The following is a 57,671-nucleotide window of genomic DNA, read 5'->3' as shown; positions in this document are numbered from 1 at the left end:
ATATTTTTTATCATTTAATTTTGATACTACAATATCATAAATTTTATTTAAAGATTGTTTTCTTCCTCTAACCTTTGCATAAGTATAATACTCCCCTTCCTTATCTACACTTACAATTGGTTTAAGATTTAAAAATTGAGCTATAGTTCCAGCTACCTTTCCAATTCTTCCCCCTCTTATAAGATATTCTAAGGTTCCTATAACAAAGTATATATTTATTCTATCAGTTATTTTAGGAAGTTCTGATACTATTTCATCAAAACTTTTTCCTTGTTTAATCATTTCTGCTGACTCTTCAATAAGTATAGTTTCACCCTTAGATATAGACTTAGAATCATGTACATAGGTCTTAATCTCAGGATGATCCTCTGATATTAGTTTAATGGCATTATTAAACCCTGATAGTTTTGAAGAAATTGTTACTACTATTGCGTGAGTATATCCTTCTTTTTTTAATTCATCATACATTTCCTCCATATCTCTCATGGATGGTAATGAAGTGGTTGGTGCATTAGTTTCTAAAGTATCATATACATATTTAGATGTAATATCTACTCCATCACTATACTCCTTATCCCTATATATTATTTTAAAAGGTAATACCTTTACATTATACTTATCAACTATATCCTTAGTAATGTCACTAGCACTGTCAGTAATTAAAGCTATTTTTTCCATATTTATCACTCCTATATCTGTTCTATTATTATTATATATCAGTAATGAGTACATTATCAATAGTGATATATCAGAAGTGATAATATTATATGCAATTTTATTAAATTTAATTATTTTTTATTGATAATTTATTTGTAAAATTAAATTCTATGAACTTCTTCCTTAATAGAATTTAAAATCTCATCTAAACTCTCATTCTCCACAAGTACACCATCTACCCTGGCAATGTATTTGTGACTGCATAAATTACACGCACCTATACACATATTTTCTGTTATTTTATTCTCATCACCAATAACTTTTTTTAATTCCTCTACTAATTTTTCTTGTCCCTCATTACATTTGCATGTACTAATCTTCTTCCCCATGTTTTTTTAATCCTTTCAACCTTTATTCATAAATTATATAATTATTATATACTATAGTCCTTTATTTACAACCTGCATTAAAGTTTTTTTCACGGAAAATTATAGGCGTATACTATAAAGTACACGCCTTATTTTGCATTATATAATTATTTATTATTCATAGCACTGTATATAGTTTCTACATTGTATTTTAAAACATCAGAAAAAGATTTTCCGTCCTCGTTACTATGTAGAGTATATATTTGTTTAGTCTGCGCTCCCACTTCTTTAGCTAAAGTATCTGAAAGCTGAGTACTAATTAATTCTTCAACAAAAATAGTTTTTATATTATTCCCTTTACAATATTCCATAAGATTTTGTAATTCCTTTGGTGATGGTTCTCCTTCTGCAAAAACTCCCTCTATGCTCTTTTGTGTAAGACCAAAATCTCTACATAAATAACCAAAAGTTGCATGACCTGTAACAAAATTCTTATTAGCTAGTTCTTTAAACTTTGGATTATATTCCTTAATTATATTATCTATTTTTTCATTAAACTTTTTAAGGTTTTCTTCATAATACTCTTTATTTTTAGCATCCTTTTCTACCAAAGCATTTTTAATATTTTCACCTTGAATCTTTGCTTCACTTAACCCAAGCCAAGTATGAGGATCCTTTCCTGAATGATTATGTCCTTCATCTTCTTCATGTTCTTCAGATTCTTCATCAGCATTTATAAGTTCCACATCTTTGCTAGCTTCTACAACTATTAGTTCTTTTCCACTTATAGCTGCTTCTACATCCTCAATCCATGATTCCATGCCAGCTCCATTATAAATAAATATATCAGCTTCTTCTATGGCCTTCATATCCTTAGCTTTAATGTCAAAGTCATGGGGTTCCATAGCTTCTGGTATAACACTTTCTATGCTAACCTTATCTCCCCCTATCTCCTCAGTTAAAGCCTGCATACCATAAAAGGAAGTAACAATATTTATTGTGTTATCCTTTTCTTCATTATTCTTTGACTCTCTATTAGAACATGCTGTTAACATAACTACTATCAAAGTTAATGCTCCTAAAACCTTTAATTTCTTCATAATTTTCTCTCCTTCAATTGAAAATGATTTTCATAAGTAGTATAATTATATCATATTCGATTTTATTATCAACACTGACCTACAACTATTATGTACTAGGTCAGTGTTAATAATTTGCATATATTACATTTTTAAATATTGTCATATTAATTAAAAATCATTCACTCATAGATAATTTTTATTTTATTTTATTTAAACTATAGCTATAATATGTAAAATTATGGCTAGACTTATAATTGTAGAAAGGAGCAACACTAATGATCAAAATTAAAGACCTATGTTTTTCATATAATAATTCTAAGCCCTATATTATTGATAATCTTTCACTAAACATAGATAAAGAAAGCTATGTATCCATAATTGGTGCTAATGGTAGCTGTAAAAGCACCTTAATAAAGTTGATTTTAAATCTACTTACTCCTCAAAAGGGAAGTATTAATTTAACCTCTAAAAAAATTGGGTATGTTCCTCAGATTGTCGAAAGTTTTAATAGTTCTTTTCCTATAACTGTTTGGGAAATGCTTAATGCCCATAGAAATGTTCTTAAAATTAAAGATAAAGAGTCAATCACTGAAGCCTTAAAGAAAGTGGATATGCTTGAGTATAAAAATTCTCTTATTGGAAACTTATCTGGAGGCCAAAAACAAAAGATTTTTATTGCAAGGGCTATATTAGCAAATGAAGATATATTAATTTTAGATGAACCTTCCACTGGAGTTGATAGTAAAAGCATGAAAGAGATTTATGGGCTTATAGCCTCTTTAAATAAAAAGAATGGAGTTACCGTTATATCTGTAGAGCATAACTTAGAAACAGCTCTTCAAAATTCATCCCATATCCTTACCATGGAGAATGGCTTTGGAACTCTATATACATCTGAAGAGTACATAAGGAGGATTTCTAATGTTTCAATATGAATTTATGCAAAATGCCTTTTTAGCAGCCATATTCATATCCATACTATGTCCTATGGTTGGAGTATTTTTAGTGCTTAAAAGACATTCTATGATGGGTGATACCTTGGCTCACTCTGCCTTTGCTGGTGTTGCTATAGGACTAGTAATGGGATTTAATCCTATAATTTGTGCATTTATATTTACAACCATATGTGGTTTATCCATAGAGTTTCTTAGAGACTACTACAAAAAATATGCAGAACTTATTCTTTCTATAGTTTTGACCTTTAGTGTTGGTATAGGAATTACCCTTATAAGCACTGGAAAAGCTTCCGGAAACGTCAATAGCTATTTATTTGGAAGCATACTAACCGTTACTAAGGCAGATTTAATTATTATGGTTATTCTTAGTTGTATATCTATCCTAGTTATATACTTTTTATATGATAAGCTTCTATATACTACCTTCGATGAAGAAGGCGCTAAAATTTCTGGTATAAATGTAAAAGCAGTAAACTATATATTTTCTTTACTTGTTGGTGCTACCATTTCTGTCTCTATACGTATAATGGGTATCCTTGTAATGTCGTCAATGATTGCACTACCTGTAGCTACAGCTCTTCAACTAGATAAAGGCTTTAAACCCACTCTATTACTGTCTATCCTTTTTGGGTTTATAGATATAATATTAGGTCTTATTTTTTCATATATACTAAATTGTGCTCCTGGAGGTACTATAGCCTTAACCTCTGTTGTTATATTAATAATAATTATTATATTTAAATCTACTTTTAAATCTAGAAATTAAAATATAAATAGCTATAATCTTAAAAAATTAAGATTATAGCTATTTAATATAATAATTATAAATCTAACCATTTTATATTAATGTTTTTAAATATCCTTTAATTTCTTCTGTAGTAAATGCAGCATCTACAGAATCCATGTATATCTTTTTATAGTCTTCATAAGTCATATTTACAACCTTACCTATACTTTCACACTCACCAGTTACATTAGTAGCAGAAACAGTTCTATTGTCAGTATTAAAAGAAACTCTTATACCCTCTTTATAAAATTTAAATAATGGATGTTCTTCATAACTTTTAACAGCCTTTGTCTGCATATTACTAGTTGGACACATTTCTAAGGTTACATTATTTTCTTTAACTAAGTCATAGGCTTCCTTAAGATCTCTTATTGCTACTCCATGACCTATTCTCTCTGCTTTAAGTAGTTTTATAGCATCTACCACATTTACTCCTATGCCTGTTTCTCCTGCATGTATAGTAACTCTATAGCCATATTCTCTAGCTACCTTTATTACATCTACAAACTCCTTAGCAAAACCTTCATTTTCTGCTCCACAAAGATCTATAGCCACTACACCTTTTCCTAAGAATTTCTTTCCTGCTTCAACTACTGTAGATGCACTATTTGCACCATTATGTCTTAAGCAAGATAAGATTAAATTAGCCTTTATATTAAAGTCTTTTTCACCTTGTCTAATTCCCTCTAATACACTTTCAATAACTTCTTCTAATGTTAATCCCTTTTCTGTATGTAAAGTCGGTGCATACCTAATTTCTAAATACTTTACATTTTCTTCAGCTGCATCTTCTAAAAGTTCATAGGTAATCCTTCTTAAACTTTCTTTACTTTGCATTATCTTTATTGGAATATTAAATCTATCTAAATATTCCACTAGTGATTTACACTCTAATGGAGCTTCTAATAATTTCCTCAATTGTTCTAAATCATAAGTTGGTATTTCTATATTTTCTTTTGTAGCTATATCTAATATAGTTTTGGGTCTAACACTTCCATCTAAGTGACAATGTAATTCTATTTTTGGCAATGCTTTAAAGTCCATAACTCATACCCCTTTCTATTTTGTTGTATATTATCATATTCTTCTTTAAATATCAACCAGTTAGTTAAATTATACTAAAATTAAAGTTAAATTACTACATTTTAGTAATCATTACATTTTACTTATAGAAATTCTCTATACTAATTTCAATATATTGACTTACACTGTTAATTTATATACTATATGTTATGGAGATATAGTCACTATAAGGAGGCAACACTGTGAAAAAAAATAAAAAACTTACAATTTCAATGATAACCCTTTTAATACTTGTTATCACCTATTTTGCATTTTTCAGAGGATTAACTCCAGAGATTTTAAGAAATTACATAGGTGGTTTTGGCTACTTAGCACCATTTATTTATATATTATGTTTTACTATACTTCCAATCGCTTTTTTCCCTGTACCTATCTTAGCCCTTGCTGCAGGACTTCTATTTGGATTTCTTCCTGGCACCATATATACCTTAATTGGAGCAGTTTTAAATAGTGCCATAATGTTTTTAATGGCTAAAGTCCTAGCAAAGGATGCTGTTACTAATTTACTCCAAAGAAAGCTTCCTGAAAACTGGAGCAGCTTCTTATTTAATTTAGATGAAAAAAAAGGCTTTGGAATTATATTTATTCTAAGGTTAATACCAGCCATGCCGTACAATTTAATTAATTATGGTGCTGGATTAACATCAATAAAGTTCAGTTCCTATATGTTAGCTACTATCCTTGGAATTCTTCCAGGTACCTTAGTATTTTTGAACATTGGAAATCAAGCTTTGAATATCCATAACCCAGCATTTATGGTATCAATTATACTTCTAATATTGCTGACGATTTTCTCTTTAATCCTTGGAAAAAAGATAGGAAAAACTAATTCTTAAAATAAACCTCATATGAAATTCCCCATAACATTTAACTATATAATATAAAAAATAAGGATATCAATTAAATAATTGACTCCTTATTTTTTATCTTTATAATTCTATCAGAAAAAATAATCCTTCCATCCCCTAAAGTAGTAATTTCACCTAAGTATTCATCAATACAAGGTATATTAGTTAATATATTTAAGTTTTCTGTTTTGTCTACTAAAGCTATACTTCCTTTAAATATAAAAGCTATTCTACTACTCATAGAAAAAGCATCTTCTTTTTCATGAGTGATCATAATGGTAGTAATTCTAAACTGTCTTTGTATCTTCATTATATAGTCTTTTATATAATGCTTTAAATTATTATCTAACCCTGTAAAGGGCTCATCAAGCAAAAGTACCTTAGGGTCTATAGCTAAAGCTCTCATTAATGATATTAACTGTTGTTGTCCCCCAGAAAGTTGATGGGGGTACTTTTTCATATGTTCACTCATGTTAAAAAACTCAACAAGAAATTTGACCTTATCATCAATATATTTCCTTGGAAACTTTCTCATTTTTAATCCAAACTCTACATTTTCTCTTACCGTCATATGTGGAAAAAGTTGATTTCCTTGGTGTACCATTACTACATTTCTTTTTTCCATAGGTAAATAGTTAATAATCTCACCATCTAATCTAAGCTCTCCCTCATTAGGTAATATAGCCCCTGTAATAGTCTTAAAAATTGTAGACTTTCCTGCCCCACTAGGACCTAATATAGAGAAAAACTCTCCATCTTCAATAGTTAAATTAATATTTTTTAGAATTTCCTTATTACCAATAGAAAAATATATGTTTTTAAGCTCTATCTTACTCATATTTAACCCATCTCCCTATATTTATCATCACTGTACTTCTTTGTTATATATGAACTCATTATCATTACTATTACTCCATGGAGTATATACATTAATGTATATACCGAAGCTATATTTCTGTTAGAATTTCCTATATACGGTGTCATAATCATAGAAAAATTAACATGGCTATTATCTCCAATAAACATGTTTATGAAATACTGAGAGTAAGATATAATAAATGCCATAAAAAAACTTGATGCATACCCTTGAGCATATAGTGGTATATTCACATATTTAAATGCTTGCCAAAAAGATGCACCCAATCCTCGAGCTGTAAGCTCATCTCCTATACCCCAAACAGTATAATAGGAATATATTAATTTAAATGCATAGGGTAAGGAAAAATAAATATGTAACACTAAAACAGCAATACTACAAGAAGTAAAATAGTTTAGAAATAATTTATGACTTCCTAAACATATACTTATTACTGGTAATAACATAGGTAAATAAAAAATGCTTTCCAATGTAACTTTATACTTTATATGGGTAGTTATAAAAAATCTTGCAGCCATGATACTTAAAACTAAAGATATTAATGCTACTTCTATAGAAAAGAAAATAGACTTTATTCCAATAAACCAATCTCCTGATGTAAAAAAGTATTTAAAACCATCTAGTGTAAAAGTATTAGGTAAAATATCCGTTGCTTTCCAACTTTTAAAAAAGACCCAAACTATCATAGATATTATAGGAAGTACTAAAAATATAAGTATAGAAAATATGAATACACTTTTAATCCACCTTCTCACTCCCTTACCTCCTCTTGTCCATTATCCTTTATCATTTTATAATAAAGCACACATAATATTAAAGATATTATGATCATTATCATATTTATAGCCATTCCATATATTCTATTGGATAAATCTGCATTTAGGTAGGTTTTATAAGCATAAACCCCTATAGAAATTGGGTTTGATGGTCCTAGATAGTAAAAACCTTCATAAGTAAACATATTAAAATTAAATATTACTAAAAATGAAGTAAATATAGCTCTCTTAGCTAAAGGTAAAAGAATTTTTATTATATACTGAAATCTTGTACATCCTAAGTTCTGTGCTATAAACCTATAATTTTTATTTACTTTCATAAAAATAGGAACAACACTAAATGCTATGAAAGGCATACCTTTAAAAATATTTAAAAGTATTACTGCTATTCCCTTGGAGTTAAAAATTAAATTTATATTTATATTAGAAAATCCTAATAATGATATTATGTGAAATAGTAAGCCCTTATCACTATAAGTTGTATATATAAGAACTGCCGCTGCCACATAGGAGAGTAGAATTGGCAATCTATATAAAACATTTATAAATTTATTCCTTGATTTTGATATGTAATATCCTAGGTAACTACCTAAAACTGTAGCAATTACTGAAGATACTAAGGATATTTTAAAACTATAGTATAAACTATTTAAAAAAACAGGATCTGAAAATAACTCTTTATAATATTTAAATGTAAAGTTATTAAAGGAAAGCTCAGGAATATATCCTAAGCTTTCCATAAAGGTATTGATAATAACAAACATAGTAATTACAACTATCACAGATAAAGATGGAATAATCATTAATCCACCTTTAACCTTTTGTCTCTGCTTATTATTTATCAAAAAGAATCACATCCTCCCATACCTTTTCTATAATTACCACTAAGTCTGATTTTAATTCTGCTTGTTGATGCTTTGAAAGTTCTTCATATCTTAGAATTGTATGCTCATACTCTTTATCTGGAGTAAGCTTCTCATCAAGTTCCTTCTGTTGTTCCTCACTTAACTTATTGTACTCAATAGATGGTAAATCAGCCCATCCTCTTAAGTCTGCTTTAGACATCTGCATTTCAGCTGATAAGGCAGCATTAATTACCTTTAATGCTCCATCTACATTAGATGCATTAGCTGCAATGGCTAAATAATGTGTATTAAATGGAGTTCCTTTATCCCATACAAAGGATTTAGTAGACACAGGCCAACTTTTATCCATTACTTTACTTAAAGCTTTATTAGCATTGTAATCCATGGCAATATCAACTTCACCATCTTGATATAAACCATCTAGTTGAGCAGAATCTGTAGGGTAAACCTCCCCTTTTTTCCATAGATAAGGCTCAATCCCTTTAAGGTATTCTAATGCAGGTGCCATAGCTTCTTTAACTGCATCATAATCTGTTGGTAAATCTTTCAGATTATCATAACCAATAATATCATAAAGTACTGTTCTAACAAAGGCTGAGCCAGTAAAATCACTAGCCTGAGGATATGTAAATCTACCAGGATTCTTTGTTACATACTCTTTTAACTTTTCTGCATTAGTCGGTGGTATATTTATCTTATCGCTATCATAATTTAATACAAATTGAGCTGTTCCCCAAGGCGCTTCATATCCTTCTGTAGGATACCCAAAATCCTTATTTGCAGCATCACCTTCTAAGTCTATATACCTTTGTGCATTTTCTAATTTATCTAAAAAAGGTCCATACAAAAGCTCATTTTCCTTAGCATAATGGAAATTTTCACCATTTATCCATATAATATCAATAGTCCCTTTTTCTGTAGAACTTTTTTCATTAGTAAGTTTCAGTAAAATTTCATCAATATTCATAGGAATACGATTTAAAGTAATATTGTAGTCCTCTTTTACATAAACTGCCAATTCCTTATCAATCCAAGTGTTAACTCTTTCATCTCCACCCCATCCATATAAGTTTACCACTTCAGCTTTATCATTTTTCTTACCACAGGCTACAAGTCCAAAAACAAGTATTATGGAAAGAATTATCAAAAGTATTGATTTTAATTTCCTATTTTTCATTGTTACCTCCTAATACTTTAATTGCCATATATAGTCTTTGTACTGCTGTATATAAAATTAACACGGCATAAATAAATGCTAATATTTTCATATGAGAATAAAAGATTATCATAAAGGTAAACATTATAAACCCTTCAGTTCTTTCCATTAATCCAACTTGATAATGAAAACTTTTTATACCTGTATTTTCTAAGAGCATTCCACTAGTCAAAAATACCGTCATAGATAAAATTATAGTGCAAGCTAATATCATTAAGGTAAAGGTTGCCTCATTACATACTATAGCAAAGGATATTATATATGAAATTTCAACTAATCTATCAAGCCATATATCTAATAATGTACCTACCTCTGAAACCTTACCGCTTTGTCTTGCCATAGAACCATCTACAGCATCTAAAAATCCAGAAATCCATAATAAAATTATTGATAAAATAAACTTACCAAAGGAAAATGAAACAGCTCCTACAATTCCAACAATAGCAGCAATAATAGTTATATGTGTTGGCATGAAACCGATTTTAAGAAAACTTCTTCCGATTTTATCAAATATTCTATCAAAATATTTTCTTCCCCTTGTATCTAACATTATCAATCTTACCTCTTACTCTTCCTTACAGAATTATACCTATTCTTCCAAGACCCATTAGCCTTTGTTTCCCATAATAATTCTAAAATATGATATGCTTCAAAACTATTTTTTCTAAAAGTATCTACACAAGAACTGCAGTATGTCACTATTTCTTTGGATGGTGCTTGTTTTGCACGAATTTCAAATAGCTTTTGACCTTTTTCTGGATATAAAGTCATAATCATATCTTTTTTCCCACAACAAATTGTTCTATCCCTATTATTAGGGAACTCTAATATATCTACTCCTAGTTTATTTAATATATTTCTTGCAGCAACAGCATTCTCTAAATAACCTCTTATTGGACAAGGATCATGTAAGGATAATTTTCTTCCTTTATATATATTATATTTATTTTTGGGGATTATCTCATCTAAAACTGTCCATGCTGATATTATTTCACAATTGCTATTTTCAACCAAAGTATTTTGGCAATTAGGACATAAAGTATAAATTTTCTTTACTCCATTTTTCTCAAAAGCCTTATTTAAAAACTGTTTTCTTTTCTCATAAGGTTTTCCCCCATCTATATGAAGTGAAGGTTTTCCACAGCACATAGTACTTAATTTTAAATCAGGTATCTGTGTTTTTAAAAGTTCATAGGTTTTCATCACTATTTCTTCTCCCATAGATAAAATAGCACACCCTGGCCAAAATACATTTTCTCCTGGTGAAAGCTCAATAAATAGTGAACTAAAACTAAGAAGTTGATGAGTTTTTATGCTTATTTTCCCCTTAACCATCCTCTTATAACACTACCTTTCTATGCATAAAAATAAGAGGTACTATTGACCCCTATTTCATATCCTTTTATTTCAACAAAAAAAGTATAGCTTTAATAATAATTATTGTCAATAAGTATAGCTATCTCTAATACACCTATTACTTTCAATTTAATTTCCCTATTTGATTTTAATGTATCCTTTATATATAATAACTTTGGTAATAGAAACCAATATAATAAATATATTAATTTACTTACGGAGGGATATAAAATGAAAAAGAAACTTACTCTTCTACTTGCTCTTTGCTTAATTATCTCAACTATGCTTATGGGATGTAGTAAATCAAAGGATACTTCAAAAGAAGGCGAAGAAAAACAATATCAATATTATACAGCTGAACAATTAAAAACTGCTATTGAAAATAAAGATGATATTTATTTAATAGATATACAGCCAAAAGAAGATTACGATGCACATCATATTGTTGGTACTGTTCCAACTTATGCTTATCCAGCAGATACTGATGATTTAAGATCTAAAATAGATGTTACCTTAGATGAAATTAATAAAACAGATAAGCCAATAATAGTTGTTTGCCCAGGTGGTGGCGGTGGTGCTAAAAACACTATTGATTACTTAACAACTAAAAGTGTGGATGCAAAGAGAATGTTTATATTAGAAAAAGGCCAAAAAGGTTGGCCATATGATGAATTATTAGAAAAATAACTTTTATTATAAAATGCAGAGTGAATTTTAACTCTGCATTTTATTTTTTACTTTTCTTTTGTCTCTCATTATATATCTGTTTAAACATAAATACTAATACAGTTATTGCAAAAAGTATTAATAACGCCGTAACAATCATTTGAGCTCCACCAGTTAACATACCACCTATATAGGAATAAACAACAGTTGCTGGTAATTGTCCAATCCCTGTAGCCACTATAAATTCTAAAAATCCCATAGATGTTAGTCCTGCTGCATAGGATATAAAATCAAAGGATACAAAAGGCAATAATCTACATACTAAAATTGTATGTTTACCATACTTTTCAAAGAACCCATCCACACTTGCCATTGCATATTTACTAGTAAGTTTTTCAACAGCATCTCGTCCAAGAATTCTTCCAATATAAAAACACAAAGCTGCTCCTGTCATAGAACTAATCCATGATAATAGAGCACCCTTCCACCATCCAAAAATAGCAGCATTGGCAAAGGTTATTAGAAATGCCGGCAAGGGTGCTGCTACTGATTGAAACACCATTAGTAAAAATGAAACTAATACTGCATATATTCCAAAGGATCTTATATATCCAGCCACAGACTCAATACTCATAGAGCGGAATAACATAAAGATACCATTTACTTTTGAATTGAAAGTTGGTATGAAAAAATATGCTAAACCTAGTGATACTATAATAATTAATATTAAGATTTTTCCTAAATTTCTTTTTTTGTGTGTCAATTTCTTTTCCATAACATACTCCTTACTTTAACTATGTATATTTATCCATAGAAAATCATATTTACTTATTATCTTTTTTGTATCATATATAATATCCAAGCTATTCAGTAATTTGTATTATTTCTTGTATTAGATATAATGTTTTTCTATTGTAATAAAGTATTCTTTGATATCAAAGAATACTTTATTTTATAATATTAACTTTATGATATTAGTTTTCAACTTCCTCTACCGCACACCATCTATAGTATGATTCATCATAATTTAGAGAATTTTCAAATCCACACATTTCAAGAATTAACTGCATATATGCAGAACGAATACCTGCTGTGCAATAGGTTACTATCTTATCACTTTTTGACAATCCTGATGTTTCAAATATTTTTGTTAAATCATCATTTGACTTTAAATTTCCTTCTTCATTAAATAAATCTGTGTATTTAATGTGTATTGCCCCTGGTAAATGACCACCTTTTGCCTCACCATACAAGGTCTTTCCTTCATACTCTTCATCAGCACGAACATCTACTACCTTTACATTTTCATATTCTTTTTTTAAAGCATCAGTGTTAATTAAATGAGTATCATCAATAGCCTCAATTTTTACATCTGCTAGCTCCGGTGTAGCAATCTCCTTTACTACCGGTAACCCTGCTGATACCATAGCATCGTATCCACCATCAACCATTTTAACATTATCATAGCCTGCTGCTACAAGCTCCCATAAAATTCTTCCGTCATCGCCCCATCCATTTTTAGCCGCTGCAAAAATAATAATCTCTTTATCTTTATCAATACCAAGGTTACTTAGCTTTTTACTTAACTCTTCTGGTTCTAGAATAGTACCCCACATCTCATCTCCAGTTTTGCTATCTTCAACTTTAGCAATAGACTGCCATGCCATAGCCATTGCTCCTTGAATAGTTCCTTTTTTTGCAGTTTCTTCACCCCTTGCATCAATGAGAAGTAGATTTTCTTTTTCTAAACTTTCTTTTACATATGAAACATCTACTATGTACTTACCTTTAAAACTAACCTTTTCTTCAACTTGAGCTCCTTTTGAAGAATTTGTTTCTGGTTTTACTTCTTCTTTTTTACCACAACCAACCAAGGAAATAGTAGTAGTTAGCATTAAGCTCATAGCTAATAATAATGCCTTTTTTCTCATATTAATTCCCCCCATATAGTTTTACTATTTCATTTACCTACATAAATATAGCAAAGGCACTATTTATAGTCAAAATTTATTTAATATACTTATAGTTTTCTTATTTTCTATTTGAAATATCTATAGATTAAATACATTATAAAAATGAAAAAACAAGATTCAACATCAATCTAAAGCTAAATCTTGCCTCTTATTTTTATTTTAATCTTGCCACTAAGAACATAGTTTTCATTCCCATAGCTGTAAACTTGCTTTCATACTCTGTAACCACATTATCTTCAAATCCACTATTATGTAAATTATAGGTTATAAATTCTAAAGAAAATCCTGCTTCTTTAAAGTATTCTTGAGAATCATTGAATAAATCTACATCATCGGTTTTAAACCATATCTCTCCATTTGGTTTTAAAAACTTTTTATATGATTGTAAAAATTTCGTATATGTAAGTCTTCTCTTGTTATGACTTTTTTTCGGCCAAGGATTACAGAAGTTTATATATATTCTATCTATCTCATCTTTACCAAATACGTTGTCTATAAGCATTATATTAAGAACTATAAGTCTTGCATTTATATCCTTTGCTCTTTCTATTCCTTCAAATGATGCCATAACTTTCCTTAATGCATATACTACAACTTCATCTTTTAAATCTATTCCTATATAGTTTACATTTCTATCTTTAATTGCACGTTGACTAATATGTCCTCCCATACCACAACCTAACTCTAAATGAATAGGATTATTATTTTCAAATTCTTCTCTCCATTTTCCGCAATGACCATATTTATCATATATTACAATATCACTAGCTTCTAATTCCGGTCTTGCCCAATGCTTTTTTCTAAGTCTCATAAATTTCTCTCCTCGATATTAGTTTATTAATTTATATTATATATTTATTTTGTCTGTATAAACTCTATAAAAATAAATATGTAGCTATAGCTGCAAAAATATCATATATATGCTGACCTGGTATTCCAACTACATAATCTAAAATTGAAAATCCACCTATAATAGGTAGAACTAATATAATAAATATTAACATATTATTTTTATACATTATTGTTTGAAATCTTTCAGATTTATCTCCTAATATATCTACTATTATGCTAAATCCATCAAAACCTGGTATAGGTAATAAATTTAATATAAACCAAGAACAATTTATTATAGCTGTTTGTTGGATAATTAAATATATTATATACTTAATATCACTATTTCCTGGTATAAACTTGACATATAAAGCTAGAGCTATTGTAGCTATAAATCCTATAGTCAAAGTAGTTAGAAGTCCTCCAAGTCTTATTTTTAAATCATCTTTATAAAGATTTTTAAAATTTGATTTATTAATTTCTACAGGTTTTATCCATCCAAAACCTATTATAAGCATAAATATAAACCCAAATACACTGATGTGCTTCAAAGGATTTAAAGTATTTCTTCCATACTCTTTTGGGGTATCATCACCAAGTTTTATAGCAATTTTAGATTGAATATATCCCTTAAATGTAAATGCAACTAAAATTGCTGGTATCACTAAGATTCTTCCCAGTAAATAATTGTTATTCATCCTTTTCACTCCTTCTGCAATACTCCTAGTATATCATATTTTTATCAATCTTTTTAATTCTTTTATTAATATAAAATTTCTATTATTTTTTCAACTAGCCAGTTTAATAAATAACACTTGTATTATATCTTTACTATAGACTTAGTTACACTATTAAAATACAAAAATAGCTGAAACCCGCATGGATAAAACAACTATTTAACTATTTAACTATTTATATATTTAACTAGTTCCATATGTAACATTTTAAATAGGTGCAATTTTAGCTATGCTCACTCCATGTATTAATAACTTTTCTTAAATATAATATTGGAGCATTTGTAACATTTATCACTTTAATTAACTACAGAGCCAAAAAAAGAACCAATAAATATTATAAAATACTTATCGATTCTTTACTATTATATAAATACTATAAAAATTATTATATCCTAATAAATTTGCGATTTATACTACAAACGTTGAGCAGCTTCAAAAGATAGTGGTGATCTTTCACATTCATCATATTTCAAAGTTACTTGGTAACACAATTTACTACCTTTCATTCTTTCAGATGCATAACACAACCCATTAGACCTAGAATCCATAAAGGGGTGATCTATTTGGTCTGGATCTCCAATAAGTATAAGTTTTGTTCCAATACCTACCCTAGTTGTAATTGCCTTTACTTGCTTTGGAGAGAGATTTTGAGCCTCATCAATAATTACCCACTGTCTTATTATTGATCTACCTCTTAAATATGCTATGGCTTCAGTGGTTATAATCCTTCTATCAAATAATTCATTTACCTTATCTTGTAACTCTTTTTCATTTTTATATCTTTCTTTTTCATCTGAATCTACTAGAACTTCTAAATTATCAAAAATAGGTCTCATAAATGGAGATATTTTTTGTTCTTCAGTACCTGGTAAAAAGCCTATTTCTTCATCCATAGTTACATTAGGTCTACATACTAATATCTTTCTATATTCACCAGTTTCTTCTTCTATAATTTTCTGTAATCCTACTGCTAAAGAAAATAATGTTTTGGCTGTTCCTGCTGGACCTTTTACTATACTTAAAGGAGCCATATTAGATGACGTAAATAGACACTCTAACATGAATCTTTGTCCTACATTTCTAGCACTTAATCCAAGGGGTTTGCTATCCTTATAATGCAAATGTACTATATTTTCTCCATCAAATCTGCCTAGTGCACTTTGTTTTTTATTTTCTAAGGAATGCATAACTAAAAATTGATTTGTATAAAGGGTAGGAGTATAATACTCATCATTTTCTTCTTGATAACATACTATGTCATTTTTAGATATAACCTTTTTTGAATAGAATTCTGAAAGCTTATCTTGTGAAACATAGACTTCCATTCTACCAGTATACTGCTCATCTCCAGCTGGAACTACCTTCTCATAAAAATCTTCGCTTTTTACATTAACAATATCTGCTTTTATTCTTTCAAAGGTATCCTTTGTAATTAATATAACATCTTCCCCAGCATCTTTTAATGCCTTACATACTTGGAGTATCCTGTTATCAGCTTTATTTCTATCCCAAAACTTTGGAACTTCTGCATTTAAGCAATTAGTCTCTATTCTTAATTTACCACCACCAGGAAGAGGTACTCCTTCATTCAAATTTCCTAACTTTCTTAATCCATCTATAATTCTCGATGCCTGTCTAGCATTTAACCCAAGGTCAGTTTTATTTTTTTTAAAATCATCCAGCTCCTCTAATACCACCTCTGGTATTACTACATCATTATTACCAAAAGATAATAATGCTCCTGATGAATATAATATAACGTTAGTATCTAACACATATGTTTTTTTCAAGTCATTCTCCTCCTCTCTTATACTATAATATATGAGTGACTTCTTATTAATTGAATTAATTTTTTAAATTTATATAAATATTTTATTGTAATTGCTATAATATATTATATAATATAGCTATATTATATAATAATCATTATCCATTCTTTCCCTTTGACAATGGATAATATTTATTATATAATATCTATAATAAATAACTATAGAGGTGATTCAATGGATATTAATTTTACCCAAGTTTTCAAAGAAAAAAAACTGAAACTTACACCTCAGCGTATAGCCGTATACAATTACTTGAAATCAACAAAAGAACATCCATCAGCTGAAACAATTCATAAAGCTTTAAAAGAAGCGTATCCAACTATGAGTTTAGCAACAGTTTATAAAACGCTAAAGGTTTTAGTAGACGTTAATTTAATTCAAGAGATTAATGTTGGAGAAGGCAACTTTAGATATGATGGTTTTGCTGATCCACATCCTCATATACATTGTATAAAATGCTCTAGGGTAGATGATTTAGAAGGTGTTAACTTTGATTTTCTAAATTCTAGTGTAAAAGATAATACAGATTATGAGATTATTTCTAATAAAGTATATTTTTATGGACTATGCCCTATGTGCAAGAAATCAAAATAAGAGATTAGATCATCTAATCTCTTTTTTATTTGTCTAATTTTTAATAATTATTATCTCTCTTTACACATATAATTTATAGAGGGGTGATTATAGTGTATAAGAAAAATAATTTGCATACTAAATTATTTAATATATTCTTATTTGTATTAGCTACTTTATGTTTTTTTAAACTATTTTTTGAAGATAACTTAAAAGAGAAAAATGTATTCAACTTATCTGAAGAAAATATTGTAATTAATGAAGATTTAAATAATGATAATAAAAAAGATTCCATACTTATTAAAAAATCCAACTCTGACTTATTAGCTCAGGTAAATTTAAATAGTAATGAAACCTATAGTTTAAACTATGATAAAAATTTGCAGACCCTTGGAGAATACTGCAAGTATTGGCCTGTAAGGGTATCTACCTTAGATATTTCTAGAGATAATTCTAAAGAAATATTTATTCAAAGCTCTTTTCATAATAAAGCTGTTCAACATATTTTTTCTTGGAATGGAAATGGATATGATGACATATTTTGTTCTACTAATAATTTATTAGGATTTATAGATAGTGCTAATAGTAGAACTCCTAAAATTATATCAGGTAATTTTCAAGATAATAATATTAATTTAAAGGGATATTTATATAATAAAGGCTCCCTTAAAGAATTTAATGATAATCTGACTACATCTTTACCAGGCAAGGATACTATAACTAACTTTATATGCCTAATAGAAAGTTTGCCTGACCCTTACTTGTCTGTTCCCAACTATTTTTACTCTCAAATAAGCGGTTCAGATTTAGAGAGTATTTTTAGACTTGCTAATGGATCAAATTATTATAAATTTCAAGATGGTTATTTTACAGATTTAGCTTGGGATAATACAGGAAATATAACCTGTGAAAATTGGATATTAAACTTTAGAGTAATAAGCACATCTGATAGTAAAAAAGTAAGTAGTTTAACTATAAATTTAATGATAAATAAATATAATGATAATGATTTTCCATTTAAAATTACCTCTGTTAATATATATTAAGTTATTTTACCTTTTTAATTTTCTCCTCCCATTATTGGAATTATTATATTCAAAAAATAAAAATGGGACCTAACGGTCCCAGGGGGATGGGGGGGCCTCTAAAATTACTTCTAGAGGTTTATGGAGATTTTAACTTCCATTACATTTTTATTATTGACTAAATTATATTTTATATACATCTTTTTTAAATATTTTAATCTTTTTCTAAATTATTATATTCAAAAATTTTTTGTAATAATTTAATCTTATTTGGATCAATGAGTCTAATCAATATATTTATAATCTTATTATACTCTTCCTCCGTTAACCCTTTTTCATCTCTAAATATGTTCTCTTCAATTATATCTGCTTCATCTACTGTAGTAATATTTTCTTCTGAAAACTCATCACTTTTTATAATGTCATTTATGTCTAAATTATTTAAATCTACATTGGAAAAATCTATTCGTGAAAACTCCAAGTTATTCATGTTATTCAATATGGCATTAAAGTCAAGATTAGCTAATATTTCATCTACTGATTCTTTATCTTTTTTTTTTATCTCTGTATACTCTTCAACATTTTCATTATTGACATTATTACTATCACTATAATTATTAGAATTCATATTCTGTAGCAATGTTTTTAATTGTTCTATATCCTCTGGTTTAATCTGAGATAAAAATTGTTCTATAGAACTATGATTATTTACTGAATTATTACCATTGTTTACATTATTAGAAGGTGCTTGCGTATTACCTCCCCCTAATAAAGAAGATATCATGCTAATTAAATCACCACTATCCCCTGTGTTACCTCCGCCTATGCCTAAATTGCTAAGCAAGTCCAGAATACCATTAAAGTTTCCGCCCATGCCTCCTAATATACTAGCCAACGGATTATTTCCTGCCATATTATTCATTCCCATTGGGTTGTTCATTCCCATTGGGTTGTTCATTCCAACTGGATTATTCATTCCCATTGCACCTAAGTTAGCAGCCATATTCATTGCATTCATGCCCATATTATTATTCATTGGATTATTACCATTATATCCTCCAAAGTATCCATTATTATTTTGCTCTTGCACATAATTTTCTTCTCTATCTCTTTTTCTATGCTTATGCTTTCCCATCTACTCACCTCTTTACTTATTATAAAATTTTAAAAAAGCAATCCATGAATAACATGGACTGCTAATTTTCTTACTTTTCTAGAAACCCCCCTATACTGGGCCATGGTTTACATCATTCTTTATCCATTGTTATTTCTACTTTTATAAGCAGTCCTTACTTTTGTTTAAACATCTTATAGTTTAGCAACATTTACAGCAGCATTGTTTTCTGCAGCAACATCCATTATTAAAGTTATTATGGCCAAATCCAACATTTCCTCTATTAAATCCAAATCCACCAGAGCAACATAACCAATATAAGAATATTAAAGTTAATGCATTTCTAGCACTTGAATTACATTCTGTGTCTAGCAAACACTGATTTTTTAGAATTACGATTAATAGTAGAATTGTACATGGTTGAAAGCCGCAACCTGAATTTCCTATATTTCCGCATCCACACATCATAAATTCCTCCTTCTTGTGAAGTGTACTTTCTAATTATCATAGATTAATCACTTAAAACCATTTGTTTATACTTATTAACTTTTTCTCTTGATAATTAATAATCCTTTAGTTAGTTTGATATTTATTGTATTATGCACAACAAACTTTTATTCTTTTGCATTTACATTTTCTTTCTTTGCATTTACATTTACAGCATTTACACTTGCATTGACATCCACATCTACATGAACATTGGTTTCCACACATTGATCCAAAGTTGCAGTTTCCTAACATATTATTACTTCCACATCCACCATTGAATCCACATAACCAATATAAGAAAAGTAATGTTAATGCATTTTTAGACTTTGATGAACCATCTAGTAATCCTTGATTTGCAAGAATAACTATTATTAAAAGAATAGTACATGCTTGTGAGTTACCTCTATTATTTGAATATCCACACATTTATTCATTCCTCCAATCTTTATTTATCGTTTTCTTATCTATAGGCTTATCTACTCTTTATTCTTTAGCATGGTTTACATACTTGTTGAGGTGTTCTTCTTATAAGAAAAATTGCTATTATAAGAATTATTTGGCATATATTACATCCGCCAAAGCCACCAAAACCACTATTTCCAAAACAACCAGTATTGCCACTACATTGATTTTGATTGCAACATGGGTCACAACATGGTTTACAACATTGGGTAAATTGGCATGGGTTGCATGAAGCAGTTTCTATAATATAATGCTTTTGTTTTTTACGATCTTTTCTTACTCCACCGCAGCAGCAGCAATATTCTTTACATTTGCAGCAGCAAGGTTCACAGCAACAGCATGAGCAATCACAAGGATCACAACAGCAATCATTTCCACCGCATCCACAGTTTCCGCCGAATCCACCGAATCCACCGAATCCACAGTTTCCTCCGAATCCACCGAATCCACCACATCCACAGTTTTCTCCGAATCCGCCGCATCCACGGTTTCCGCCGAATCCACCTCTACAGAAAATTAGTATTATTATTATCCAAATTAGTATTTTTCCACTTCCAAATCCAAAGTTTTGAGAAGGGTTTCCATCTGTACATGTTCCGCCAAACATCTGATATAGATTTGAATAGTCACTCATAGTTTTTATCCTCCTATTATATTTACATTTTTATATCATCATTTGTATAATACACTATATGATTTTGCTTAAGTTTTGACACTGATAATTATATTTTTGAAGTTTTTTTATATATTTAATCTATAGTATTTTTAGTGTGTTTTTCCTAAGCCTCTTTACTACAATATATGTTTTTCCATAAAATCGGTGATAAAAAAGTCATCTCATAATTTTCAATAAAGAAAATTATGAGATGACTTTTTATTATGTTATTACTATAAAATTATCTTGCTTAGAAGTAATATAACAGTAGAAACTCCATTAACAAATAAGTGGGTAAATACTGAATACCAAAACCCTTCCTTTTCAATTAGATAGCAGTTGAAAAAACTTACTACAAATAACGAAGCAAAAGCACTAATACTAAAGTGAATAGATGCAAATAATATACTAACAATAGATGCAGAAATTATAAATCCAAACTCACCCTTAAGTCTACTTCTTAAAAACTTACCATAAAATAAGTACCTAAAAACGAATTCTTCAACCACTGGTGCAAAAATAACTGTAAAAGGAATAGTTATTATAAAAGAAACTAAATCATAATTACTTAGCATAGTTATAACTTGTTGTTGTTCAATAGGTATTTTAAACAATAATAGTAATAAGAACCAAAACAAACCACACATTATTATAAATCCATAAACTAATAACACATATATCAATGCTTTACCTATTTTAAAGTCACCTAAAGAAAACCTGTATTTTATATAATCATCATTCTTACATTTTGAACTAACCCAATTAGCTAAAATAAAAATTATTAAAACAAAAGGTAATATATTATTATAAAGTTCCGGTAATAAGAAATACAATGATATATATGCTATAATCACTATAATTTTAATTAGCTTAGAATTTCTTTTTATTTTCACTGTTCTTAGATAAAATACTAGTGGTAAAATATAAAGCATAAATATAATAAATAAATTTCCTAATATCTTCAAATAAACACCCCTCTTTAATCACATATATACTTATATGTTTAAAAGTAAATCAATATTATTATATCATAAATAAAGGGTCATTGATTTTTCTAATCAATAACCCTTTATTTTATTCAAGTCCTAAGTCTTTAAATATTTCCTCAAGTAATTCTTCTTTTCCTTCCTTTTTTAAAGAAGAGAAGAACAATAATTTATCTTCTTTTCCAAGCTTTAAGGTTTCTTTTATTACCTTAGCACTCCTCTGTAATTCACTTTTAGTTAACTTATCTTTTTTAGTTGCTACCACTATAACTTCATAACCATAATGCTTAATCCACTCATACATCATTATATCATCACCAGTTGGTTTATGCCTACAGTCCACTAAAATAACTACTTTTTTCAATTCTGGCCTATTTATTAAATATTGTTCCATCATTTTTCCCCAAGTAGCCTTCTCGCTTTTTGACACTTTAGCATATCCATATCCAGGTAAATCCACAAAGTATAGCTTATTATTTATAGTAAAGAAATTTATAAGTCTTGTTTTGCCAGGTGTACCACTTACCTTTACTAACTTTCTTCTATTTGTTAAAGTATTAATAAGTGAAGACTTTCCTACATTAGATCTACCAACAAAGGCAATTTCACACATTCCATCTTCTGGATATTGGGTGGGCTTTACAGCCGAAGTTTTAAATTCCGCTTGTTTAATTTCCATTTTTATCTTCTCCAACTAGTGCATTCTTCAATACATCTTCAATTTTTTCTACTGGTATAAACTTTATTTTATTTTTTATAACTTTTGGTATATCCTTTAAGTCTTTTTCATTAGCTTTAGGAATAATTATAGTTTTTATTCCCATTCTGTAAGCAGCCAGACTTTTTTCTTTAAGTCCCCCTATAGGTAATACTCTACCAGTTAAAGTAACTTCTCCTGTCATAGCTACTGAATATTTTATTTTTCTGTTATTTAAAGCAGAAACCATAGCTGTAACCATAGTAACTCCAGCGGATGGACCATCCTTTGGAATAGCTCCTTCTGGTATATGAATGTGTATATCTTTATTTTTATAAAATTCTTTATCTATACCATACATGTCACAATGAGCCCTTACATAACTGTAACCCGCCTTAGCTGATTCCTTCATTACATCTCCTAGTTGGCCTGTAAGTTGAAGTTTACCATCGCCTTCCATTACTGCTACTTCTACGGGAAGCGTATCACCACCATATCCAGTCCATGCAAGACCTGTGACTACTCCAATCTTATCTTCTTTATCTAAATCATCATAGCTATACAATTCAGAACCTAGATACTTCTTAACAGTTAAAGAATTTATAGTTATTTTTTTCTTATTACTTTCCATTATCTCGGTTATAGATTTTCTTATTACTGAAGCTATTTTTCTTTCTAGATTCCTAACTCCTGATTCTCTTGTATATCTATCTATTATAGTTCTTAAAGCACTTTCATTAACTATAATCTGACCATCTTCCACAGAATATTCCTTCATAACTTTAGGTACTAAATATTTCTTTGCTATTTCATACTTTTCTTCTGTAGTATAGCCTGAAACCTCTATTACTTCCATTCTATCTAATAGTGGTCTAGATATAGTATCTAAAGTATTTGCTGTAGTTATAAATAATACCTTTGACAAATCAAACTCTACATCTATATAGTGATCCCTAAAGGTCTTATTCTGTTCTGAATCTAGCACCTCAAGAAGAGCATCTTCTACATTTCCTTTATAATCCTTTGATACTTTATCTATTTCATCTAAAAGACATACTGGATTTTTGTAACCAACTTCCTTTAATGCAGATACAATTCGTCCTGGAATTGCTCCTACATACGTTTTTCTGTGGCCTCGAATTTCAGCCTCATCTTTTACTCCACCTAAACTCATTCTTACAAATTTTCGTCCTAGTGAATTAGCCACTGATTTTGCAATAGATGTTTTACCAACCCCTGGAGGTCCAACTAAGCATACTATAGGTGACTTTAATGATTTACTCATTTTTCTAACTGCTAAATATTCTATAATTCTTTCTTTTACGTCTTCTAGTCCGTAATGTTCCTCATCTAAAACTTTTCTAGCATTAGTTAAGTCTAAATTATCTTTTGTTAGCTTATTCCATGGCATACCTAAAATAGTGTCTAAATAAGTTTTTACAACCGATCCCTCTTGAGATGAAGACCCAATATTTTTAAGTCTATTAATTTCAAATTCTATCTTAGTTTTAACATCTTTAGGTAATTTAATTTGCCCTAATTTTTTTTCATAATTAGCTATTTCTCTTCCAAACTCATCCTCTTCTCCTAGTTCTTCTTGAATTACCTTAAGTTGCTCTCTAAGATAGTACTCCTTTTGAGATGCACTTACTCTAGCTTTAACCTTATTACTTATAAGCTTCTCTACTTTTACAACTTCAATCTCTTTTTTAAGAATAACTAATAATTTTTCCATTCTTTCTTTTATTGAAGTAATTTCTAATAACTCCTGCTTTACATCAGCCTTTACCGGTAGAAATGCACTTATTACATCGCAGTATACACTATTATCTTCTTCTGCTTCTAATTCCATTATTAAATCTTTAAATTCTTCACCAGCTAATTCTAAGTAATTAATAAACATATCATTTAGTGAGTTTTTATATCCTTCAGATTCTGTTTTATCTTCTATATCAAACTCTTCAACAGCTTCAACTTCTGCACTTATACAATCATCTTCATCTAAATATTCTACAAGCTTAGCCCTATATTCTCCCTCTACTAATACTCGCAAGTGATTCCCTGGCAACTTCATAAATTGCTTTATTGTACATACACATCCAACATTATATATATCTTTTTCAGTTGGATTTTCAGTAGTTGCTTCTCTTTGACTTATTATAAATATCTTCTGATCTTCATCCATGGCTCTATTAATTGCTTCTATAGATTTCTTTCTTCCTATATCAAAGTTTAAAGCCATATGTGGAAAGATACTTAATCCCCTAAGGGGAATTAATGGAAGTTTCATTATTTGATTCTCCATAACATCTCCTCATTTCTATCTAATCTATTATTTAATCTTACTTAATTTCATATTATAAAATCTTATCTAGTTTACTCAAACTAATAATTCAACCTAAAGTATTTATACAGGAATCTTTCAGGGCAATGCAGTATTTTCTTTTTTATTGTAAAGTATAACTTTTATAAGAAAATCCTACTTTAATAAAACATCTAAATGATATGTGTTTATTGTATTAATTATAATTAGACTAGTATATTATACCTATAAAAATATAATTTTTCAATTAAATAATCCCTATAAAAGTTTTATCCATTGAACTTCTATAGGGATTAGCTTTAAGCATCTAATTGTGGTAACATATTCAATTCAAACCCTTGATCTTTTTTTTCTACGCTTATATGAAGAATTTGTTCTTTTATTATTGCTTCATCTATTACTTCCTTTATAGTATTTACCGGTATTACTTGTATATCTTTATAATCTTTATATACCTCTTGCCAATTTTCTTTTGGAATTAAAACCTTTTTTGCACCAGCTTTTATAGCGCCAGTAATCTTAGCTGTAACACCACCAACTGGCTTTACTTCACCATGAATAGATATTTCTCCTGTCATAGCTATATTATTATCTACACTCCTACCTGTTATTGCACTATAAATTGCAGTAGTCATACTTATTCCAGCAGAAGGACCATCTACAGGTATTCCCCCGGGAAAATTAACATGTATATCGTATTTTTTTGTATCTATGTTGTATATTCTCTCCAACACTGTAATTACATTATCAATAGAATTTCTTGCTGTACTTTTTCGTTTTAATTTTCTCCCCTTATCTCCTAATTCCTCTTCCTCAACAATACCTGTTATTTTTACTATTCCTTCTCTATCTCTTGCCTTTGTTGCTGTTGCCTCTATTTCCATTACAGATCCAACATTTGAACCATATACCGCAAGGCCATTTACATAACCAACCTTTGGTTTCGCACATATTTTTTTATTAGGCTTTGGTGAGTATTGTCCGTTCTCAATAACCCATTGTATTTCATTTATACTAACAGTATTTCTATTTTCATTAATTACAATTCCACAAGCTAATTGAACCAAATTTACAGCATCACGACCATTATTAGCAAACATTCCAACCAGTTTTGCTGCTTCTTCGTCTATTGATATTCCAATTTTTTCTGCTGCATTTTTTGCAATTATCTCTATTTCATCCCCATCTAGAGCTCTAAAAAATATTTCTACACATCTAGACCTGATAGCTGGAACTATTTCTTCTGGACTTCTAGTTGTTGCACCTATTAATCTAAAGTCAGCAGGAAGTCCTTCTTCAAATATCTCTTTAATATAAGATGGCATATTAGGGTCTTCACTATTATAATATGCACTATCCAAAAATACTTTTCTATCTTCTAAAACTTTCAATAACTTATTCATTTCTATAGGATGTAATTCTCCTATTTCATCAATAAATAGGACTCCTCCATGTGCTTTTGTAACTGCTCCAGGTTTTGGTTGTGGTACCCCTATAACACCTAATGGGCCCGCCCCCTGATATATTGGATCATGAACTGATCCTATTAATGGATCCGCTATTCCTCTTTCATCAAATCTTATAGTTGTAGCATCAATTTCTACAAAAGAAGAAGTTTCCTTAAATGGTGAAGCTGGAATTAGTTTTGCCTCTTCTAATACCAGTCTTGCTGCTGCTGTTTTTCCTATTCCTGGAGGTCCATATATTATAACATGTTGAGGATTGGGACCACATATGGCTGCTTTTAAAGCCTTAATTCCCTTTTCTTGACCAATTATATCTTCAAAATTTCTAGGTCTACTCTTTTCTGTTAAAGGCTCGGTCAAACATATACTTTTTAACTTCCTCAGCTTTTCAATTTCTTTAGTGTTCTCTTTATTAATTGTAATCTTAGATGATTTTTGTCCCTTTAATGCATTAAAGAAGTAAATTCCCATTACTATTGTAACTAATAGTTGTATTAGCATAATTAAAATCGCTACTGGTTCCATATCAATATTAGCCTACTTTATAAGCAAACTAATCTTCCCTCCCTTTACTAATTATTTGAGTCACAATAGTATTATTCACAATATATTGGATTAATATTCTATAACAAGAAAAAACTGCTGAAATTCAGCAGTTTTTATATTATGCAAGTTCAGGTGTTCTCTTTACGCCCTTTTTACTATCTATTTTTAAAGGTTCTCTTTTTCCATTGTCTGCAATGATATATTCAGGAATCTTTGTATTTAAAGTTTCTTCATGAATTATAACCTTTTCTATTTCTTCACGTGAAGGAATCTCATACATTATTTCCTGCATTATATCTTCTATTATTGCTCTTAATCCCCTTGCTCCTGTGCTTCTCTTTATTGCTTCTTTAGCTATAGCTATAAGAGCATTTTCATCAAATTCAAGTCTAACATCATCAATTTCTAATAACTTTTGATACTGCTTCACTAATGCATTTTTAGGTTCACTTAATATTTTTACAAGAGCATCTTCATCTAAGTTATCTAAAGTTACTATTACAGGAATTCTTCCTACAAACTCTGGAATTAATCCAAACTTCAGTAAATCACCTGGCATTATTTGCTTAAATAATTCTCCTAAGTCTTGTTTTTCCTTAGATATCACTTCTGCACCGAATCCCATGGCTGATTTTTGAGTTCTCTTTGTTATAATTTTTTCTAATCCATCAAAAGCTCCACCACAAATAAATAATATATTAGATGTATTTATTTGGATAAACTCTTGATGTGGATGTTTTCTTCCTCCCTGTGGTGGTACAGAAGATACAGTTCCCTCAAGAATTTTAAGTAAAGCTTGCTGAACACCTTCACCAGAAACATCTCTAGTTATAGATGGATTTTCAGACTTACGTGCAATCTTATCAATCTCGTCGATATAGATAATGCCTCTTTCAGCTCTTTCTATATCATAATCAGAGTTTTGAATTAATTTTAATAATATATTTTCTACGTCCTCACCTACATATCCAGCTTCTGTAAGGGTTGTAGCATCTGCTATTGCAAAAGGTACATTTAACATTTTTGCTAGTGTTTGAGCTAATAAAGTTTTACCTGAACCTGTTGGTCCTAAAAGAAGTATATTACTTTTTTGTAGTTCTATATCATTATCCATAACATTAGAATTTATTCTTTTATAATGATTATACACTGCTACAGACAAAGCCTTTTTAGCATCATCTTGCCCTACTACATACTGATCTAAATACTTTCTAATTTCTTTAGGTTTAGGTAATGTGCCCATGTCAATTTGGACATCCTCTTCTCTTTCGTCTACTATGATTTCAGAACAAAGCTCGATGCACTCATCACAAATATATACACCTGGACCTGCAATAAGTCTTCTTACTTGCTCTTCACTTTTTCCACAAAAAGAACATTTAAATTTTTTCTTTTCTTCATTTCTTGGCATGTTGACACCCCTTTAAAGCTATTTCTTTTTAACAATTACTTCATCTACTAATCCATATTCCTTAGCTTCATCCGCGGACATAAAATAATCTCTTTCAACATCTTGTTTTATTTTATCTAAAGGCTTGCCTGTTCTTTCACTTAATATTTCATTAAGAGTTTCTTTTATCTTTAAAATCCTTTTAGCATGAATATCAATGTCAGTTGCTTGACCTTTAAATCCACCTAACGGCTGATGTATCATTATCTCACTGTTAGGAAGCGCATATCTTTTTCCCTTTTGTCCTGCTGCAAGTAAAAAAGCTCCCATAGATGCAGCCATTCCTACACAAATTGTAGAAACCTCCGGCTTTATATAGTTCATCGTATCATAAATTGCCATTCCAGAAGTTATTGAACCACCAGGGCTATTTATATATAGATATATATCCTTATCTGGATCCTCTGACTCTAAAAATAAAAGTTGCGCTACAATTAAACTAGCAGTAACATCATTTACTTCATCTGATAAAAAAATAATTCTTTCTTTTAATAATCTAGAATATATATCATAAGATCGCTCGCCCTTACCAGTTTGCTCTACAACCATTGGTATATAACTCATAATTACAACCTCCTTACTATTGTAAATATATTAGAATATTTACTATTATATCCTCATTAAAATTATTTTAACCTATTTTATTTAAAATAATTGCCAGTATATACTGGCAATTATTAATTAACTTAAATAGTTTTGCTATTTTCCATTATCATGTTCTTAATTTTTTCATTTACTATTTGAGTTCCAAGGTATTCTCTTTGAACTTGAACTAATCTATCAACAGTTTCTTCCATTTTCTCAGCTTCACCATACTTGCTAGCAATCTCTGTAGCTTTTTCTCTTATCTCATCTTCTGATGCTTCAATTTTCTCAGCTTTAGCAATTTCACCTAATACTAATTCGTTTTTAACATTTTTAGTTGCTATATCTTTCATTTGTTCTCTAAAGTCAGCTTCTGAAGTATTTGTAAACTTGAAGTAACTTTCTATATCTAAACCTTGATACTTTAATCTATTTTCTAAATCTTGTAGCATTCCATCTAATTCTCTATTTACCATAGCATCTGGAATTTCCACATTAGCATTAGCTACTACAGTTTCTATAACAGCCATTTCATATTCATTTATTGCTTTCAACTCGTTAGCTTTTACTAATTCTTCTCTTATATTGTTTCTAAGTTCCTCTAAAGTTTCAAATTCAGAAACCTCACTAGCAAATTCATCAGTTATTTCTGGTAATTCTTTTTTCTTAACTGATTTAACTGTTACCTCAAATTTAGCTGGTTTTCCATTTAAATCTTCTTTTCCATATTGTTCTGGGAAATTAACCTTTACATCTTTAGACTCTCCAGCTGTTAATCCAACTAATTGATCTTCAAAGTTATCAATAAAGCTACCTGAACCAATTTCTAATTCGTAATCTTTAGCTTCTCCGCCTTCAAAAGCAACTTCATCTACATAACCTTTGAAGTCTATAACAGCTATATCACCTTTTTCAACAGCTCCCTCTTTAACTTCTACTCTTGTATTTTGAGCTTGTAATTCTTTTAATTTATTTTCTACATCCTCATCTGTAACTTCTACTACTTCTTTCTTTGCTTCTATTCCTTTATAAGCACCTAATTCAACTTCTGGTACTACTGGTACTGACGCAGTATATATAAATTCCTTACCTTCACCAATTTGAACAATATCAATTGATGGATAATCTACTGGATTTATATTATTTTCTGCTAATACTTCTGGATAAGTAGTTTCATATATGTAGTTTATAGCATCCTCATATAATGCACCTTCACCATAGTATTGTTTAATTATATTCATTGGAGCCTTACCTTTTCTAAATCCAGGCACATTGAATTTTTTCGCATTTTTTGCATAAGATTTTTTAACAGCTTCTGCAAATTTATCTGCTCCTATTGTTACTTCAAATTTAACAACGTTTTTTTCTAGCTTCTCCATTTTAACGTTCATTATTTCTTCCTCCTAATATTCCCAACTCTGTATTTCTTAAAATTATAACATAAATTTAGTAAAGTAAATAGTACATTTCATTATTTAACTGTTAGTCAGATACATCATCATTCTCTAAATTTATGATAATAAATTAAATATTACCTAATAAATTATACAATAATACTATTATTATGTACAATACTTTTTCCCATGATATATTTATTCAACTATTTTACCATCTTTATCCACAACTATTTCCTTATTGTCTAAAGATATAGTAAGACCCTTATCTGTTATTTGTCCCACTTCAAAAGTTTTTCCTTTTACATTATAAAATCCCCTATGGGTATTACTCTCCATATTATATATCCACAAATACTTATCATCACTGTTATTTATCCAAGGCAAGCTACTAGAATATGCAATATGTGTATTGTCAATAAATTGTGCACTTTCAACCCATTTATAAGAAGGATTATATTTTAATACGTTTTCCTTGTTAAATACTTCATTAGTAGTTGATACGTACTGTTCATTGGTAATGTTTATTAGTTTCTCGTTACTATTTAAAATATACATATCTTGAGCTTCTTTGTCTAAAATTAAAATCATTTCTTGTGATGGGGCTATACTACATTTAACTTGTGAATCTGAATCAATTGTGTTGATTTTCTTAACTTGATCTTTTTCTTCATAATTAATAGTAACTTTTTTTCCTGATTTAAGAACTACATCTGAATAGGTTTTAGTAGACTTTTCCTCTACAACACTTTCCTCTTCAGAATTTTCTTCAGTTTTATTCTTATTTTCTTCTGATTTATGGTTATTGTCCTCTGTACTTTCTTTAATAAAAAAATTTTTTATAGCCACTATTCCTTCTCTATTAGTAAAAACTAATCCAGTTATCCCAATAACCATTATTATAATCAAAAATATAATCATATATTTTATACGCCTCAGCTTTAACTGTCTGCGATAATCCTTACTAAACATACTTGGCTTTTTCCTCACAGCTTTTACCTCCATAGTTAACTTTATTATTTCACTATACATTTTGATTAATAATTATATTCTCATAACTTATTATAACTCAACTTATTATAAATTAACATTTTTTTATACCAAATCAATTTAAATTTACAATTAATTTATTTAATTATATTAACCGGCTTTATTTTTTGTTTTATGTTTCCATTTATCATTGCTGTATTACTTTAATATATGAAATTGTATTTTACAACAAATTAACTTCTCTCTGTTTCAAAATTTCATTTAAACTGTTATATTCATCTTCAAATTAACCTTTAATGAAAATTGTTAAATGTCTCCTTGCAATTATCTTTTTTACTGAATTTCGCAAATTTAATCCTTTACTTGTTTTAATTTTCTCAATTTTTAATCTTTTATCCCTGTTAAAAAAACTGTTGTTTTTCATCTGTTATAGTTGTACAATTATAACAGATGGAGATAAAATTAAATTTAAATTCAAATTATTATTTAATAATTTCAGTACATAAAACAAATAAACTATATCTGTTTTATACTTTAATTTTATTAAAAATTATTTTTTAGGAGGATTATATATGTTTACTCAATGGAATGGCTTTAAGGGCAAAACTTGGAAAAAGGAAGTTAATGTAAGAGACTTCATTCAAACTAACTATACTCCATATGAAGGTGATGCATCATTTTTAACAGGTGCTACAGAAGCTACAAACAAATTGTGGAATGAAGTAAGCGAATTATTTAAAAAAGAAATAGAAAACGGTGGCGTTTTAGATGTTGATACTAAAACCATATCTAAAATAGATGCATATAACCCAGGGTATATAGATAAGAATCTTGAAAAAATTGTTGGTGTTCAAACTGACGCTCCACTTAAAAGAGCTGTTATGCCTCAAGGTGGAATAAGAATGGCTGAAACCGCAGCTAAATCTTATGGATACGAAATCGACCCTTTGATTTCTGAAATATTCTCAAAACATCGTAAAACTCATAATCAAGGAGTTTTTGATGCTTATACAGATGAAATGAAATTAGCTAGAAAGTATGGTATAGTAACAGGTTTACCAGATGCTTATGGAAGAGGTAGAATCATAGGTGACTATAGAAGAGTTGCTTTATATGGTATAGATAGATTAATAGAAGATAAAATTCAACAAAAGAAAAGCTTAGAAGTTAGCACTATAGATGCTGATGTTATTCAATTAAGAGAAGAATTATCTGATCAGATAGTGGCTCTTAACGAGTTAAAAACAATGGCAGCTAGTTATGGATTTGATATATCAGTTCCTGCTAAAAATGCTCAAGAAGCTATTCAATGGTTATATTTTGGGTATCTTGGTGCAATAAAACAACAAAATGGTGCTGCTATGTCTCTTGGTAGAACTTCTACTTTCATTGATATATATATTCAAAGAGATATCGATAATGGCACTCTTACTGAAGAAGATGCTCAAGAAATGGTAGATCACTTTGTAATGAAGTTAAGATTAGTAAAGTTTTTAAGAACTTCTGATTATAACAACCTATTCTCTGGGGATCCAACTTGGGTTACTGAAGTAATAGGCGGTATGAGCTTAGATGGAAGAACATTAGTAACTAAAAACTCTTTCAGAATGCTTAATACATTATATACATTAGGAGCATCACCTGAGCCAAACTTAACTGTACTATGGTCAACAAGATTACCTCAAGGATTTAAAGATTTCTGTTCAAAAGTATCTATTGATACAAGCTCTGTTCAGTATGAAAATGACGATTTAATGACAACTTATTGGGGTGATGACTACGCTATAGCTTGTTGTGTATCAGCTATGAAAGTTGGTAAACAAATGCAATTCTTTGGAGCTAGAGTAAACTTAGCTAAGACTTTATTATACACTATAAATGGTGGTATAGATGAAAAATCGGGAGTACAAGTTGCTCCTAAGATGGAAAAAATCACTTCTGAATACTTAAGCTATGATGAAGTTATAGAAAAATTCGATGTTATGGTAGAATGGTTAGCTAAACTTTATGTTAACACATTGAATGTTATTCACTATATGCATGATAAATACTCTTATGAATCTTTACAAATGGCTTTACATGATAGAGATGTATTTAGAACAATGGCATGTGGTATAGCTGGACTTTCAGTATGTGCAGACTCTTTATCTGCAATTAAATACGCTAAAGTTAAGCCTATTAGAAATGAACAAGGAATAGCAGTAGACTTCGAAATCCAAGGTGACTTTCCTAAATACGGAAATGATGATGATAGAGTTGATGATATAGCAGTATACTTAGTTGAAACTATGATGAATAAGGTTAAAAAGAACAAAACATACAGAAATGCATATCACACTCAATCAGTGCTTACTATAACTTCAAACGTAGTTTATGGTAAAAAAACTGGTTCAACACCTTGCGGACGAAAAGCTGGTGAGCCATTTGCTCCTGGTGCTAATCCTATGCACGGAAGAGATAGTAGCGGTTCTTTAGCATCTCTAAACTCTGTAGCTAAATTACCATATGAATATTCTCAAGATGGTATTTCTAATACTTTCTCAATTATTCCAGATGCTTTAGGAAAATGCTCTGAAAACAGAATATCAAACTTAAGTAACTTATTAGATGGATATTTTGTGCAAAATGCTCATCACTTAAATGTAAATGTATTTAATAGAGAAACTTTATTAGATGCTATGGATCATCCAGAAAAATATCCTCAGTTGACTGTAAGAGTTTCTGGATATGCTGTTAACTTTATTAAACTAACGAGAGAGCAACAATTAGATGTTGTTAACAGAACTTTCCATGCATCAATGTAATCTGAATAAAAAGAATTAATTATAACAACATAGTAGAGATGTCTTAGTTAGATATCTCTACTATATTTAGTATTTTGAAAGGAACTTAAATTAATTTTATAGAGAAATTATTCAATTTATTTTTTGTATAAAGTTAATTATGTTATTTAGTTTAAATTGCAAGGAGGCTTTATAATGAAAACTGGTAGAATTCACTCAATAGAAAGCATGGGCCTAGTCGATGGTCCTGGTATAAGAACTGTAGTATTTTTTCAAGGATGCAAATTAAGGTGTGCTTATTGCCACAATCCAGATACTTGGAACTTAAAAGATGGTAAGGAAGTCACTTCTGAAGAAATTATAAGTAAAATCATAAGATTTAAACCCTATTTTCAACCTTCTGGAGGTGGTGTAACATTCTCCGGTGGAGACCCTCTTGTTCAACCTGAATTTTTATTAGAATTATTAAAAAAATGCAAAGAGCTAGGTATTCATACGGCTATTGATACCGCTGGCTATGGACACGGTGACTATGATGAAATATTAAAGTATACTGATCTAGTTTTATTAGATGTAAAACATATTAATAGTGATGGATATGTAACTCTTACTGGTAGGGATACACGAGATGTTAACTTATTCTTGTCAGCTCTTAGAAAATCTAAAGCTCGTGTATGGGTTAGGCATGTGGTAGTTCCTGGTTATACAGATACTTTAGAGCATATGGATAAGATAGCAAATATAATAAATGAAGAAATTCCTAATGTAGATAAAATAGAATTATTACCTTATCATCTTTTAGGTGTAAATAAGTATGAGAGTTTAGGTATAGACTATAGGCTAGATGGTGTAAATCAAATGGACAAAGAAACTTGTAGTCAACTTCAAGATTATTTAATATCTAAAGTTCAACAGAGTAAAAAGAGTAAAATTTCTTAATCTGTTAATACTTTTACATTTTTTTCCACATAATCCCCAAGTTTATCCACAGGTTAGTAATAAACCATAATTTAAATCATATACTTATAAGTTATACAATTCTATTTACTAACCATCTCTTTTATGAGATAATTACTAATACATTATAATATATATAATATTCAAAAAATATATTAATATAAATTTTATTCAAGGGGGAAATAGTATGAGAAATAATGCTATAGAATTTGAAAAATATATAGAAGAACATAGACTTCCATTAAACAAAGGACTCAATGTAGATGAATTTACCATCTTTTCATTTCCTGAAAAGATCACTATAAACGGAGTTACTAAGCCAGTTCTTGGAGGTGGCCAAGATAGAAGAGCTGTTATATCATTAAGAGATGATGATACATTAGCTGACATCTTCTGCTTTAATATAGCCTCTATATCTAAAGCTCAAGATAAATATAAGTTATATGCTTTATTCAATGAATTAAACTCTACATATAAATATGTATCCTTTTATGAGGATAATGAAATTATAAGTGCAAAAGTATCTCTTCCATTTAATGATAACTTTGATGCAGATTTAGTTTTCCAAATGCTTTCTATAATATTTAGAGCTGTAGATGAAGAATACCCTAAAATTCTTTCTACCTTGCACAACTAAATAAACTAGAAAACTAACATGCTAGTTTTAATTTTCTAGCATGTATTTTTTTAATTATTTATGTTATGGTATATAATGGCATTAGCTTAATTATAGTTAAATAGATCTCAAAGTCTTCATTATTCTAAAATTTAAATTAGAGGAGGAAAAAATGAATAAAAATAAAAATAAAAATTTTACTAAAATAATACAAATACTTTTAATAATAAATTTAATTCTATTGGCTATAGGACTCTTCAGTAAAATGAATTTTGTACTATCTCCTATAACTACAATTCTTAATGCCATGTTTATACCTATAGTTTTAGCAATTTTTCTTTACTATTTAGTGAGACCTGTGAAAAGATTTCTTCAAAATAGAAAATTATCAAGTGGAATAGCTACAGCCCTTTCAATACTATTGATAATAGTATTAATTGTATATATGCTTATATATTCTTCATCGATAATAGCTACTCAAGGTGAAAGTTTAACCATAGCTATTATTGAATCCGTACAGAACTTAGCAGATAAATATAGCTACCTATTTCCACAAATTAATGAATTTTTAAATATTGGTGAATTACTTCAAAAAGCCGCTAACTATTTAGTAAATTCTTTTACAGACATAAGTAAAAACATATATGTATTTGCTAGTTCTATAGGTAATTTTGTAGCTCAGATGATTTTAATACCAATAATAATGTTTTATATACTTAAAGATGACAAAAAAATATATAATACTTTCACTTCCTTTCTTCCAAGAAAATTTAAAAGTATTATATTGAAAATACTCCATGAAATCGATACAGTATTAAAACAATACATTACTTCACAGATTATGGTTGCTTGTGTCATCGGAGTTCTTATGTTTATAGGTTATGTAATCATCGGAATGCCTAATGCTCTTGTTCTATCTCTATTTTCTCTTATAACCGCCTTTATTCCTTTCTTAGGTGTAATACTGGGAATTATTCCAGCCATCCTTATATCCTTAAGTATGGGCTTTGGTATGGTACTTAAAATAATAATTCTTACAGTTATTGTTCAGCAGTTAGAAGGCAATGTTATAACCCCTAATATCACTGGTAACCAACTGAATATGCATCCACTGACAACTATTTTAGTAGTTACCATAAGTGTATACTTTGGAGGTTTCTTCGCAGCATTCCTTGCAGTTCCTATATATAACATTGTTAAAATTCTTGTTAAGAATTTATATTGTTATTTGATAAATAAGCATAATACGGAAATTACAGTTGAAAAATAACTTCCAATATTAAAATAAGCACTATTGATTTAACTCATCAGTGCTTATTTTTTTACTTTTTACTCTATCATTTTCTCTAATATTGTTGTTCCTGAGTAAATTTCATCATTAATCATAAATTAATAATAAAAAAAATACCAACGATTTCATCTACTGAAATCGTCGATATCACTACATTCATGGTACACCCAACAGGATTTGAACCTGCCACCGATGGATTCGAAGTCCAGCGCTCTATCCAGCTGAGCTATGGGTGCAAAAATAAAATATGAATTCCTTATAAAATACCTTCTCAAAAAATAAAAAAATGGAGCGGGTGAAGGGAATCGAACCCTCGTAACTAGCTTGGAAGGCTAGCACTCTACCATTGAGTTACACCCGCACATATTTAATTTAAAGTGGTCGGGGTGACAGGGATTGAACCTGCGACCTCATGGTCCCAAACCACGCGCGCTCCCATCTGCGCCACACCCCGATATATGGTGCGTCTTAAGGGATTCGAACCCCTGGCCCACGCCTTAGAAGGGCGTTGCTCTATCCAGCTGAGCTAAAGACGCATATTTTGGAGCGGGTGAAGGGAATCGAACCCTCGTAACTAGCTTGGAAGGCTAGCACTCTACCATTGAGTTACACCCGCATTTGGAGCGGAAGACGAGATTCGAACTCGCGACGTTCACCTTGGCAAGGTGACGCTCTACCACTGAGCCACTCCCGCATTTTTTTTATTTTTATGATTGGTGCAGGTGAAGGGAGTCGAACCCCCACGCCTAAGGCGCTAGATCCTAAGTCTAGTGCGTCTGCCAATTCCGCCACACCTGCATGTTTCATTTTGGTGGCTCACCGGGGGATCGAACCCCGGACACCATGATTAAAAGTCATGTGCTCTACCGACTGAGCTAGTGAACCATCTGGCTGGGATAGCAGGATTTGAACCTACGAATGCCAGAGTCAAAGTCTGGTGCCTTACCGCTTGGCGATATCCCAAAATTTAATGGGGTGAACGATGGGACTCGAACCCACGACAACCAGAACCACAATCTGGCGCTCTACCAACTGAACTACGTTCACCATATATGGTGCGTCTTAAGGGATTCGAACCCCTGGCCCACGCCTTAGAAGGGCGTTGCTCTATCCAGCTGAGCTAAAAACGCATGTATTGGAGCGGGTGAAGGGAATCGAACCCTCGTAACTAGCTTGGAAGGCTAGCACTCTACCATTGAGTTACACCCGCATTTGGAGCGGAAGACGAGATTCGAACTCGCGACGTTCACCTTGGCAAGGTGACGCTCTACCACTGAGCCACTCCCGCATTTTTTTTATTTTTATGATTGGTGCAGGTGAAGGGAGTCGAACCCCCACGCCTAAGGCGCTAGATCCTAAGTCTAGTGCGTCTGCCAATTCCGCCACACCTGCATGTTTCATTTTGGTGGCTCACCGGGGGATCGAACCCCGGACACCATGATTAAAAGTCATGTGCTCTACCGACTGAGCTAGTGAACCATCTGGCTGGGATAGCAGGATTTGAACCTACGAATGCCAGAGTCAAAGTCTGGTGCCTTACCGCTTGGCGATATCCCAAAATTTAATGGGGTGAACGATGGGACTCGAACCCACGACAACCAGAACCACAATCTGGCGCTCTACCAACTGAACTACGTTCACCATATATGGTGCGTCTTAAGGGATTCGAACCCCTGGCCCACGCCTTAGAAGGGCGTTGCTCTATCCAGCTGAGCTAAAAACGCATGTATTGGAGCGGGTGAAGGGAATCGAACCCTCGTAACTAGCTTGGAAGGCTAGCACTCTACCATTGAGTTACACCCGCATATATTAAATTTAAAATGGTCGGGGTGACAGGGATTGAACCTGCGACCTCATGGTCCCAAACCACGCGCGCTCCCATCTGCGCCACACCCCGATATATCTTAACCAGTGCCATTTGATTAATAACCTTAACGACAAAATTTATTATACAGACTTCCTTTTAATTAGTCAACACCTTTTTTGAAGTTTTTAATTAAATTTTGACAGTTTTTATTGTAAATTCTCTTCAAGTCCTTATTTTACCTTCTTTTCTCTTATATACCTTAGGAATACTAATGACTTATATTGTTACTGCTAAATTCTCTGACTATATTAAAATAAACTTAAATATAATTAACAAATTATGTAACTTAATACTCAACACACGGAATAAATTTAAATAGTTCCCTATGCAAAATAAATATATTTATACATGGAACTATTTAAATATATAACAAGTAAAATTATTATATGTAAACTATAAATATTTTTTCATCTCTTCTGTTAACTTAGATAATGCATTTCCTCTATGACTTATAGCATTTTTTACTTTAGAAGGTACATCATTAAATGTAGCCTTTAGTTCTGGCACATAGAATAGAGGATCATATCCAAATCCTTCACACTCTTTGTATTTCTCTAATATTAAACCTTCTACTTCACCTTGAACTTTGATAATATCTTTCTCATTAACTATTAAAATCATAGCACATATAAATTTTGCTTTTCGTTCATTAAAAGGCACACCTTCTAACTCTCTTATTAACTTTTTATTATTTTCCACTGAATTTCCATGTTCACCACTATATCTAGCAGAATATATTCCCGGAGCTCCATTTAATACTTCTACTGATAATCCTGAATCATCAGATAAAACAAGTACATCTTTACAAATTTCATGAATTGCCTTAGCCTTTATGTATGCATTTTCCATAAATGTAGTGCCTGTTTCTTCTACGTCTATATCTATATCAGCTTCTTTTAAAGATACTACCTCTAAATCAAACTCTTTAAGAATCTCCTTTATTTCTACAATTTTATGATGATTATTACTAGCAACTATTACTCTTTTCATTACAAATTCTCCTTCTTAAATGTCTACTGTATGTTAAATAACTCATCTGCTTCTGGCGGAGTTACTTCATTGATTTCTTTATCATCTATTACTATACCTTTACTCTTAGTTATTTCTCCTATTTCAGTAGCCTTAATTCCATTATCATCAAAAGATTTTAACAACTTTTCTGGATTATCAGTAGTTATAAGCATACTACCTGATGATATTAGTCTTAATGGATCTATATTAAATTCTTTACATACTTTCCTTGTAATTTCTGTAATTGGCATTCTAGATTTATTAACCTTAAATCCTACATTACTTGCATTAGCAACTTCCCATAATGCTCCTAAAACTCCACCCTCTGTTATATCATGCATAGATGTTGCTTTAGCTATTCCACCTATTTTTCCTTCTTTCACTACACTTATGCTCTCCACATAACCTCTTGCTTCTTCAATCTCTTCATCTGTTAATATACTCCTGCATCTCTCTTCATAATCATTAACCAATATTGAAGTTCCTTCAAGGCATAGTTGTTTAGTAACTATTATGCTATCCCCTACTTTTGCTCCTGATGTGCTAATAGCACTATTAACATTACTTTTTCCAATAGCCGTACACGAAACCACTATCTTATTAACAGCTTCTGTTATTTCAGTATGGCCACCTATAATTTGAACATTTACTTTACATGCTTCTTCATGAATTTCTTTCATAAGATCATGTAATTCTTGTATAGTAGTCTTTGGTGGTGCTAGTATGGTAACCAAGATTCCTAATGGCTCGACTCCACAGGAAGCTATATCATTACAATTAATATTAACTGCAATTTTACCTATATTTTCATCTGCACCAGTTACAGGATCTGTAGAAATTACGCATTGATTACTATCAAAATTTATAATGGCACAATCTTCTCCTATGCCATTAGATACTTCTACTTCCTTCCTCTCTTTCCCTTTATGGTTATCTATTATGTATTTTAGTTCATTCCAATTTAATTTTCCTACCCTCATATAAATTCTCCTAACCTAAAAAAACTATTGTGTTTTTAGCACATTTTCACTTCTCATATCATATTATTAAATATAACTAATATTCTGGTGGTGTTATTTTGAGATATATAGGACCTTTTTTAAGAATTAACATACTAAACAATGACAATATAAAAAGTCAATTGTTTCATTTTTCTAAAGAGTCCCTTAGACATATAGTTCTACACTCTGGATGTGGAATTATATCTAGAAATGCAAACTTAAAAATTAAACCTTTACCTAATGATGATGATATCACAAATAGCGTTATTTCTCCACTATTATGTGTATATAGAAAAGCCGACGGAAAACTTTTGAAAGAAAAAGATAAATTACTTTGGAATCATCGCAAGTTTAAAAGAGAAATAAACATATGTGCTAATGGGTATATGACCCTTGGTTTGCTGTACTTATCTGACTATTATAGAAAATTTAAAGATGTTGACGAGGATAAATATAAACTTAGCAAATACTATGTTGACCTATCCATTGAGCAATTAGAATTTTTTGCTCTTTATTGCCGTAATAGTGAGGGTGTATTTGTTGATAAATATGATTCTACAGATCCTCTCCAAAAAGAATATTTTCTTACAGACAAGAATATGAAGTTTAAATTTTCAACACAAGCTCTTCTTATGGCAGCATATTATAAATGTGCTACACTTTCGGAAGACAATAATGAAAACTTTAAATCCTTTGCTCTAGATATAATGAATCTATTCTCAAGTCTAAAACAAGAAATATATAATACTTCTCACGATGAGTTAGTTAAAATATGTTTAGCCTTCAATATTCTTTATGAATGTTCAAAACTGGAGAAAACTAAGGAATTACTAGTAGATTTTTCTGAATTAATGATTGAAAATATCAATCATATGCCACCTTCTGTAATTAGAGATAATATAGATATTTCTTGTTTATGCTATATAAACTCTATATTAACTTATAAAAATACCAATTTATCGCATTTTAAAGATGCAGCCTTTAAAATCTTTAATAACCTAGAAAAATTATATAATAATGATGATGGTATTTTTATTAAAGACATTTCTGAAAAAGAAAACAAATTTTCTTCAGATGAAATAATTCTATATCTTTATGTATTTATGATTCAAGAGTCTTTATTAAGTGACAATGAAAAAACCGAGCTAGCTTCTAAAATTCATGGTCTTTATAAAAAACAGGTAGTAAGCTCTGGAATTATACTTAGGTGGCCGGAAGCTCCTAGTCTTGATAATCCTGAAAGATATAGGAATTTTTCATGTAAGGCAGAAGACCTATTAGATGATAATTATTTCAGATTTTCTTCTTATGTAAATAATGATACTAATGATTTAGCACCTATTTTTGTTAAAAATATTTCTTTAAATAGAAAGAAAGAAAGTTATAAACATTATAAACATAGTTTTGATTCTTGTAAAAACATGTTTAACTTTTTTACAATTATTTATTTAAATACAATTTTAGATTTCTAATAAAGAAGTACCTTAAATTTAAGGTACTTCTTTAACTTTTTCTAATCTTATATTTCCAGTGGTAGTTACATACACTTGGTTTATACCTTCTTTAACACAAATAACATTGTTAATATTATATATAGGTATAGATATTAACTGATTTCTTAGTATTTTTTCACATTCCTCATAAATAGTTTTTCTTTTTTCGTCATTCATTTCATATTTTGCAGAATTAATAAGATTGTAATATTCTTCATTTTCATATGAAATGAGATTATTATTAAAAATCTTATGGAAACTCTCAAAATACTCTCCAGGATTTCTATAGCTGAAATCAAACCTCTGCAATACTATATCATACTCTCCTTTATCAACAGCATTTTTCAATTCTTCTTTAGAATATTCTTTTAAAACTATTTCTGAATCAGTACATTCTTTAATATCAATACTTAAATCTTCAACAATTCTCCTATTTAAGTTGTTTTTTTCAAAAATTACTCTTATTTCAGGATTTTCATTGATATTGACCTTGTTAAAGAATTCTTTAGCTTTTTCAGTATCTCCAAAAGTCGAGAATACTTGTTCTGTTTCATCTGTTTCCATCACATAGGATGTAGCTGGAGTAAGTAATTCTTTGCATATAAGTTGAGAGTAGTATTCCTTTGATAAAAGTGAGTTTATAGCTATTCTAAAATTTATATCTCCACCAACAGTTGCTTTATCCGGGTTAAAACTTAAATAATATACAGCTGAACCATTAAAACTTCTCACCATTGAGTTTTGAGATAATCTTAAAAGTTCATTTATTGGAGCATCCATCATTATATCAATACTACCTGAAAAATAATCTGTATTGGTATCCGTTGACTTTTCAAAAATAGCTAAAGTATTTTCTTCGCTGTTTAAAAATGTAATTCTAATAGTTTCATCAGTAATTTTAGTTTTTTCATAATGCTTTTGATTTTTTTCTATGTAGATCCCATCATTCTTTACATCTTTAATTACAAAGGGCCCTGTATACCTTATTGAAGTAAAGTTTTCCTTATACCTATCCAGGGTTCCGTAATCTCTAAGGTTAAATACTGGGTTAGCTATGATATTAATAAAATAGGGATTTTTATAATTTAGTCTAATAGCTATGGTACTATCATCTTTTACGTTTATTGCCACATTTGAAAAATCACCAATTCCTTCTCTAAACTGCTTAGCTCCATATATACAATCTAAACTACTAGCATATACATTATTTCTATCACTTAAAAATCCTTTAAAAAAACTCTTAATTGCCTCTGCAGTAATTTTTTCTCCTGTACTATAATATATATCCTCTCTTAATATAAAAGTGTATTCTAAGCCATCTTCTGAAGTTATTATCTCCTTTGCAAGTGCTGGTACTATTTCTCCATTGTTATCTTCTTTTACTAAACCTTCAAAAAGTGTTATTAGCAAATCTTTATCTCTTACAGTATTTTCTCTTGTTAACTGTAAATCTTCAGGATTTACATTCATATTGTAAGTTATATAATTCACTTTACTATATTTTGCAGAATTCAATTTATCTTTCTCAATAGATATTCCTGCTAAAATTATTATAATGCAAAGTACTGTAAATATTATTTTCTTCACCACAACACCTCCTATATTTAAAATTATTTACTCATTTATTTCAAAATAAACAATTCTGAGCAAGTTAACACAAAATTCTTCTTTTCCAATTGTAAACATGTGATATAATATTTATAATAATGTGTAAATAAATTGGAGGTATCTTATGGTTTACTTAGATATTATATTGAAAATATTAGGAATCTTATCTTTAATAACTTTTATGATAATAATCATTTGGGGATTTGTTGTTTTCAATTCTATATATAGCCAGCTGAGATATAGTAATTATATACTTGAAAAAATCTCACATATATTAAATATTTCATGTATAGATATGCACGCTAAGGAAAAGGAACAACAACAAAAATCTGAAATAATTGATGAAAACTCTAATTCAGAGCGTTTAGATAGTACTTCTGACTCTACTATCTAGAATAATAATTATTTAGTTATGGATGATACTCCTAATCAACAGAAAAATTTATATTGATTAGATGTATAGTACAATACAAATTATTTACTATAGCAATTAGCCCCATGGATAAAAACTCCATGGGGCTAATGCTTTCTACTTTAAATCATTCCCTTAAACTCTTCTTCAGAAATTACTCTAATTCCCAATTCTATAGCTTTATTATACTTAGAACCTGGGTCTTCTCCAACTATAACAAAGTCTGTTTTTTTACTTACAGAACCTGCTACCTTTGCACCGAAACTTTCTAATTTATCTTTAATTTCATTTCTTGAAAATTCTTTTAAACTTCCTGTAACTACAATAGTTTTATCTTTAAAAGGATTTTCATCTATTTGCTGAACTTGTTCCTCCCTTGGAGTTACACCCAAATTTAATAGCTCATTTATGGTTTCTCTAGATTTATCTAATGAGAAGAATTCAACTATAGTTTTTGCAACTATATCTCCTATATCGGGAACTGATATTAATTCTTCAAAGGATGCTTTCTCAATATTTTTTAAAGTTTTAAATTTCTTTGATAGATCCTTAGCTGTCTTTTTACCCACATTCGGAATACCTAGTCCATATATAAATGAAGATAACTCACATTCTTTACTATTCTCTAATGCTGTTAAAAGATTTGTAGCTTTCTTATCTCCAAACTTTTCTAATCCAACTAATTCCTCTTTTTTTATTCTATATAAATCTGCTATTGACTTTATTCCAAGTTTTTCAAATAACTGTTCAGCAGTTTTTTCACTAAATCCAGCTATATTCATAGCTTCTCTGCCAGCGTAGTGAACTATAGTTTTTACCATTTGAGGCTTACATGCTAAGGTGTTTTCACAAAACAAATGCACTCCATCTCTAAATAATTCTTCCCCACAACTAGGACATACCTTAGGCTCTTCAATAGAAATACTTCTTTCTAATGACTCCTCTACTACTCCCATTATTTCTGGAATTACATCATTAGATCTTCTAACAAATACTGTGGCTCCAACTTTCACTCCCTTACGCTGAATATCATCTAAGTTATTCAAAGTAGCTCTTTTAACTGTTACACCACCTAATTCTACTGGCTCAAGAATTGCAGTAGGACTAACTCTTCCACTTCTACCTACATTCCATTCTACATCCAAAAGCTTAGTAGTTGTTTCTTCTGCTTCAAACTTATAAGCTATTGCCCACTTAGGAAACTTAATTGTATATCCTAATACCTCTCTAGTTTTTATATCATCAATTGCTATAACTACCCCATCTATGTCATAATTCAAGTTGTTTCGAATACTATTAATATATTCAACTTGTTTTTCTATCTCATCAATATTAGTGCATGTTTCCATATAATTATCCATAGGGAGTCCCATTTTTTTTATAAAATTCATCATTTCAGTATATGTATTAAATGGATTTCCTTCATTATATCCAACATCATAGAAAAAAGCAGATAAATTTCTTCTGGCAGTTTCCTTTACATTTAAATTTCTAAGTGCTCCAGCTGCTCCATTCCTTAAGTTCTTTAATGGGATAGAAGCATTTTTATTATAGTTTTCAAAAGCTTCCTTTGTCATAATAGCTTCACCATGAACTTCGATTATACTGTGATTATCTATTATGAGTGGAATAGATTTTATAGTCTTTACTTGACTAGTAATGTCTTCTCCAATTTCTCCAGTCCCTCTAGAGGATCCAACTATTAAAATCCCCTCTTGGTTATAGGTCAAATTTATAGAAAGTCCATCAAACTTTTTAGTAACAATATATTTAACACTTGGCAGTTTTTCTTCATGATTATTATTATACTCATTTATAGCTTTAATATTTCTATTATGCCAATTCTTAATTTGTTCTATGGATTGAGCCTTATCTAAACTCCAAAGAGGAGCTCTATGTTTATATTTTCTAAATTCATCTAAAACTATATCTCCTACTCTTAACGTTGGTGAATAAGGTAAAACCTCTTCAAGTTCACTTTCTAAAACTTTAAGTTCATCATATTTTTTATCATATTCCTTATCAGATATGATAGGATTATCTAGTACATAGTATTCATAGGAGTATTTATTTAACTCCTCTACTAACTTCAGCATTTTACTACGCTTATCATCACTCATTATAACGCTTCCTCCTATTAACTTAAAAATAGCTCTTATATATATTTAAAATTTAATTATAGGCTATGTTTTATTAACATCTAAAACATAGCCTATAATAAACTTATTCTGCTGTCTTCGTGACTTTCTTACACTATATTAAGCTAGTTCAAGACCTGCCTTATTAAGCATAAGCTTTTTGATTCCCATATTGTTAAAGGCTATAGTTACTATAGTTTCTCCATTGTCTGAGGATATAGATACTACAGTTCCCACTCCAAATTTACCATGTCTTACTTTTACCCCTATAGTAAGTTCTTCTTTAGCTGCACATTTGTCAACTCCACATTCCATGCCACTAATTTCACTTGAAGCCATAGGTTTCTTTGAATTATAAAAACCACTTCTAAAGGAGTGAGGATTATTATTAACTTTATTATTTACTTTATTGTTAATATTATCAAAACTTCCTCTAGATTGAGTTCCTCCATCATCATTCAAATCACATTTTAATTCCTTAGGTATTTCACTTATGAAGTCTGATATAGGATATCCCACAGTTCTACCAAATACCATTCGCTGTTCTGCCGATGATATATATAGCATCTCTTCAGCTCTTGTAATAGCAACATAGCAAAGTCTTCTTGATTCTTCCATCTCATTAAAATTATTCAAAGAAGCCATGCCTGGAAATATTCCATTTTCCATTCCAACTAAGAAAACTACTGGAAATTCAAGTCCTTTTGAACTATGAACAGTCATCATTACTACTGCATTATTCTCTTCATCTAAATTATCTATATCAGAAACTAAAGTTACCTTTTCTAAAAAGGCACTTAAGGATTTATCTTCTGAAGAATTTTCAAAGACTACAGCATCAGATACAAGTTCCTTTAAGTTTTCTATTCTACTTTCATCCTCGGCACTACTAGAACCCTTAAGCATTTTCATGTATCCACTTCTATCTAAAATATCCTCAATTAGTTCAGGTACACTTATATTCTCTGCATCCACTATAAGAGTATTCATTAAGCTCACAAATTTATTTATAGATGTTATAGCTCTTGCAGAAAGATTTGGTATAAATTCTGCATCTAAAAGTGCATCATACATGCATATATTATTTTCTGCTGCAAATTCCTGTACCTTAGCTATGGTTGTGTCTCCAATACTTCTTTTAGGCTCATTTATAATTCTTTTTAAACTTATATCATCAAGAGGATTATTTATCACTTTCAAGTAAGCCATAATATCCTTAATTTCTTTTCTTTCATAGAATCTGAGTCCCCCTACTATTTTATAGGTTATCTCATTCCTTCTAAAGGCTTCCTCAAATATACGCGATTGGGAGTTCATTCTGTAAAGTATAGCAAAATCCTTTAAGCTTCTATTTTCTTCTCTTATCATTCTTTTAATTTGAGTTGCTACAAAATTTCCTTCATCTATATCGCTATAGGCTCTATATACTTTTAGCTTTTCTCCAGATTCACTTTCTGTTCTTAATACTTTATCTTTTCTTTGCGCATTATTTCTTATAACCTTATTAGCAGCCTCTAATATGTTTGATTTCGACCTATAGTTTTGCTCCAACTTAATAACCTTTGCTCTTGGAAAGTCCTTTTCAAAGTCCAATATATTATTTATATCTGCACCTCTCCATGCATAAATACATTGATCGTCATCTCCAACTACACATATATTTTCATTTTCATTAACTAAAAGCTTTATCAATTCATATTGACATTTATTAGTATCTTGATACTCATCTACAAGAATATATTTAAATTTTCTTCTATAAAACTCTCTAACCTCATCATTTTCTTTAAGCAGTTTAACAACTAAATAAATTAAATCATCAAAATCCAAAGAATTTGTAGTCTTTAATTTCTTTTCATAGGTTAGATAAACATCTGCTATCTTATTCATTCGAAAGTTTCCTTCATTTTCTTTTTTAAACTTCTTAGCAGATATTAATTTATTTTTAGCATCGGAAATTTTTGAGATAATTTCTCCATCAGTTATGTCTTTATCATTGATATTAAGTTCTTTCATGCACTGCTTTACTAGTGATTTAGCATCGTAACTATCATATATAGTAAAATTTTTATTGTATCCTAACTTATCAATTTCTCTTCTTAAAATTCTTACACAGCTAGAGTGAAAAGTTGAAACCCACATTGTATCAACTATATCTCCTACTAATGATTTAACTCTTTCCTTCATCTCTCCTGCTGCTTTATTTGTAAAAGTCAAAGCTAAAATCTGTGAGGGATATATATTTAAATCATTTATCATATGTGCCATTCTATAAGTAAGAACCCTAGTCTTTCCTGATCCTGCACCTGCTAAAATTAACAAGGGGCCTTCTACGGTAACAGCTGCTTCGTATTGCTCCTTGTTTAATAGCTTTTTTAAATCCATCTAATCACTCCTAAATTTATAGTTATCTAATGTAATTTATTAATCTTCTTTATCCTATAATATAATACTATACTATGGATATTTAACCTATTCTTTATTATACCATATACTATGAATTTATAAACGACATATAAATAATTACTCAATATGGTTACTACACCATAACCTTATATTGTAATTACTTTAATTTCTAATAAGTTGATTAAATAGAAAAAGCCTTACTCTCTTCAAAGTAAAGCTTTTTCTTATAATTAATCTATGATTACTTATAACTTTCTATTTATCTTCATATTCATTCCAATCAACTCTTTCAAATACTACCTTATATCCATTATTTCCATAATTTAAAGAACGATTGACTCTACTTATGGTAGCAGTGCTAGCTCCAGTACTACTAGCGATATCTAAATAAGTTCTTCTCTCTTTAAGCATTCTTGCAACTTGAAGTCTTTGCTCCATAGCTTTTATTTCATTTATTGTACAAACATCTTCAAGGAACCTATATACTTCCTCTCTGGTTTTAAGAGATCTAATTGCATCAACAAGATAATCCATTTCTGAAGTTTCAAGTTTTGAAACATATCCACTCATTATTTTCTCCCCTATCACTAAAAAATTCATCTATATACATTATAAAGTTATCATATTAAAGTGTAAACATTTAATCTTTAATATAATTTTATCAGACATTAAATACAAAAGCTATCCCCCTGGATAGCTTTTAGTTAAAGTATAAATATGTTTATTCCTATAATTGACCCTGCAAAAACAACTGCTGATACTATAGTAAGTTTAGTTAAGAATGATTCCTTTGTTTTAGTTTTATTTTTGCTATAAAAAGTTTCTGAACTTCCAGCTACTAAGCCACCTAAGCCTGATGATTTACTTTCTTGAAGAGATATTGCCAATATAACTGTTAATGCGGAAATAATTATTACAACCTTTAATGCTGTTATCATTATTATGCCCCCTTAATTCTTTATCCTTATACATGTAATATATTTTATCACAGTAAAAATATTTTTACAATGGAAACAGTAATAAATGTAAATATATATATTAAATTAATATATACTTCTAATATATAAGTAAAACATCGAACAAATTTTGCATTTGTTCGATGTTTTTATTATAGAAATTAGTTATCTCTTTATGTTAAAGAAAGATTTTAATCCTCTAAATTCAGCCATGTCACCAAGTTCTTCTTCGATTCTTAATAATTGGTTGTATTTAGCAACTCTCTCACTTCTTGCAGGAGCTCCAGTTTTAATTTGACCTGCATTTGTAGCTACTACTAAGTCAGCTATTGTAGTATCTTCTGTTTCTCCAGATCTGTGAGAAACTACTGCAGTATAACCAGCTCTTGCAGCCATTTCTATAGCATTTAAAGTTTCAGTTAAAGTTCCTATTTGGTTTAATTTTATAAGAATTGAGTTTGCAGTTTCTCTTTCAATTCCCATTCCAAGTCTAGAAGTATTAGTTACAAATAAGTCATCTCCAACTAATTGAATTTTTTTACCTATTTTATCAGTTAAGTACTTCCATCCTTCCCAATCTTCTTCAGCCATACCATCTTCAATAGATATTATTGGATATTTTTCACATAATTCTACATAGTAATCTGCCATCTCATGAGGAGTTAACATTCTTCCTTCCCCAGCAAGATTATATTTTCCATCTTCAAAGAATTCAGAAGATGCTGGGTCAAGTGCTATGAAAGCATCTTTTCCTGGAACATATCCAGCTTTTTCTATTGCTTCGATTATAACCTTTATTGCTTCTTCATTTGATGATAAATCTGGAGCAAATCCCCCTTCATCACCTACACCTGTTCCAAGTCCTTTAGCTTTTAAGATTCCTTTTAATGCATGATAAACTTCTGCTCCCATTCTTAAAGCTTCGCTAAAAGATGTAGCTCCTGCTGGCATAACCATAAACTCTTGTAAGTCCACATTATTATCAGCATGTTTTCCACCATTTAAGATATTCATCATAGGTACTGGTAAAACTTTAGCATTAACTCCACCAATATATTGGTATAAACCAAGTCCTAAGTAATTTGCTGCAGCTTTTGCACAAGCAAGGGACACTCCTAAAGTAGCATTAGCACCTAATTTTTCTTTATTATGAGTTCCATCTAATTCTATCATAGTCTTATCTATAGCAACTTGATCGAATATATTCATTCCTATTAATTCTTCTGCTATTATGTTGTTTACATTATCAACAGCTTTTAATACACCTTTTCCATTGTATAGAGATTTATCTCCATCTCTTAATTCAACAGCTTCAAATTGACCTGTTGATGCTCCTGAAGGTACTGCCGCTACCCCTACTGTACCATCTTCTAGAACAACTTCAACCTCTACTGTTGGGAACGCTCTTGAATCTAATATTTGTCTTGCATAGACATCAATAATTTCAACATATTGTTTCATTTTTTTTCCTCCTTCATATTATGTTTATAATAAATTTAGCATGGCTAAATATTTTAACTTAACAACTTAAATTAATGATTTTCCACTCATTTCACTTGGAATATCTAATTCCATCTTCGTTAAGATAGTTGGAGCAATATCTGCAAGTATTCCTCCACTTCTAAGTGTTCCTACTTCTTTACTTACGTATGTAAATGGAACCAGATTAGTAGTATGTGCAGTCATTGGTTTACCTGTAGAGTAATCAATCATAGACTCCGCATTACCATGGTCTGCTGTGATAAACACTGTACCATTATGGTCTAGTACTTTATTTACAACCTTGCCTAAGCAATAATCTACAACTTCAATAGCCTTTACTGCTGCTTCAATAACTCCAGTGTGTCCAACCATATCTGGATTAGCATAATTTAATATAATTAAATCATATTTGTCTTTTTCAATACTTTTTAATACTGCATCAGTAACTTCATAGGCGCTCATTTCTGGTTTTAAGTCATAGGTTGCTACTTTAGGTGATGGAATCAATACCCTATCTTCACCCTTATTAGGTTCCTCTACTCCACCATTAAAGAAGAAAGTTACATGAGCATATTTTTCTGTTTCTGCAATTCTAAGCTGCTTTAGTCCTTTGCTACTAACATATTCACCTAATGTATTCTCATAACTCTCAGGTTTATAAGCTATTTGTACATCCTCAATAGTTTTATCATATTGAGTCATACATACATAGGTTACATCTAAACTTTCTCTTTCAAAACCTTTAAAATCCTTATCTTTTAAAGCTCTAGTTATCTCTCTTGCCCTATCTGGTCTAAAGTTAAAAAATATTATGGAATCTTTATTTTTTATAGTAGCTACCGGTTTACCATCCTTCACAATTACACTAGGAATTACAAACTCATCTGTTTTATTATCATGATAAGCATCGTCTATAACTGCAAATGGGGAAGTACTAATATTTCCTTCACCTTTTACCATTGCATTATAGGCCAATTGTACTCTTTCCCATCTATTATCTCTATCCATAGCATAATATCTACCAGAAATAGTTGCAATTTCTCCTATTCCCTCACTATCCATATGGTTTTGTAACTCTTCTATAAATATTTTTGAAGATGTTGGTGATACATCTCTTCCATCTAAAAAGCAATGAACAAAAACTTTTTTTACAGCCCTTCTCTTACAAAGAGTTATAAGAGCTTTTACATGATTTATATGAGAATGAACTCCTCCATCTGATAATAATCCTATTAAGTGAACAGCTGAGTTATTTTTTAACGCCTCATCAATAGCAATATTAAAGGCTTTATTTTCAAAGAAATCGCCATCTTTAATTGATTTTGTTATTCTAGTCAATTCTTGATATATTATTCTTCCCGCACCTATATTTAAGTGTCCTACTTCTGAGTTACCCATCTGCCCCTCAGGAAGCCCTACATCTAGACCAGAAGCTGATAATGCGGTGTGAGGATATTTAGCCTTTAATCCATCGTAGTTAGGCTTATTGGCCTCTCTAACTGCATTTCCATCCACATTGTCGCTTATTCCAAAACCATCTAATATCATTAGCATTACTGGTTTTTTATTCATAATATTTGACCATCCTTTTATTAGTAATTTACAATAGCTGCAAAATCTGAAGCTTTAAGACTAGCTCCACCTATTAATCCTCCATCTATATGTTCCTTTGACATTTGCTCTTTTATAGTTGATGGCTTAACTGATCCGCCATATTGAATTCTAACTTTATCTGCAACTTCTTCTCCGTATAACTTGCATATAACTCCTCTAATAAATCCTATTGTATTATTAGCATCATCAGCAGTTGCAGTTTTTCCTGTCCCTATTGCCCAAATAGGTTCATAGGCTATAACCATATTTTCAACTTGCTCTTTTTTTATTCCTATTAAATCTTGCTTTATTTGAGCACCTAATACTTCTTCAGTTATTCCTAATTCTCTTTGCTGTAAACTTTCACCTATACATAATATAGGTGTAATCTTGTGATGAAAAGCAGTCTTTAATTTTTTATTAATAGCTTCATCAGTTTCATTAAAATACTGTCTTCTTTCACTATGTCCAATTATAACAAATTTTACTCCTAGTTCTTTAAGCATTAATGGAGAAACTTCTCCTGTAAAAGCACCTGATTCTTCAAAATGCATGTTTTGAGCCCCAACCATAATATTGCTTCCCTTACATTCTTCAACTATTGCTGGTAAACTTAAAAAAGTGGGACAAACTACTACATCACAGCTAGCATCATTTACTAAAGGCTTTAATTCCTTAACTAAATTTACTGCTTCTTCTATTGTATTATTCATCTTCCAGTTTCCTGCTATTATTGCTTTTCTCATGATTAATCCTCCTATTAATAACTTTGCAACACATCTTTAATAATGCTAAGATATTCAAGTTTTTTCCTTAAGAGACATATTACATTTTTTTCTCTAAATCAAATATAATATATTACTCTCGAAAAGGAAAGTAAATAAACAAGATTTTATCTTGTTTATTACTTTCTTTATAGATTTTACATTTATTTATCATTTAAAGCAACAATTCCTGGAAGTTCTTTTCCTTCTAAAAATTCTAAGGAAGCTCCGCCACCTGTTGAAATATGTGTCATTTTATCTCCTAGACCAAATATATTAACAGCCGCAGCACTATCTCCTCCACCAATTATTGTAATTCCATCACAATTAGCCATAGCTTCTCCTACTGCTATTGTTCCCTTATTAAAGTTTTCAAATTCAAAAACTCCCATTGGACCATTCCAAATAATAGTTTTAGATTTTGCTATCACTTCTGCATATAATTCTCTTGTTTTTGGTCCTATATCTAAAGCCATATATCCATCTTGAATATTTTCATCTTCTGTTATTACTGGATTTGCATTTTTATTGAATTCCGTAGCTACTACGTGGTCTATCGGTAGATATAATTTTACTCCTTTTTCTTTAGCCTTATCCATCATCTCTAGTGCATAATCAATTTTATCTTCTTCTACCCTTGATATACCCATTTTATATTCTTTAGCTTTTAGGAAAGTATATGCCATAGCTCCTCCTATAAGAAGATTGTCTACTTTCTCTAAAAGATTATTTATTACATTAATTTTATCTGATACTTTAGAACCTCCTAAAATAGCAGTAAATGGTTTCTCAGCATTTTCTATAGCTTCTCCTAAAAACTTAAGCTCTTTCTGAATTAAATATCCGCAAACTGACTCTTCTACAAACTCAGTTACTCCTACTGTAGAACAATGAGCTCTATGTGCTGTTCCAAAAGCATCATTTACGAATAGATCACAAAGAGAAGCTAATTCCTTAGAATAATTTTCTTCATTTTTAGTTTCTTCTTTTCTAAATCTAGTATTTTGTAATAGTACTATATCTCCATCATTCATATCTGAAATAGCTGACTTTGCTTTATCTCCCACTACATTATCATCCGCTGCAAAAATTATCTTCTTATTTAATAGTTCACTTAATCTTGCTGCTACTGGTGATAGCGAAAGCTCTGGTTTCGGCTCCCCCTTTGGTTTTCCTAAATGTGAACATAATATAACCTTTGCATTATTGTTAACTAAGTACTCTATAGTAGGTATTGCTCCTAGAAGTCTATTTTCATCAGTAATTTTACCCTCTACTATAGGTACATTAAAATCACACCTTACTAAAACCTTTTTACCTTTCACATTGATGTCTTCTAATGATTTCTTGTTAAATGACATATTAAAATCTCCTTTTTTAAACTTATTGTAATAAAAATCTAGTTCAATCATAAATCATAGAACTAGATTTTTATTACATACCTATTTTAACACATTTTGAAGATTATAATCTATCTGCAACATATTTTGTTAAATCTGCTAGCCTATTTGAGTAACCCCACTCATTATCATACCAAGCTACTACTTTAACTAGATTATCTCCCATAACCATAGTTGATAATGCATCTACAATTGAAGATCTCTCATCACCTCTAAAGTCCATTGAAATTAATGGTTCCTCAGAGAATCCTAAAATCCCATTAAGTTTTCCTTCTGCCGCTTCTCTTAAAGCCCCATTAACTTCCTCTACGCTCACTGACTTACCAAGTTCACATACTAAATCAGTCATTGAAACTGTTGGTGTTGGAACCCTTACTGCCATACCATTTAATTTTCCTTTAAGCTGCGGTAAAACTAATGCAACCGCTTTTGCCGCTCCTGTAGTTGTTGGAATCATTGATTCTCCTGCAGCTCTAGCTCTTCTTAAATCTTTATGTGGAGCATCCAATATTTTTTGATCATTAGTATATGAGTGTATTGTAGTCATAAGTCCTTGTACTATACCAAACTTTTCATCTAAAACTTTTGCAAAAGGAGCTAAACAGTTAGTTGTACATGAAGCATTTGAAATAATATTGTGATTTTTAGCATCATATTTATCTTCATTTACTCCCAGTACAATTGTTATATCTTCATTTTTTGCTGGTGCGGAAATTAACACCTTTTTAGCTCCAGCTTCTATATGAGTCTTTGCTTTTGTAGCATCTGTAAATAATCCTGTAGATTCTATTACAATATCTGCACCTTGAAGTCCCCATGGTATATTTTTAGGATCTCTCTCTGCAAATATTCTTATTTCCTTTTCATTAACTATAATTGAATTCTCAGTAGCTTCAACTGTTCCATTGAATTTTCCATAAAGGGTATCATACTTCAAAAGATGTGCTAGTGTCTCAGGATCTGTTAAATCATTAATTGCTACAACTTCTATGTCATTTCCATATTTATCTACCAAAACCTTAAATACATTTCTTCCAATTCTACCGAATCCATTAATTCCAACTTTAACCATTATAAAATACCTCCAACATTTAATTTAATAATTTTTATATTAAAACTTAATTGATATAAATAGAATTTTAGGAGATATCATCCTAAAAATCCTTATCTAGAAATACATTTCCTTATATATACATATTGATTCTAAAGCATATAAGCTGAAAAATCATAATATATTAATTTTAAAAACATATAAGTACTTTAATAAGTAACTCTAGGATAAAATCATTAAGTATTAACAACCAACTTTATTTAAAAATAGTTTTAAAATTTCTTTTGCCGTAGCTTCATCAGTAACTAATGTTGAATTTAATTTACCCATTTGTATAGCCATGATAGCTTCTGCCTTTTCAACACCTGCTGCTACAGCTATTACATTAGGGATATTTTCAATTCTATCTTTAGTTATTCCAATTGAAGGCATAGAATATACAACCTCACCTTTGCTATTAAAATAATGTCCATAAGCTTCTCCTATAGCTCCTAATTCTAATATTCTTTCCTTTACGTCCTTACCTAAACTTCTCTTATCACACATATCTTTAGCCAGTCCTATACCATGGATAAGAATATTTGATTTCTCTATATGTTCAAAAGTTTCCTTAATATCTGATTCCTTAATCAACGCTTTAAAAGAATCCCTACTTATGTTATCTGGAATGTGTAACAATTCATAAGTAGCATCTAACTTATTTGCTAAAATCTCTACTAAGGTATTAGATTGTATTTCTGTTTCCTTTCCCATACCACCTCTTCCAGGTAAAACCTTTATATTTTTATATTTAGTGATTGGAAGGAAATTGTAAACTACCTCCTTAATTGTTCGTCCTCCTGTAAGGGATATTATAATATCATCTTTAATAATACTTTTTAAATAATTACCCGCTACCCTACCAAGTTCAGTATATAATGAATTATCTTCTGTTACATTTCCGTTAATAACTATTACTTCTCTAACTTTAAGAATTTTCTTCAATTCCTCTTCTAAGTGATTTAAACCACTTAATTCCTTCATAAAAGCCTTAAGCCCAATAAAAACTTCATCACCTTCTTCAGTAATATACATACCAGAGGACTTAATATCAATTAATCCTTGAGTTTTCAATAGATTTGTTTCGCTTCTTACAACTCTTTCACTTAAATTTACTATGGTTGACAGCAACCTTCTGCCTAT

General features: G+C 30.0%; 52 protein-coding genes and 20 tRNA genes (2 of these 72 running past the window's edge). 12 read left to right on the top strand and 60 right to left on the bottom strand.

Features of this window, described 5'->3' with window-relative positions:
- From ACTNBA_RS08310 to ACTNBA_RS08300, 3 genes are all read right to left on the bottom strand, one after another.
- Positions 1–678: the 5' portion of a DegV family protein gene (locus ACTNBA_RS08310; protein WP_441073368.1), read on the bottom strand. It extends 171 nt beyond the left edge of the window; 678 of the gene's 849 nt are visible here — the first part of the coding sequence; the start codon lies at positions 676–678; its stop codon lies off the left edge, out of view.
- 140 nt (positions 679–818) lie between these two features.
- Entirely contained in the window at positions 819–1,046 is a 228-nt protein-coding gene (locus ACTNBA_RS08305) for a DUF1450 domain-containing protein (protein WP_150844443.1), read from the bottom strand.
- Positions 1,047–1,192: 146 nt separating this feature from the next.
- On the bottom strand, positions 1,193–2,125 hold the full coding sequence (locus ACTNBA_RS08300) for a metal ABC transporter solute-binding protein, Zn/Mn family (protein ID WP_441073367.1): 933 nt from the start codon (positions 2,123–2,125) through the stop codon (positions 1,193–1,195).
- Positions 2,126–2,382: 257 nt separating this feature from the next.
- On the opposite strand from ACTNBA_RS08300, the gene ACTNBA_RS08295 reads away from it, so the two are divergent.
- A complete protein-coding gene (locus tag ACTNBA_RS08295; protein ID WP_035135576.1) occupies positions 2,383–3,042 on the top strand; it encodes a metal ABC transporter ATP-binding protein in 660 nt (219 codons plus the stop codon).
- Positions 3,029–3,829 carry a metal ABC transporter permease gene (locus tag ACTNBA_RS08290; protein ID WP_441073366.1) on the top strand — a complete coding sequence of 267 codons (801 nt, stop codon included), beginning with the start codon at positions 3,029–3,031 and terminating at the stop codon, positions 3,827–3,829. The genes ACTNBA_RS08295 and ACTNBA_RS08290 overlap by 14 nt, the downstream gene beginning before the upstream one ends.
- A 72-nt stretch (positions 3,830–3,901) precedes the next feature.
- Here ACTNBA_RS08290 and add read toward each other — a convergent pair whose 3' ends face one another.
- Complete coding sequence (gene add / locus ACTNBA_RS08285) at positions 3,902–4,894, bottom strand: adenosine deaminase (protein WP_441073364.1); 993 nt, start codon at positions 4,892–4,894, stop codon at positions 3,902–3,904.
- 221 nt (positions 4,895–5,115) lie between these two features.
- Between add and ACTNBA_RS08280 the strand changes: the two genes are divergently transcribed.
- On the top strand, positions 5,116–5,769 hold the full coding sequence (locus tag ACTNBA_RS08280; RefSeq protein ID WP_441073363.1) for a TVP38/TMEM64 family protein: 654 nt from the start codon (positions 5,116–5,118) through the stop codon (positions 5,767–5,769).
- 64 nt (positions 5,770–5,833) lie between these two features.
- Here ACTNBA_RS08280 and ACTNBA_RS08275 read toward each other — a convergent pair whose 3' ends face one another.
- Genes ACTNBA_RS08275 through ACTNBA_RS08250 form a run of 6 tightly spaced genes read right to left on the bottom strand, consistent with a single transcriptional unit; the run spans position 5,834 to position 10,851 of the window.
- On the bottom strand, positions 5,834–6,619 hold the full coding sequence (locus tag ACTNBA_RS08275) for an ABC transporter ATP-binding protein (protein ID WP_441073362.1): 786 nt from the start codon (positions 6,617–6,619) through the stop codon (positions 5,834–5,836).
- A 2-nt stretch (positions 6,620–6,621) separates the two neighbouring features.
- Positions 6,622–7,413 carry an ABC transporter permease gene (locus tag ACTNBA_RS08270; RefSeq protein WP_441073361.1) on the bottom strand — a complete coding sequence of 264 codons (792 nt, stop codon included), beginning with the start codon at positions 7,411–7,413 and terminating at the stop codon, positions 6,622–6,624.
- A complete protein-coding gene (locus ACTNBA_RS08265) occupies positions 7,410–8,279 on the bottom strand; it encodes an ABC transporter permease (protein WP_441073360.1) in 870 nt (289 codons plus the stop codon). The genes ACTNBA_RS08270 and ACTNBA_RS08265 overlap by 4 nt, the downstream gene beginning before the upstream one ends.
- Positions 8,269–9,477 (bottom strand): ABC transporter substrate-binding protein, encoded by a 1,209-nt coding sequence (locus ACTNBA_RS08260; RefSeq protein ID WP_441073359.1) that lies wholly within the window; start codon positions 9,475–9,477, stop codon positions 8,269–8,271. Before ACTNBA_RS08260 ends, ACTNBA_RS08265 begins: the two co-directional genes overlap by 11 nt.
- On the bottom strand, positions 9,467–10,066 hold the full coding sequence (locus tag ACTNBA_RS08255) for a CDP-alcohol phosphatidyltransferase family protein (RefSeq protein WP_441073358.1): 600 nt from the start codon (positions 10,064–10,066) through the stop codon (positions 9,467–9,469). Before ACTNBA_RS08255 ends, ACTNBA_RS08260 begins: the two co-directional genes overlap by 11 nt.
- Positions 10,067–10,074: 8 nt before the next feature.
- Positions 10,075–10,851, bottom strand: coding sequence for a heterodisulfide reductase-related iron-sulfur binding cluster (locus ACTNBA_RS08250; protein WP_035135565.1), 777 nt, complete (start codon positions 10,849–10,851; stop codon positions 10,075–10,077).
- A gap of 252 nt (positions 10,852–11,103) precedes the next feature.
- Here ACTNBA_RS08250 and ACTNBA_RS08245 point away from each other — a divergent pair, with 252 nt between their 5' ends.
- Entirely contained in the window at positions 11,104–11,559 is a 456-nt protein-coding gene (locus ACTNBA_RS08245; RefSeq protein ID WP_150844433.1) for a rhodanese-like domain-containing protein, read from the top strand.
- A gap of 40 nt (positions 11,560–11,599) precedes the next feature.
- Here the strand turns inward: ACTNBA_RS08245 and ACTNBA_RS08240 are convergent, their stop codons facing one another.
- The 5 genes from ACTNBA_RS08240 to ACTNBA_RS08220 form a co-directional block, all read right to left on the bottom strand.
- On the bottom strand, positions 11,600–12,313 hold the full coding sequence (locus ACTNBA_RS08240) for a TVP38/TMEM64 family protein (protein ID WP_441073357.1): 714 nt from the start codon (positions 12,311–12,313) through the stop codon (positions 11,600–11,602).
- Positions 12,314–12,512: 199 nt separating this feature from the next.
- On the bottom strand, positions 12,513–13,469 hold the full coding sequence (locus ACTNBA_RS08235) for a sulfurtransferase (RefSeq protein ID WP_441073356.1): 957 nt from the start codon (positions 13,467–13,469) through the stop codon (positions 12,513–12,515).
- Between the two features lie 196 nt (positions 13,470–13,665).
- The gene (trmB, locus tag ACTNBA_RS08230; RefSeq protein ID WP_441073355.1) at positions 13,666–14,322 is read right to left on the bottom strand and encodes a tRNA (guanosine(46)-N7)-methyltransferase TrmB; all 657 of its coding nucleotides are present in this window, start codon (positions 14,320–14,322) and stop codon (positions 13,666–13,668) included.
- A gap of 64 nt (positions 14,323–14,386) precedes the next feature.
- Positions 14,387–15,040 carry a site-2 protease family protein gene (locus ACTNBA_RS08225; protein ID WP_441073354.1) on the bottom strand — a complete coding sequence of 218 codons (654 nt, stop codon included), beginning with the start codon at positions 15,038–15,040 and terminating at the stop codon, positions 14,387–14,389.
- Positions 15,041–15,492: 452 nt separating this feature from the next.
- Positions 15,493–16,869: a PhoH family protein gene (locus ACTNBA_RS08220; RefSeq protein WP_441073353.1), complete on the bottom strand. Its 1,377-nt coding sequence runs from the start codon at positions 16,867–16,869 to the stop codon at positions 15,493–15,495.
- 213 nt (positions 16,870–17,082) lie between these two features.
- Here ACTNBA_RS08220 and perR point away from each other — a divergent pair, with 213 nt between their 5' ends.
- Both perR and ACTNBA_RS08210 read left to right on the top strand, forming a co-directional pair.
- On the top strand, positions 17,083–17,502 hold the full coding sequence (perR, locus tag ACTNBA_RS08215; RefSeq protein ID WP_035135687.1) for a transcriptional regulator PerR: 420 nt from the start codon (positions 17,083–17,085) through the stop codon (positions 17,500–17,502).
- A gap of 92 nt (positions 17,503–17,594) precedes the next feature.
- A complete protein-coding gene (locus ACTNBA_RS08210; RefSeq protein ID WP_441073352.1) occupies positions 17,595–18,527 on the top strand; it encodes a hypothetical protein in 933 nt (310 codons plus the stop codon).
- A gap of 193 nt (positions 18,528–18,720) precedes the next feature.
- On the opposite strand, the gene ACTNBA_RS08205 is transcribed toward ACTNBA_RS08210, so the two are convergent.
- The 12 genes from ACTNBA_RS08205 to ACTNBA_RS08150 all read right to left on the bottom strand — a co-directional run bounded on the left by ACTNBA_RS08205 (position 18,721) and on the right by ACTNBA_RS08150 (position 31,663).
- Positions 18,721–19,641 (bottom strand): hypothetical protein, encoded by a 921-nt coding sequence (locus tag ACTNBA_RS08205; protein WP_441073351.1) that lies wholly within the window; start codon positions 19,639–19,641, stop codon positions 18,721–18,723.
- A gap of 180 nt (positions 19,642–19,821) precedes the next feature.
- Positions 19,822–20,088, bottom strand: a complete 267-nt coding sequence (locus ACTNBA_RS08200; RefSeq protein ID WP_441073350.1) for a hypothetical protein — start codon at positions 20,086–20,088, stop codon at positions 19,822–19,824.
- Between the two features lie 129 nt (positions 20,089–20,217).
- Positions 20,218–20,535, bottom strand: coding sequence for a hypothetical protein (locus tag ACTNBA_RS08195; RefSeq protein WP_035135676.1), 318 nt, complete (start codon positions 20,533–20,535; stop codon positions 20,218–20,220).
- 64 nt (positions 20,536–20,599) lie between these two features.
- On the bottom strand, positions 20,600–21,205 hold the full coding sequence (locus tag ACTNBA_RS08190) for a hypothetical protein (RefSeq protein WP_441073349.1): 606 nt from the start codon (positions 21,203–21,205) through the stop codon (positions 20,600–20,602).
- A 254-nt stretch (positions 21,206–21,459) separates the two neighbouring features.
- Positions 21,460–22,191, bottom strand: a complete 732-nt coding sequence (locus tag ACTNBA_RS08185; RefSeq protein ID WP_441073348.1) for a CPBP family intramembrane glutamic endopeptidase — start codon at positions 22,189–22,191, stop codon at positions 21,460–21,462.
- 109 nt (positions 22,192–22,300) lie between these two features.
- Complete coding sequence (gene yihA, locus ACTNBA_RS08180) at positions 22,301–22,891, bottom strand: ribosome biogenesis GTP-binding protein YihA/YsxC (RefSeq protein WP_150844424.1); 591 nt, start codon at positions 22,889–22,891, stop codon at positions 22,301–22,303.
- Complete coding sequence (gene lon, locus ACTNBA_RS08175; RefSeq protein ID WP_441073347.1) at positions 22,881–25,214, bottom strand: endopeptidase La; 2,334 nt, start codon at positions 25,212–25,214, stop codon at positions 22,881–22,883. The genes yihA and lon overlap by 11 nt, the downstream gene beginning before the upstream one ends.
- A gap of 317 nt (positions 25,215–25,531) precedes the next feature.
- On the bottom strand, positions 25,532–27,223 hold the full coding sequence (gene lonB, locus ACTNBA_RS08170) for an ATP-dependent protease LonB (RefSeq protein WP_441073346.1): 1,692 nt from the start codon (positions 27,221–27,223) through the stop codon (positions 25,532–25,534).
- Between the two features lie 139 nt (positions 27,224–27,362).
- On the bottom strand, positions 27,363–28,655 hold the full coding sequence (gene clpX, locus ACTNBA_RS08165; protein WP_346867101.1) for an ATP-dependent Clp protease ATP-binding subunit ClpX: 1,293 nt from the start codon (positions 28,653–28,655) through the stop codon (positions 27,363–27,365).
- An 18-nt stretch (positions 28,656–28,673) separates the two neighbouring features.
- Positions 28,674–29,258: an ATP-dependent Clp endopeptidase proteolytic subunit ClpP gene (gene clpP / locus ACTNBA_RS08160; RefSeq protein WP_035135664.1), complete on the bottom strand. Its 585-nt coding sequence runs from the start codon at positions 29,256–29,258 to the stop codon at positions 28,674–28,676.
- Between the two features lie 122 nt (positions 29,259–29,380).
- The gene (tig, locus tag ACTNBA_RS08155) at positions 29,381–30,670 is read right to left on the bottom strand and encodes a trigger factor (RefSeq protein WP_346877825.1); all 1,290 of its coding nucleotides are present in this window, start codon (positions 30,668–30,670) and stop codon (positions 29,381–29,383) included.
- A gap of 201 nt (positions 30,671–30,871) precedes the next feature.
- A complete protein-coding gene (locus ACTNBA_RS08150; protein ID WP_035135662.1) occupies positions 30,872–31,663 on the bottom strand; it encodes a hypothetical protein in 792 nt (263 codons plus the stop codon).
- A gap of 572 nt (positions 31,664–32,235) precedes the next feature.
- Between ACTNBA_RS08150 and pflB the strand changes: the two genes are divergently transcribed.
- The 4 genes from pflB (at position 32,236) to ACTNBA_RS08130 (ending at position 37,289) form a co-directional block, all read left to right on the top strand.
- A complete protein-coding gene (gene pflB / locus ACTNBA_RS08145; protein WP_441073345.1) occupies positions 32,236–34,467 on the top strand; it encodes a formate C-acetyltransferase in 2,232 nt (743 codons plus the stop codon).
- Positions 34,468–34,641: 174 nt separating this feature from the next.
- On the top strand, positions 34,642–35,385 hold the full coding sequence (gene pflA / locus ACTNBA_RS08140) for a pyruvate formate-lyase-activating protein (protein WP_441073344.1): 744 nt from the start codon (positions 34,642–34,644) through the stop codon (positions 35,383–35,385).
- Between the two features lie 205 nt (positions 35,386–35,590).
- Positions 35,591–36,040: a type III secretion system chaperone family protein gene (locus ACTNBA_RS08135; RefSeq protein ID WP_035135659.1), complete on the top strand. Its 450-nt coding sequence runs from the start codon at positions 35,591–35,593 to the stop codon at positions 36,038–36,040.
- 151 nt (positions 36,041–36,191) lie between these two features.
- Positions 36,192–37,289, top strand: coding sequence for an AI-2E family transporter (locus ACTNBA_RS08130; protein WP_441073343.1), 1,098 nt, complete (start codon positions 36,192–36,194; stop codon positions 37,287–37,289).
- A gap of 180 nt (positions 37,290–37,469) precedes the next feature.
- On the opposite strand, the gene ACTNBA_RS08125 is transcribed toward ACTNBA_RS08130, so the two are convergent.
- From ACTNBA_RS08125 to ACTNBA_RS08020, 22 genes are all read right to left on the bottom strand, one after another.
- Positions 37,470–37,546: transfer RNA gene (locus ACTNBA_RS08125), tRNA-Arg, on the bottom strand.
- Positions 37,547–37,597: 51 nt separating this feature from the next.
- A tRNA-Gly gene (locus tag ACTNBA_RS08120) sits at positions 37,598–37,671 on the bottom strand.
- Between the two features lie 17 nt (positions 37,672–37,688).
- Positions 37,689–37,764, bottom strand: a tRNA-Pro gene (locus ACTNBA_RS08115).
- 5 nt (positions 37,765–37,769) lie between these two features.
- Positions 37,770–37,846 (bottom strand) — tRNA-Arg (locus ACTNBA_RS08110).
- A 6-nt stretch (positions 37,847–37,852) separates the two neighbouring features.
- Positions 37,853–37,926, bottom strand: a tRNA-Gly gene (locus ACTNBA_RS08105).
- 3 nt (positions 37,927–37,929) lie between these two features.
- Positions 37,930–38,004, bottom strand: a tRNA-Gly gene (locus ACTNBA_RS08100).
- 20 nt (positions 38,005–38,024) lie between these two features.
- Positions 38,025–38,108, bottom strand: a tRNA-Leu gene (locus ACTNBA_RS08095).
- Positions 38,109–38,119: 11 nt separating this feature from the next.
- A tRNA-Lys gene (locus ACTNBA_RS08090) sits at positions 38,120–38,195 on the bottom strand.
- 3 nt (positions 38,196–38,198) lie between these two features.
- Positions 38,199–38,273, bottom strand: a tRNA-Gln gene (locus tag ACTNBA_RS08085).
- Positions 38,274–38,281: 8 nt separating this feature from the next.
- Positions 38,282–38,357: transfer RNA gene (locus ACTNBA_RS08080), tRNA-His, on the bottom strand.
- Positions 38,358–38,363: 6 nt separating this feature from the next.
- Positions 38,364–38,440, bottom strand: a tRNA-Arg gene (locus ACTNBA_RS08075).
- 6 nt (positions 38,441–38,446) lie between these two features.
- Positions 38,447–38,520: transfer RNA gene (locus ACTNBA_RS08070), tRNA-Gly, on the bottom strand.
- Positions 38,521–38,523: 3 nt separating this feature from the next.
- Positions 38,524–38,598 (bottom strand) — tRNA-Gly (locus ACTNBA_RS08065).
- Between the two features lie 20 nt (positions 38,599–38,618).
- A tRNA-Leu gene (locus ACTNBA_RS08060) sits at positions 38,619–38,702 on the bottom strand.
- An 11-nt stretch (positions 38,703–38,713) separates the two neighbouring features.
- Positions 38,714–38,789, bottom strand: a tRNA-Lys gene (locus tag ACTNBA_RS08055).
- Between the two features lie 3 nt (positions 38,790–38,792).
- Positions 38,793–38,867 (bottom strand) — tRNA-Gln (locus tag ACTNBA_RS08050).
- A gap of 8 nt (positions 38,868–38,875) precedes the next feature.
- Positions 38,876–38,951, bottom strand: a tRNA-His gene (locus ACTNBA_RS08045).
- Positions 38,952–38,957: 6 nt separating this feature from the next.
- Positions 38,958–39,034: transfer RNA gene (locus ACTNBA_RS08040), tRNA-Arg, on the bottom strand.
- Between the two features lie 6 nt (positions 39,035–39,040).
- A tRNA-Gly gene (locus ACTNBA_RS08035) sits at positions 39,041–39,114 on the bottom strand.
- 17 nt (positions 39,115–39,131) lie between these two features.
- Positions 39,132–39,207 (bottom strand) — tRNA-Pro (locus ACTNBA_RS08030).
- A 363-nt stretch (positions 39,208–39,570) separates the two neighbouring features.
- Positions 39,571–40,167, bottom strand: coding sequence for an XTP/dITP diphosphatase (locus ACTNBA_RS08025; RefSeq protein ID WP_441073342.1), 597 nt, complete (start codon positions 40,165–40,167; stop codon positions 39,571–39,573).
- A 23-nt stretch (positions 40,168–40,190) separates the two neighbouring features.
- Entirely contained in the window at positions 40,191–41,168 is a 978-nt protein-coding gene (locus ACTNBA_RS08020; RefSeq protein ID WP_441073341.1) for an AIR synthase family protein, read from the bottom strand.
- Positions 41,169–41,266: 98 nt separating this feature from the next.
- On the opposite strand from ACTNBA_RS08020, the gene ACTNBA_RS08015 reads away from it, so the two are divergent.
- Positions 41,267–42,661 (top strand): hypothetical protein, encoded by a 1,395-nt coding sequence (locus tag ACTNBA_RS08015; RefSeq protein ID WP_441073340.1) that lies wholly within the window; start codon positions 41,267–41,269, stop codon positions 42,659–42,661.
- 18 nt (positions 42,662–42,679) lie between these two features.
- Here the strand turns inward: ACTNBA_RS08015 and ACTNBA_RS08010 are convergent, their stop codons facing one another.
- Positions 42,680–44,269: an ABC transporter substrate-binding protein gene (locus ACTNBA_RS08010; protein ID WP_441073339.1), complete on the bottom strand. Its 1,590-nt coding sequence runs from the start codon at positions 44,267–44,269 to the stop codon at positions 42,680–42,682.
- Positions 44,270–44,414: 145 nt separating this feature from the next.
- Between ACTNBA_RS08010 and ACTNBA_RS08005 the strand changes: the two genes are divergently transcribed.
- A complete protein-coding gene (locus ACTNBA_RS08005) occupies positions 44,415–44,684 on the top strand; it encodes a hypothetical protein (RefSeq protein ID WP_150845066.1) in 270 nt (89 codons plus the stop codon).
- A gap of 140 nt (positions 44,685–44,824) precedes the next feature.
- On the opposite strand, the gene ligA is transcribed toward ACTNBA_RS08005, so the two are convergent.
- The 10 genes from ligA to ACTNBA_RS07955 all read right to left on the bottom strand — a co-directional run.
- Entirely contained in the window at positions 44,825–46,822 is a 1,998-nt protein-coding gene (gene ligA, locus ACTNBA_RS08000; RefSeq protein WP_441073338.1) for an NAD-dependent DNA ligase LigA, read from the bottom strand.
- A 138-nt stretch (positions 46,823–46,960) separates the two neighbouring features.
- Positions 46,961–49,222: a DNA helicase PcrA gene (pcrA, locus tag ACTNBA_RS07995; RefSeq protein WP_441073337.1), complete on the bottom strand. Its 2,262-nt coding sequence runs from the start codon at positions 49,220–49,222 to the stop codon at positions 46,961–46,963.
- A 276-nt stretch (positions 49,223–49,498) separates the two neighbouring features.
- A complete protein-coding gene (locus ACTNBA_RS07990; RefSeq protein ID WP_346848987.1) occupies positions 49,499–49,813 on the bottom strand; it encodes a YerC/YecD family TrpR-related protein in 315 nt (104 codons plus the stop codon).
- Between the two features lie 134 nt (positions 49,814–49,947).
- Entirely contained in the window at positions 49,948–50,181 is a 234-nt protein-coding gene (gene secG / locus ACTNBA_RS07985) for a preprotein translocase subunit SecG (RefSeq protein ID WP_035135246.1), read from the bottom strand.
- Positions 50,182–50,364: 183 nt separating this feature from the next.
- Positions 50,365–51,660: a phosphopyruvate hydratase gene (gene eno, locus ACTNBA_RS07980; protein WP_035132373.1), complete on the bottom strand. Its 1,296-nt coding sequence runs from the start codon at positions 51,658–51,660 to the stop codon at positions 50,365–50,367.
- A gap of 66 nt (positions 51,661–51,726) precedes the next feature.
- Entirely contained in the window at positions 51,727–53,253 is a 1,527-nt protein-coding gene (gene gpmI / locus ACTNBA_RS07975; RefSeq protein ID WP_441073336.1) for a 2,3-bisphosphoglycerate-independent phosphoglycerate mutase, read from the bottom strand.
- A 20-nt stretch (positions 53,254–53,273) separates the two neighbouring features.
- Complete coding sequence (gene tpiA / locus ACTNBA_RS07970; protein WP_441073335.1) at positions 53,274–54,020, bottom strand: triose-phosphate isomerase; 747 nt, start codon at positions 54,018–54,020, stop codon at positions 53,274–53,276.
- Positions 54,021–54,202: 182 nt separating this feature from the next.
- Complete coding sequence (locus ACTNBA_RS07965; RefSeq protein WP_441073334.1) at positions 54,203–55,399, bottom strand: phosphoglycerate kinase; 1,197 nt, start codon at positions 55,397–55,399, stop codon at positions 54,203–54,205.
- A gap of 103 nt (positions 55,400–55,502) precedes the next feature.
- Complete coding sequence (gene gap, locus ACTNBA_RS07960; protein ID WP_035132381.1) at positions 55,503–56,510, bottom strand: type I glyceraldehyde-3-phosphate dehydrogenase; 1,008 nt, start codon at positions 56,508–56,510, stop codon at positions 55,503–55,505.
- Between the two features lie 222 nt (positions 56,511–56,732).
- Positions 56,733–57,671, bottom strand: partial view of a sugar-binding transcriptional regulator gene (locus tag ACTNBA_RS07955; protein ID WP_441073333.1) — the 3' portion only. It continues 102 nt past the right edge of the window; the window shows 939 of its 1,041 coding nt (coding positions 103–1,041); its start codon lies off the right edge, out of view; it ends in the stop codon at positions 56,733–56,735.

This window comes from Clostridium sulfidigenes (assembly GCF_052067195.1).
GTDB lineage: Bacteria > Bacillota > Clostridia > Clostridiales > Clostridiaceae > Clostridium_J > Clostridium_J sulfidigenes.
This window is presented reverse-complemented; position numbering and strand designations above follow the sequence as displayed.

Excerpts from the sequence above, each read along its gene's own strand:
- ACTNBA_RS08305 (WP_150844443.1), bottom strand. The coding sequence starts at position 1,046 with ATGGGGAAGAAGATTAGTACATGCAAATGTAATGAGGGACAAGAAAAA.
- ACTNBA_RS08300 (WP_441073367.1), bottom strand. The coding sequence starts at position 2,125 with ATGAAGAAATTAAAGGTTTTAGGAGCATTAACTTTGATAGTAGTTATG.
- ACTNBA_RS08295 (WP_035135576.1), top strand. The coding sequence starts at position 2,383 with ATGATCAAAATTAAAGACCTATGTTTTTCATATAATAATTCTAAGCCC.
- ACTNBA_RS08290 (WP_441073366.1), top strand. The coding sequence starts at position 3,029 with ATGTTTCAATATGAATTTATGCAAAATGCCTTTTTAGCAGCCATATTC.
- add (WP_441073364.1), bottom strand. The coding sequence starts at position 4,894 with ATGGACTTTAAAGCATTGCCAAAAATAGAATTACATTGTCACTTAGAT.
- ACTNBA_RS08275 (WP_441073362.1), bottom strand. The coding sequence starts at position 6,619 with ATGAGTAAGATAGAGCTTAAAAACATATATTTTTCTATTGGTAATAAG.
- ACTNBA_RS08260 (WP_441073359.1), bottom strand. The coding sequence starts at position 9,477 with ATGAAAAATAGGAAATTAAAATCAATACTTTTGATAATTCTTTCCATA.
- ACTNBA_RS08255 (WP_441073358.1), bottom strand. The coding sequence starts at position 10,066 with ATGTTAGATACAAGGGGAAGAAAATATTTTGATAGAATATTTGATAAA.
- ACTNBA_RS08250 (WP_035135565.1), bottom strand. The coding sequence starts at position 10,851 with ATGGTTAAGGGGAAAATAAGCATAAAAACTCATCAACTTCTTAGTTTT.
- ACTNBA_RS08245 (WP_150844433.1), top strand. The coding sequence starts at position 11,104 with ATGAAAAAGAAACTTACTCTTCTACTTGCTCTTTGCTTAATTATCTCA.
- ACTNBA_RS08240 (WP_441073357.1), bottom strand. The coding sequence starts at position 12,313 with ATGGAAAAGAAATTGACACACAAAAAAAGAAATTTAGGAAAAATCTTA.
- ACTNBA_RS08235 (WP_441073356.1), bottom strand. The coding sequence starts at position 13,469 with ATGAGAAAAAAGGCATTATTATTAGCTATGAGCTTAATGCTAACTACT.
- trmB (WP_441073355.1), bottom strand. The coding sequence starts at position 14,322 with ATGAGACTTAGAAAAAAGCATTGGGCAAGACCGGAATTAGAAGCTAGT.
- ACTNBA_RS08225 (WP_441073354.1), bottom strand. The coding sequence starts at position 15,040 with ATGAATAACAATTATTTACTGGGAAGAATCTTAGTGATACCAGCAATT.
- perR (WP_035135687.1), top strand. The coding sequence starts at position 17,083 with ATGGATATTAATTTTACCCAAGTTTTCAAAGAAAAAAAACTGAAACTT.
- ACTNBA_RS08205 (WP_441073351.1), bottom strand. The coding sequence starts at position 19,641 with ATGGGAAAGCATAAGCATAGAAAAAGAGATAGAGAAGAAAATTATGTG.
- ACTNBA_RS08200 (WP_441073350.1), bottom strand. The coding sequence starts at position 20,088 with ATGATGTGTGGATGCGGAAATATAGGAAATTCAGGTTGCGGCTTTCAA.
- ACTNBA_RS08195 (WP_035135676.1), bottom strand. The coding sequence starts at position 20,535 with ATGTGTGGATATTCAAATAATAGAGGTAACTCACAAGCATGTACTATT.
- ACTNBA_RS08190 (WP_441073349.1), bottom strand. The coding sequence starts at position 21,205 with ATGAGTGACTATTCAAATCTATATCAGATGTTTGGCGGAACATGTACA.
- yihA (WP_150844424.1), bottom strand. The coding sequence starts at position 22,891 with ATGGAAATTAAACAAGCGGAATTTAAAACTTCGGCTGTAAAGCCCACC.
- lon (WP_441073347.1), bottom strand. The coding sequence starts at position 25,214 with ATGGAGAATCAAATAATGAAACTTCCATTAATTCCCCTTAGGGGATTA.
- lonB (WP_441073346.1), bottom strand. The coding sequence starts at position 27,223 with ATGGAACCAGTAGCGATTTTAATTATGCTAATACAACTATTAGTTACA.
- clpX (WP_346867101.1), bottom strand. The coding sequence starts at position 28,655 with ATGCCAAGAAATGAAGAAAAGAAAAAATTTAAATGTTCTTTTTGTGGA.
- clpP (WP_035135664.1), bottom strand. The coding sequence starts at position 29,258 with ATGAGTTATATACCAATGGTTGTAGAGCAAACTGGTAAGGGCGAGCGA.
- tig (WP_346877825.1), bottom strand. The coding sequence starts at position 30,670 with ATGAACGTTAAAATGGAGAAGCTAGAAAAAAACGTTGTTAAATTTGAA.
- pflB (WP_441073345.1), top strand. The coding sequence starts at position 32,236 with ATGTTTACTCAATGGAATGGCTTTAAGGGCAAAACTTGGAAAAAGGAA.
- pflA (WP_441073344.1), top strand. The coding sequence starts at position 34,642 with ATGAAAACTGGTAGAATTCACTCAATAGAAAGCATGGGCCTAGTCGAT.
- ACTNBA_RS08135 (WP_035135659.1), top strand. The coding sequence starts at position 35,591 with ATGAGAAATAATGCTATAGAATTTGAAAAATATATAGAAGAACATAGA.
- ACTNBA_RS08130 (WP_441073343.1), top strand. The coding sequence starts at position 36,192 with ATGAATAAAAATAAAAATAAAAATTTTACTAAAATAATACAAATACTT.
- ACTNBA_RS08025 (WP_441073342.1), bottom strand. The coding sequence starts at position 40,167 with ATGAAAAGAGTAATAGTTGCTAGTAATAATCATCATAAAATTGTAGAA.
- ACTNBA_RS08020 (WP_441073341.1), bottom strand. The coding sequence starts at position 41,168 with ATGAGGGTAGGAAAATTAAATTGGAATGAACTAAAATACATAATAGAT.
- ACTNBA_RS08005 (WP_150845066.1), top strand. The coding sequence starts at position 44,415 with ATGGTTTACTTAGATATTATATTGAAAATATTAGGAATCTTATCTTTA.
- ligA (WP_441073338.1), bottom strand. The coding sequence starts at position 46,822 with ATGAGTGATGATAAGCGTAGTAAAATGCTGAAGTTAGTAGAGGAGTTA.
- pcrA (WP_441073337.1), bottom strand. The coding sequence starts at position 49,222 with ATGGATTTAAAAAAGCTATTAAACAAGGAGCAATACGAAGCAGCTGTT.
- ACTNBA_RS07990 (WP_346848987.1), bottom strand. The coding sequence starts at position 49,813 with ATGAGTGGATATGTTTCAAAACTTGAAACTTCAGAAATGGATTATCTT.
- secG (WP_035135246.1), bottom strand. The coding sequence starts at position 50,181 with ATGATAACAGCATTAAAGGTTGTAATAATTATTTCCGCATTAACAGTT.
- eno (WP_035132373.1), bottom strand. The coding sequence starts at position 51,660 with ATGAAACAATATGTTGAAATTATTGATGTCTATGCAAGACAAATATTA.
- gpmI (WP_441073336.1), bottom strand. The coding sequence starts at position 53,253 with ATGAATAAAAAACCAGTAATGCTAATGATATTAGATGGTTTTGGAATA.
- tpiA (WP_441073335.1), bottom strand. The coding sequence starts at position 54,020 with ATGAGAAAAGCAATAATAGCAGGAAACTGGAAGATGAATAATACAATA.
- ACTNBA_RS07965 (WP_441073334.1), bottom strand. The coding sequence starts at position 55,399 with ATGTCATTTAACAAGAAATCATTAGAAGACATCAATGTGAAAGGTAAA.
- gap (WP_035132381.1), bottom strand. The coding sequence starts at position 56,510 with ATGGTTAAAGTTGGAATTAATGGATTCGGTAGAATTGGAAGAAATGTA.